The organism is Deltaproteobacteria bacterium IMCC39524 (genome assembly GCA_029667085.1).
Lineage (GTDB): Bacteria > Desulfobacterota > Desulfuromonadia > Desulfuromonadales > BM103 > M0040.
This window is the reverse complement of sequence record JARUHJ010000009.1, coordinates 1-57671: the sequence shown is the minus strand read 5'-3', so window position 1 is coordinate 57671 and position 57671 is coordinate 1. Positions and strand designations below refer to the sequence as shown.

The following is a 57671-nucleotide window of genomic DNA, read 5'->3' as shown; positions in this document are numbered from 1 at the left end:
GCCGCATATGCGACCGGCATCGCCTTGACGTGCATCATTGCACCTTGGGACTCAACCGGTTGCGCCTTTGCTTCAGGACTCTTGTTCCTGGCATGGGCGCCTCTCCGTCGTTCAAGATGGGGTTGGCTCCCCGTTACGATCCTGCTCTGCCTTGGCGGATTCATACAGGCCTCTCTGGCCCTTAAAGCTCCTGTCGTCCACAACCATATCAGCCAATTTGCCGAAAAACCTGCGGCAATCATAGAAGGCAAGGTTCTCACTTCTGAGAAAAGGGCTAACGGAGGATATCGCCTGTTGACAGACGTCCAGCAGGTTATGAAGGGCAGAACGGCAGCCAGGGTGACCGGCAAGCTCCTTCTCTACATTAAAGGCGGCGAATTGCAGGCCCGCCCCGGACAGATTATTCGATGGCGATCGACATTGCGGCAACCATCGCGTTTCGGCAACCCGGGAGAGTTCAACTATCCTCTCTATCTTGCAGCGCGCGGTATCTACGTCACCTCCTTTCTTAATCGTGCTGAGGATCTGACGGTTCTGGTCAATCATCCCGCAGCAGAGGACTCTTTTCTGGAGAACTGGCGCCATAGCCTTGCAATGCATATCGAAGAGGTCGTGCCGAACGACGCTGCAGGGTTGCTGCAGTCGCTCCTGCTTGGCTGGCGGGGAGGAATCAGCGTCGAACAGCGCCAACTCCTCTCCAGTAGCGGTGTCGCGCATCTGTTCGCAATTTCCGGACTCCACTTCGGTCTTCTGGCCCTGCTCTTATACCAACTTGGCAAATGGCTTTACACACGCAGTCAACGTCTGGTGCTCTGGTGCCCACCCCAGAAAATTGTTCCGGTTTTGCTGATCGTTCCTCTTGCCGTCTACCTGCTTCTGACAGGCAACGCCTGGGCGACTCAACGCGCTTTTCTGATGGCAACCATAGTCGCCTTGCTCTTTGCCAGGGGTCGGCGCACAAGTCCCTGTATCCTTCTGGCAACAGTGGCCTTCTGCTTGCTGCTATGCAACCCCCTGGCGCTCTTTCAACCAGGCTTTCAACTCTCATTTTCAGGGGTCGCGGGAATCCTCATCTGGCTGCCCCACTGGCAGAGAAAAACAGAAGATTATGCCAAGCGGCTGCGCTGGCCATTAACGCTGGTCATGACAACGATCGCTGCGACCCTTGCGACCGCCCCCGCAAGCTTGTGGCATTTCCATCAGTTCAGCCCTGCCGGGTTATTGACCAACCTCTTCGCCATTCCGTTAATTGCCTGGGGAGCCGTACCACTGGGCTTGCTCAGTCTGGCGACTTTGCCCTTCTCAAACTTTCTCGCTGACGCCGGCCTGTTGGTAGCATCCAAGCTGGTAACGTTGGCGATAAAGATCGTCACCACCATCAGCCAATGGCCCGGGTTATCGGCAAAGCCCTGCTACCTAACCTTCTCCAGCCTGATTATGCTGGTCGGCCTATTGATGATCTGCCTGCCCTTCGGAAGACAAAGAGGACACTGGCTGGCCCGCAGCACTCTTCTCCTGGCAACCGTGTCAACAGCCTGGATAACACAACCACAGATTGCCGGGTTGCAGGTCACTGCGATCAGTGTCGGCCAGGGTGACGCGACCCTTGTCTCGCTCGCAGGTTCTCACTACCTGGTGGACGGTGGCGGTCTGCCTGGGTCGTCAATCGACCCCGGAGAGCAGCTGGTCGGCCCTGCCCTTGGCCGAATGGGCGTCAGGCAATTGGCTGGGGTCATTCTTACGCATAATCATCCAGACCACACCTCGGGGCTGATCTACATCATCCGACGTTTCCCGGTCGCAAAATTTTATCTGGCCGCAAAGGTCGAAGACCTTGAGCCGGAATTGCAACAGGCGCTTCACGAAAAAGAGGTGCCGATAGAACGTATCCACAAAGGATGGACTCACCTGATTAATGACGGGCATAGGGGGTTCAGCCTCTTTGCCCCGGCACAGAGGTCACGTGACAAAAACGAACGCTCTATTGCCGTTTTCGCAGGCAGCCATGGTCTAGGAGCCTTACTGACTGCAGACCTCTTCGGCGCAGGCCTTTCACAACTTGTTGAAGCTGGACTGCCTGGCCAAGTCACTCTTTTGAAAATGTCGCACCACGGCAGCCGTCACGCAGAACCATTACGCTACCTGGAGTGGTTAAAGCCTACAGCGGTTTTTGTCTCGGCCGGACGCGGCAACCCTTATGGTTTCCCGCATCAACAGACACTGGAGGCCTGCGACAGCCAGCAGGTTGATGTCTTCAGAACTGACACACAGGGGATGCTGCAATTCAGGGTTGTCAATGATCGCTGGCACGGCACAACTGTAAAAGAGGATGATCGGGGCAGGGATAATAATTGACTCATTTCAAGGAGTTTGCTAGTTTGAAAAGCTAATCGAAGAAGGACTAAAGCATGCCAAAGCCAAAGATTCTGATTGTAGATGATGAAGTTTTTTTCCGTCGCCTCTTCACCGAGATCCTCTCGGAGGGCGACCTTTACAGTATCGAGTCTGTTGGCTCCGGCAAAGAAGCTCTCGACTATCTGTCACGGACAAAAGTCGATATCATCCTGACCGACATGGTCATGCCCGAAATTTGCGGTCTGGAATTGATCCGCCGCACACGCTCTTTCGATCCAGCCCCGGATATCATCCTAGCCACTGGAAATGCCACAGTAGAAACCGCGATTCAGGCGTTGAAAGGCGGGGCTCGAGATTATCTCATCAAGCCATGCAATCCTGAACAACTGCGTCACACCGTCAAAATCTGCTTTGAGCAGCGTCGTCTGATTGCAGAGAACAGCCTGCTGCATAGCCAGATCCGTCTCTACCAAAAAGGCCAACATCTCTCCGGCCTCCTGAATATCGACAATCTCTTTCAAGAATCGCTGAGCACCCTGCTGAATGAAACAGGACAGGGCCTGGGCCTGGCCTACCTTGCCACCCAGAGCGGCATCAGCCATCTTAAAGCGAAAGGGTTCGACGAGGACGAAGCAAAGAAGCTGGCGGAACAACTGCTCGAGAAAACCAGGGCGATGGAAGCACCCACCCTCCTGCAGAGAGAAGACATCCCCGAGGTCGCCGGGAGCGACGAGGCCTTGAAGTCTTTCTGGATCTTCCCCATGACGGCAGAGAACCAGGAACATGGCGCTGTGGTCCTTTGCAACCCGAACGACTCCGACCTTCCGAAATCAGACTCGCAGCAGAATCTGAACTTTCTCGCCGAACAGGTCTCCCTTGGCTTTAGCAACGCCTGCCAATATCAAGGCGCCCGGGAGCTGATTTACACCGACGATCTGACCGGACTATACAACCACCGCTACCTGCATATAGCTCTCGAACAGGAAATCCGCCGTTCAGAACGTTACGGCCTGGAATTTTCACTGGCTTTTATCGATCTTGACCTGTTCAAGAGTATCAACGACGAACATGGCCACATGGTCGGCAGCGGCGTGTTGCGCCAGGTCGGTGAATTGTTACGTGAATGTGTCCGTGATGCCGACATGCTCTTTCGATACGGTGGTGATGAATTCACCGCACTCCTTGTAGAGACTGACACACGTGGCGCCAAAATCGTTGCAGAACGAATCCGGTCCACCATTGCCGAGTTCAATTTTTCAACCGGCCATGACAATACCGGTCGCCTGACGGCAACCGTAGGTCATGCAACTTACCCAATTCACGCAACGGTTTTGGAAGAGATGATCGATCTGGCCGACAAAGCGATGTATCTCGGCAAAAACGACCGTAACATAGTCCGGAACGCTTCGGAGCTTGGCAAGACATGATCTCTTGCACCCTGGTTGCCTTGGCCCTGGGCGGCTTACTCTTCATCATCCTGCCGGACTGCTTCCAGACCAACGAAGCCAGTCAATCCTAAACTGTTTCCCTAGAGATCATCGAACGCACCAAAAGACCCTGCCGATGGGCCTAGGGATTAATGCAGGTCCCGTCATCGCCGACAACATCGGTTCGTCAACCAAAATAGACAATACGGTGTTTGCTGACGAGGTCAATATTGCCGCCGCATGCAGGACATTACCCAACCGGGCGAGGTCCTGCTTTCTGAGAACAGCGACCGGATCGTTGCCAGTGCGGTCCATGTGACACAACTCGAACCGTTCACAGATCAATAGGGAAAAACACCGTGTTCGAGGTTAACCGGCTTGACGGACTGCGTGAGAACGAGTAAAAAAACCTACGCGTAAAATTGCCTGACTTAAAAAATGGCATTTAACGCAAAGACGCAAAGTAATAAACAAGACGCGAAGGAAACCTTTTTCTTTGTTATTCAACCTTGCGGCTTTCTATGTATTCTTTGCGCCTTTGCATTACGCTATATACCTGTTCAAATTAGCTATCGGAGCATTTATCCATGAGTATTACAGGCATTAAAGGTATGAACGACATTCTTCCCGGCGACGTTGAAACCTGGCAGCACCTCGAAGAGCAGGCCCGCAAGGTTTTCGGAGCCTTCGGTTACCGTGAAATCCGCGTTCCGGTCGTCGAAAAAACCGAGCTCTTCTGCCGTTCTATCGGCGAGACGACCGACATCGTTGAAAAGGAGATGTACACTTTCAGCGACAAGGGCGGCACCTCGATGACCCTGCGTCCGGAAGGAACAGCTCCTGTGATGCGCTCCTTCATTCAACACAAGATGTATGCCCAGGATCCGGTCTCGAAACTCTACTATATAGGCCCTATGTTCCGCCACGAGCGTCCTCAGAAAGGCCGTTACCGGCAATTTCATCAGATCGGGGCAGAAGTCATCGGTGTCGACGATCCCAAGATCGACGCCCAGGTCCTGGCCATGCTCAGCCACTACTTTCAGACCACGAAAATTCCCGATGTGGTCCTGCAGATCAACTCCCTTGGCTGTCCGGAATGCCGTCCAAGCTACCGCGATGCTCTGATCAGCTTCCTGGAGCAGCACATTGAATCACTCTGCGCCGACTGCCAGCGACGCTACACCACGAACCCGCTGCGCGTTCTTGACTGCAAAGTGCCCGGATGCAAGGAAGCAACTGTTGACGCACCGGCCATGCTTGACAACCTCTGCATCGGTTGCGAGACTCACTTCGGTCAGGTTAAAGAGCACCTCGATGCCCTGTCAGTCAACTACACGGTGAACCCACGCATGGTACGCGGTCTTGACTACTACACCAAAACCACCTTTGAGATGGTGACCGGCAGTCTCGGTTCACAGAATGCTGTTGCCGCCGGCGGCCGCTACGATGGCTTGATCAAAGACCTTGGCGGCCCGGAGTTACCGGGTATCGGCTTCGCCATTGGTCTGGAACGGCTGGCCCTGATGCTTGGTGAGCAAAGCATCGAACCGCCCCGGCCTGAGCTCTTTATTGCGACCCTCGGCGAGATGGCGACCAGGGCCGGCTTTGCCATGCTGACCCGTCTGCAGCGCGAAGGTGTGCTGGTTGAGATGGAATATACCGGAAAGAGCCTGAAAGCCCAGCTACGCCGCGCCGACAAGATGAAAACCCGCCGGGTCCTCATCCTCGGAGAAGACGAGCTCGAACGTGGGGTTGCGCAACTGCGCAACATGGATGAGAGCAGCCAGGAAGAGGTTGATCTGGACGGGCTGGAGAGTCGCCTGATCCATGAAATTCATGACGCTTGACGCTCTACAAGAGCATCGATATAATGCTCGCTTGCCTTCATCTGTTGATGCAGGCGCGGCATACGAAATACCACATTTATTTTAAGGAGTTAGCCCCTTGAGCGACATACTTGGAGATTGGAAAAGAACTCATTACTGCGGCGAATTGCGCAAAGAAGATATTGGCAAAGAAGTCTGCATGATGGGTTGGGTTCACCGTCGGCGTGACCATGGCGGTCTGATCTTTATCGATCTTCGTGACCGTACCGGCATCGGTCAGTTGGCCCTCGACCCCGATCGTGATCCAGAAGCACACGCCAAGGCAGAAGCGGTTCGCAACGAGTTTGTGGTGGCCGCGATCGGCAAAGTCTCTCCGCGTCCTGAAGGCACCGTCAACTCTAAGATGGCGACCGGTGAAGTCGAAGTTGAGATCAGTGAGATCCGCATTCTCAACCCGGCCAAGACACCGCCCTTCATGCTTGACGAGTTCACCGAAGTCGCTGAGAACCTGCGTCTCAAGTATCGTTATCTCGACCTTCGCCGCGAAGGTATCCAGAAGAACCTGATCATGCGCCACAAAGTGGCTCAGACGGTTCGCAATTACCTGACCGAGAAGGACTTCCTGGAAATCGAGACACCGATGCTGACCAAGAGTACTCCTGAAGGTGCCCGTGACTATCTGGTACCGAGTCGCGTCAACCTCGGCAACTTCTATGCTCTTCCCCAGTCTCCGCAGATCTTCAAACAGTTGCTCATGGTCTCCGGGTTTGATCGTTACTTCCAGATCGTCAGGTGCTTCCGTGATGAGGACCTTCGCGCTGACCGCCAACCCGAGTTCACACAGATTGACTGCGAGCTTTCCTTTGTTGACCGTGACGACATCATGTCGATCATGGAAGGCATGATTGCAACAGTTTTCAAGAAAACCATCAATGCTGAGATCACCGTGCCGGTGCCTCGCATGACCTACGCCGAAGCGCTCGAACGTTACGGTATCGACAACCCGGATCTGCGCTTTGACATGGAGTTGATCAACATTACAGAGCTTGTCAAAGGTTGTGGTTTCAAGGTCTTCGCCAGCGTCGCGGAGAGTGGCGGTCTGGTCAAGGCCATCAACGCCAAGGGCTGCGCGACCTTCTCGCGTCGGGAACTCGACGATCTCACTGACTTTGTTGCCATCTACGGCGCGAAAGGAATGGCCTGGGTCAAGATCCAGGAGGACGGCACCTGGCAATCACCGATCGCCAAGTTCTTTACCGAACAGGAGTTGGCCGATATCGGAGCCGCACTCAACGCTCAACCGGGCGATCTGCTCCTCTTCGGTGCAGACACACCCGCAATCACCAATGAGGCGCTAGGCCGACTGCGTGGTCATCTCGGAAACAAGCTGGAGCTGGCAGACCCGAACGACTATAAATTTGTCTGGATCACAGACTTTCCCTTACTCGAGTGGGACGGCGAAGAGCGGCGTCATGTTGCAGTCCATCATCCCTTCACAGCCCCTATGGATGAAGACATCCCCCTCCTTGAAACGGAACCCGGCAAAGTAAGGGCCAAAGCTTACGACCTGGTCCTGAACGGCTCAGAGATCGGCGGAGGCAGCATCCGTATTCATAACCAGGACGTGCAGAGCCAGATGTTCAAGCTTCTCGGCATCGGAGAGGAAGAAGCCCGTGAAAAGTTTGGCTTCCTGCTCGACGCCCTTGAATTTGGTGCACCACCTCATGGCGGCATCGCCTTTGGCCTGGACCGGGTCATGATGATTCTTACCGGTGCCGGATCGATTCGTGACGTCATCGCTTTCCCGAAGACCCAGAAGGCAACCTGTCTGATGTCCGAGGCCCCGGGAGTCGTCGACGAAAAGCAACTACGTGAGCTCGGTATCCGACTGGCTGCAAGTTCTCAACAGAAATCGTCATAAACCAGTGACCCGTTGAAATGGAATAAACGCGTTATGTTGCGTTGCCTGTTTTTTATAATAACCGCGCTCCTTCTAAACTCATGCGCCAAGCCTCCCCTGCAGGAACTGGATGCTGCTGAGTATATGGTAGGAAGGGCTTACGCCAAGCAGGCGGCTGAATTCGCTCCCGCTGAATACCAAGCCGCCAGAACCGCCCTTAATGATGCGCGCGCCGCCATGCAAGACTCCGACTACGGCGATGCGCGTGACTCTCTCGATTTTTCCTTGCAGCACGCTCGTCGTGCCGTTGTCCTCGCTGAAGAGACTCAGGCCAGACGCCTGAAAGAAGAAAAAGAACAGGTCAGAACCGAAGAAGAAGCTCGCCTGAAAGCCCTTGAGGAACGAAAGCAAAAAGCACAGTCAACAGAGACGAAGAAACCTACCCCTTTGCCGAAAAAGGTCGTTAAAACCAAACCAAAAGTCGTGCCGGCAAGTGACTACACCGTTGGTGACGGTGAAAACCTCTGGACGATCTCTGCGCAACCTGAGGTCTACGGCGAGGGTTTATTATGGCCATTGCTTTACCAGGCCAATCGCGACCAGATCAAGGACCCACGCCAGATCTTCCCCGGGCAGTCCCTCAGCATCCGCCGTGACATGACAGAAGCTGACCTTGAAGACGCTCGTCAGAGAGCCCGCGAATCTGACATCTTTCCTGTCCCTCCGAGCACCGAAACTGAACAGTAAAAAACCGTTTCCATCCCCCTGCAACGACAAGCCACTGAGATTGTTCAAATATCCCCTGTCAAGCTAGCACTGGACGGAGGCGATCAGACCGTTCTGAGGTGCAAGGAACGGGCACTTAAACTCCATCTTCCCCCTCGCCACAAAGGGTCATTAGTGCACTTATAAATTCGTTATCTTTTGATTAAAATCAGCCCTTGCTTTCCGCTCTGAATCGGCCTTACTTTTTCCTTGACAGTAATAAAGCCGTTTGTATACTGTATACACCTTTCCGCAAGGCTTCCTTGCGCATTTTTTATTTGTAGTTTAAGCCTCTGGCAATTCTGTATAAAAACTTCAAGGAGAGAGAACAAATGGCAAAGATTATCTGGTCAGAAATTGACGAAGCACCCGCGTTGGCAACCTACGCATTCCTTCCAATTGTCCAAGCATTCTGCAAAGGCACTGGAGTCGATGTTGAAACCAAGGACATTTCACTGTCCGGTCGCGTGATTGCAAACTTCCCTGAGAACTTGACTGAAGAGCAGAAGGTTGCCGACTACCTGTCGGAGCTCGGCGAGCTGGTTCTTAAGCCTGAAGCTAACATTATCAAGCTGCCGAACATCAGCGCTTCGATTCCTCAGCTGCAAGACTGCATCAAGGAGCTTCAGGAAAAAGGCTACGACATCCCGAGCTATCCCGAAGAAGCCAATACTCCGGAAGAAAAAGAGCTTCAAGCTCGTTTCTCCAAGGTTCTCGGTTCTGCAGTTAACCCGGTTCTGCGTGAAGGCAACTCTGATCGCCGCGCCGCTGCTTCGGTCAAGAAGTTTGCCCAGAAGAACCCGCACCGGATGATGAAGCCGTGGCCTGCACCGGGGACCTCCAAGTGCCGCGTTGCTCACATGGACGGCGGTGACTTCTACGAGACCGAAAAATCGGTCACCATGGATGCTGCTGACACCGTCAAGATTCAGTTCGTTGACGAAGCTGGCAATGTAGAAGTCAAAAAAGAAGTTGCACTGCAGGCTGGGGAAGTGTTCGACAGCTCGGTCATGAAGGTTGCTGAGCTGCAGAAGTTCTACGCTAAAACTGCTGAAGAGGCAAAAGAGAAGGGCGTGCTGCTCTCCCTGCACCTCAAAGCAACCATGATGAAGATCTCCGATCCGATCATGTTCGGTCACTGCGTCAAAGTTTACTTCAAGGCTGCTCTTGAGAAGCATGCTGACACCCTGGCTGCGATCGGCGCCAACCCGAACTTCGGTATGGGCGACATCCTCAACAAGCTCGACAAGCTGCCTGCTGAGAAGAAAGCTGAAATCGAAGCTGACATCAACGCTTGTTACGAGGGCCAGGCCGCTCTGGCTATGGTTGACTCCCGCAAAAACATCACCAACCTGCACGTTCCTAACGATGTCATCGTTGATGCTTCGATGCCGAACGTTGTGCGTGACGGTGGTTGCATGTGGAACCTGGCTGACGAACTGCAGACCACCATCGCTATGGTCCCTGATCGCTGCTACGCCACCATGTACGCTGAGATCGTTGACGACGCCAACAAGAACGGCCAGTTCGATCCGTCCACCATGGGTAGTGTTGCCAACGTTGGCCTGATGGCTCAGAAAGCTGAAGAGTACGGTTCCCACGACAAGACCTTCGAAGCTCCTGCCAACGGCAAGTTCCAGGTTGTTGCTTCCAACGGTACTGTTCTGATGGAGCAGCCGGTCAGCAAGGACGACATCTATCGTTCGAGCCAGACCAAAGACATTCCGATTCAGGACTGGGTCAAGCTGGCAGTTAATCGTGCCAAGGCATCTGGCGAGCCATGTGTTTTCTGGCTCGACGAAAAGCGTGGTCATGATCAGCAGATCATCGCCAAAGTCAACAAGTACCTTCCGAATCATGATACCGCAGGTCTTGATATTCAAATCATGCCGCCGCGCGAAGCGATGACCTTCTCTCTCAAGCTGGTTCGCCAAGGCAAGAATGCCATCGCCGTGACCGGTAACGTTCTGCGGGATTACCTGACCGACCTATTCCCAATCCTTGAGCTCGGCACCTCGGCTCGCATGCTCTCCATCGTTCCTTTGATCAACGGTGGCGGCCTGTTCGAGACCGGTGCAGGTGGTTCCGCTCCGAAGCACGTAGAGCAGTTCCTCAAAGAAGGTCACATCCGTTGGGATTCCCTCGGTGAGTTTTGTGCCTTGGTTCCGTCTCTAGAACAAGCTGCAAAGGCTGACAATAACCCGAAGGCTGCGATCCTCGCCGAGACTCTCGACGTTGCTATCGGTCAGTACCTCGAGAACCAGAAACTGCCCTCCCGTAAGGTCAAAGAGATTGACAACCGCGGTGGTAGTTTCTACTTAGGCTTCTACTGGGCACAGGCTCTGGCCGCTCAGGACAAGGATGCTGCATTGAAGGCACGTTTTGCCGAAGTTGCTGCTGAAATCGAGAAGAACGTAGACAAAATCGACGCTGAGTTCACCGATTGCCAGGGTTCCCCGGTTGACGTTGGTGGTTACTTCAAGTTCGATCCGACCAAGGCCGCTGCAGCCATGCGCCCAAGCGCAACGCTGAACGCAATTATCGACAACATGTAATTCAACACGAATGGGACGGAGTTTGCTCCGTCCCTATTCTTTATACAAACTTTTATAAGGAGAGAGAAAAATGGCGAGACCAAAAATTGCTTTAATCGGTGGTGGACAGATCGGTGGCGTGCTTGCTCAACTGGCGTGCCTGCGTGAACTGGGTGACGTAGTCTTGTTTGACATCGTTGAGGACATGCCTCAGGGTAAAACTCTCGACCTTGCCGAAGCCTCACCTATTGACGGTTTTGACGTTTCTTGCACCGGCACCAACAGCTACACAGACATTGCCGGTTCAGACGTTGTCATCGTTACAGCTGGCCTGCCTCGTAAGCCTGGTATGAGCCGCGACGACCTGATCGAAGTTAACTCCAAGATCATGACCGCCGTTGCTGAAGGCATCCGTGACAACGCTCCCGATGCAATCGTCATCGTTATCTCCAACCCTCTCGACGCCATGGTTACCCTGTGCCGCAAAGTCACCGGTTTCCCGGCAGAACGTGTCATCGGTCAAGCTGGCGTTCTCGACTCCGCTCGTTTCGCAGCGTTCATCGCTTGGGAACTTGGCGTATCGGTCAAAGACGTCACTGCAATGACCCTCGGCGGTCACGGCGACACCATGGTTCCTCTGATCCGCTATGCAAGTGTTCAGGGCATTCCAGTTATGGAACTACTCGAGCAAAAGTACGGTTCTGCAGCCAAGGCAGAAGAAGTTATGACCGCTATGGTTGAGCGCACCAAAGCTGCTGGCGGCGAGGTTGTTAAGCTGCTTAAAACGGGTAGCGCCTTCTACAGCCCAGCTTCTGCAGCCATTGCTATGACTGAGTCGATCCTCAAAGACCAGAAGCGTGTCCTGCCAACCTGCGCCCTGCTCAACGGCGAGTTCGGTGTCAACGGTTTCTACGTTGGTGTTCCTTGCGTCCTCGGCGCCGCTGGTGTCGAGAAGATCGTCGAGTTCAAACTCGACGCAACCGAGCAAGCTCTCATGGACAACTCGGCTAACGCAGTGAAAGGTCTGATTGCTGATCTCGAGAAAATGGGACTGCTGTAAACTCCAAAAGTTGATAGCCAAACCCAAAAAGAAGGGCAATGGCAACATTGCCCTTCTTCTTATCGTGACTATAAATTTAAGCTATTTTCAGACCTTTTTTTAAGCCACATTAAATATGCGGAAAAAAGTATAGCGTATACCAAATTAGTAGTGGAACGAGACAAGCAATCATGCTATCTTGCGCCGCAAATTTCGGTAATTTTACGCTAAAAATCTAGTACAAAGGAGACGAACCAGAATGAGTGGTGCCAGACTCGAAATCATCGAGCGTAACTGCAAAGGTTGCAGTATCTGCGTCGAATTCTGCCCGAAGAATGTCCTGGAGATGGATGTCTTTTTGGTCACTGCCCCACGACCTGAAGACTGCATCAAGTGCATGCAGTGCGAACTGCTTTGCCCTGACTTTGCCATCAAAGTCCACGACGAATAATCAATCTATTTCAATAAGAGGAGAGTGAACGTGGCTAAAAAAGTTGCTCTGTTACAGGGGAACGAAGCTTGTGCTCAAGGTGCAGTTTACGCCGGTGCCAAGTTCTTCGGTGGTTACCCTATCACCCCCTCGACCGAGGTCGCTGAAGTTTTGTCAGTCGAACTTCCCAAGGTCGGTGGAAAATTTATCCAGATGGAAGATGAAATCGCTGCGATGGCTTCGGTTATCGGCGCATCACTAACCGGTGCTAAATCAATCACCGCGACTTCCGGTCCTGGCGTCTCCCTCAAGCAGGAGTTGATCGGTTATGCCTGCATCGCCGAAGTTCCCTGCGTTATCATAAACGTTATGCGCGGTGGCCCTTCAACCGGCATGCCGACTGGCCCTGGTCAATCAGATGTCATGCAGGCCATGTGGGGGACACATGGTGACCATGCGGCTATTGCATTGGTTCCTGATTCTTGCCAGGAAATCTTCACCGAGACGGTTCGCGCCTTTAACCTGGCCGAAAAATACCGTATGCCGGTACAGGTCCTCTTTGACGAGATCGTCGGTCACATGCGCGAGCGCATCGAGTTCCCCGAACCTGGCGAGCTTGAAGTTATTGATCGCGAAGCGCCAAGCGTTGGTCCTGAAGACTACAAGCCTTACGATTCCACTAAAGGGCAGGTTCCGCCTCTGGCAGACTTCGGCTCTGAATACAAGTATCACGTCACCGGCCTGAACAAGGCTGATGACGGTTTCCCGACTACAAAAGCAAGCCTTGTTGATGCTGAAGAGCGTCGTCAGATCGACAAGGTCATGGATAACATCGCTGATATCGAGTCATCCGAGGAGTACTTGACTGAAGATGCTGATGTCGTTATCTGGGCTTATGGATCAACCTCTCGCTCGGCCCGTTACGCAGTCAATGAATTACGTAAAGAAGGCGTCAAAGCTGGCATGTTCCGCCCGATCACTCTCTGGCCTTTCCCGGCGAAACGCACGGCTGAATTGGCAGAGCAAGCGAAAGCGATCGTCGTCGCCGAAATGAACCTCGGCCAGATGGTCCTCGAAGTTGAGCGCGTTGCCAAAGGGAACTGCGTTGTGGCCCATGAGGGCAGGGTTGACGGAGATCCGATCAATCCTGGTCAGATCATGGACAAGGTTAAGGAGGTACTCTAAATGGCTTACGATTATGAAAAGTCGATCCGCCCCGGCAAGCTACCACACATCTGGTGCCCCGGTTGTGGCCACGGCATTGTTATGAAGGGCCTGATCCGGGCCATGGACACTTGCGAGCTTGATCGCAAAAACACGGCAATTGTCTCCGGTATCGGTTGCGCAAGCCGCCTGCCTGGGTACCTGGATGCGTGCACCCTGCATACCGCTCACGGTCGTGCAGCTGCTTTCGCAACTGGCGTTAAGATGGCCAAACCGGAAATGAACGTCATCTGCTGTGGCGGTGACGGTGACGGTACTGCAATCGGCGGCAACCACTTCATTCACGCCTGTCGTCGTAACATCGACATGACCTACGTACTGATGAACAACTACATCTACGGCATGACCGGTGGTCAGTTCTCGCCTTGTACACCGACCGGTGATCTGGCTTCGACCACTCCTTATGGCAACCCCGACCCAATCTTCGACATCTCCAAGTTGGCTATTGGTGCTGGCGCTACTTTTGTAGCGAGGACCACTGCAGCTCATCCTCGTGAGATCGACAAGTTGATCGTTAAGGGTATTCAGCATAAAGGCATGGCGATTATCGAAGTCATCGATGACTGCCCGACCACATACGGTCGCCGCAACAAGTTCCGCTCAGTCATCGACATGATGAAACGCCTCAAAGCTGAGGCCGTTCCTGTCAAGGCAGCAGCCAAGATGACCGCCGAGCAACTTGAAGGCAAGTTCCTGACTGGCGTGTTGTTTGAAGACACTGAGAAGCCTGAGTATACTGCTCAGTACGCTGACGTAATCAAAAAGGCGCAATGCGCCTGATCACCACGAAAAGGAGAAAGAACCATGGCTGAACGTTATGAGCTTCGCTTTTCCGGTGCGGGTGGTCAAGGCCTGATCACCGCCGGAATTATCCTCGCGGAAGCAGCGTCCATCATCGAAGGCAAAAGTGCCGTACAATCTCAAAGTTACGGTCCTGAAGCCCGCGGTGGCGCTTCCAAGTCGGAGGTCATCATCTCTGATGCACCTATCGACTACCCAAAAGCAACGATTGTTGATGCATGCCTGGCAATGACCCAGGAAGCAGCAGACAAGTACGCAAACGGCATCAAAAAAGGCGGCCTGCTTCTGATCGACGCAGACTTCGTGCATACTGCTCCAGAAGGCGACTTCAAGGTCCTTCGCCTGCCGATCATGCGCATGGCCAAAGAAGATATCGGTCGTGAGATCGTCGCCAACGTGGTTGCTCTTGGTGCTGTCATCGGCTTGACCGGTGTGGTTGCCAGAGAATCCGGCGAGGAAGCCGTCCTGCGTAAGGTCCCTGCGGCCTTTAAAGACCTGAACAAAAAGGCCTACAGCATGGGCTACGAAAAAGGTAAGGAACTGGCTGAGTAATTGCCAGTACTCGCTGTAACACTAAGGCCCGGCAGATTATTCTGCCGGGCCTTTTTATTGAACGATTATGGGGACATGTAACAAGTAAATGACCCCATAATAAAAGGCTTTAATAAAAAGGGGGGCACGTACTTGATACGTATCCCCCTTTTGCTTTAAGTAGAAACCATCGTCCCTCAGCCCTCTTCCTCACGAATAAACTGCTCAGCCTGCGCCACAGCATCCTTGGTACCGATAAATACCGGTGCACACTGATCAAGGTTCTCAGGATTAATGTCCAGGATTCTCTGTCTACCATTCGAAGCAGCGCCACCGGCCTGTTCAACCAGAAAAGCCATGGGGTTCAACTCATAAAGGAGACGTAACTTACCTTGCGGATTATCGGTCAGATGCGGATACAAGAAGATTCCACCACCCTTTATAAGAACCTGGTTGATATCTGGCACAAAGCCACCGGAATACCGTAGCTTCGTACTATTGGCTTCGAGAGAGCGAACAAACTCCAACGTCCCCTTGGTGTATTTGCTGCGTAAGCCACCTGGCGCATAGATCTTGGCCGGGCCTTCCAACTGGATATTTTCCTGAACCAGATCGAATTCCATCAGTTGGTTCATGGCAAACTCATGCACACCCTTGCCGGTTGAGACCACCATGGTTGTACGTGGGCCATAAAGCACATAAAGGGCGGCAACCTGATTACGGCCAGGCCGTAAAAGATTATCACCCTCGTAAATCGAAACAATCGTTCCGACAGCAAGATTAACATCAACCAGTGAAGAGCCATCGAGAGGATCAAAGGCAATAGAATAACGGCCATTGTTCGGCACTGTTACTTCTACAACTTCATCCACCTCTTCCGATGCCATCTTGGCAATAACACCAGAATACATCAGCCGCTTCTGAATAATGCGATCAGACAGAACATCAAGTTCCAGTTGTTCTTCACCATAAAGGTTGGACGTTCCCGCAACACCGAGATCACCAGTACGGATTGCATTGATGATATATTTTGAAGCATTGGCTATTTCACAAATAATTCGGGTCAGATCGCGATCAACACCAGTTTCTCGCAAATAGCGCCGCAAATTGATCTGGTACCTGGTCTGTCCTCTTTCAGCTGAAGCCATAATTACCCTCCTTGAAATTATAAACTTGCACAGTTTAGACGATAGCATTGCCATGAGCAAGGAATCATATTAAAAAGTGGCAACCTTGACCCCCTGTTAGACGATGATAAACTCTTTGAAAAATAAATGTGGAGGATGACATGGACGATCAGGAAAAAAAACTCGAGGAACAAGCCCCTGACACCGAACAACAATCGGAGCCGCAGGAAGACCAGACTGAAACCCTGAAAGAAACCACCGAAAAGATTTGGGGCAGCACTAAACATGCATGGTCGACGGCAACATTCAAAGCGAATCAGTACAAAAAGCTGGTGCAGAAGAAGATTGACCTGTCAGCCATACACAAGAAGATTAATGCAGCTCATGGTGAACTCGGCAAGATCATCGACGACCTGCGCGAAGAGGGCCAGAAGAATATTATGAATCAGGCGGCCGTCAAGGAGATCCTGGAAAGGATTGATGAGTTGAAAGCTGAAGCCGCATCTCTTGAAGAAGAGGTCGAAAAGATCAGAACCGAAGAAGCGCCCCAGGAAGAACATAACTCAGAAGAAAAAACAGAATAGACTCGTTCTGCAGTTTCAAGGCACAAATATTTAAAAACAAGTGCCTATGGTCTTTAATGCAAGCCTTTTGCTTAAAGTGTTGCCGGTGCCATATTACCCGCACAAGTCCCCTTCATCGATGAAGGGGACTTGTGTTTCACTTTAATTTCTTTTTTGACATTAAGACATTATAGACTATTCATAGGCAACAAACCATTTCTTCTTGACATACCTGACAATAACGGTAATATTTATTCAAACAGAGCATATTTCTTCATTTTTACCTCCTAGAAACAAACCAAAACCCTTAGCCTCACAGTACCCTCCTGACTGTGAGGCTTTTTTTGTCTTGCGTGTTTCGAGACTCTTCCCATCGCCATACGTTCCCTAGGCCTTGTGAAAAGAGGAACATGTTGTACATTTTAGCAACAGCTTAATAATCAACTAAACCACGCAAATTCAACCAAACAATCAGGAGGTCTACATGAATAAAAAATCAATACTCTTCGCTCTACTCATACTTTTCATGGCAACAACTGGCTCGGCTCTCGCTTCGGGGTTGGCAAAGACTATCGCCACAGGTTGCGAAAAAGAGTTACAAGGGTTCTGTAAAGACGTCACACCGGGAGAAGGACGCATACTGGCTTGTCTCTATGCACATCAGGACAAACTCTCCGGACAATGCGAATATGCACTTTACGATGTCGCCGCACAATTGGAGCGCGCGGTTGCAGCCCTGACATATGTTGCCAACGAGTGTTCTGACGACATCATGAAAGTTTGCAAAGGCGTTCGTGTCGGTGAAGGGAAAGTCCTGGAATGTCTTGAAAAGAATGAAAAAGATGTGTCTGATCGATGTAATCAGGCGATTAAAGACGTCGTGAGAAAATAAACATCGGATGTAAAAAAAATTTAAAACGACATACTGGCCTGCCATTCTTTCAGGATGGCGGGCCAATCCAATCCATAGTCCTGATAAACATCAGCAATAGCATCCTGCCAGGGTTTCCGCCTACCGATACTTTCGAGCAATTCAGGGATCTTGTGCCAACCGTAGCGATCAACCATAAAGCTGACCAGAGAATAGGATTGTTCGTAGGCGAGCAGGACTTTGTCAGTAGGAAGACTGGAGAAAGGTTTGGCCAGGGCATCCCAGCCAATGATATTATCGCTTTGCAAGGCCATTTTCAAATGATGTGCGGGCGGCGAATAGAGTCTCCGGCCGGCTATTTCGGCAAGGCCCTCATTGAGCCAGACGGGCGCACGGCGACCTGCCATAAAGTGCACAAGCACGTGCATATACTCATGATAAAGAACGGCTGCGAGTTGATCAGACATCCGGTGCATACCGCCGAGAGGTAAACGAATTTTGCCGTCATAGACGCCACCGGCCCAATCGGGAGAGTTTGTCACGGCAGAAAAATCTCTTTTCAGGTAGAGCAGAACCGGCACCTTGATGTCGGGGAAATAAGCCAATTCAGAACCCAGTTCAGTATAGGCATCTTCAAGGGTCTCCAGAATTCTGGGAGCGAGCTCTGCGACTTGCTTACCGTCAACAAAAGAGAGCTGGAAATGACCACGACTCTCCTGCCCCATCTCCTGCTCAACCTGCCACTCACGTTGCACCTTGTGCAGAAGTTTATCAACCTCATCACCGCCACCGAGCGAAGCCGCCTCCGTCAGGGCATCCACCGCCTCTGCCATACGGCCGTCAGCGTAATAGGCCTGACCAAGTAGATTATAAAGGCTTGCGTCCTGAGAATTAACACCGACAGCCTGATCAAGAAGAGAAACCGCTTCCGCGTAACGGCCTTGCTTTAAACGCACCATCGCCTCGCCCTGCCAGAGACGAATATCCTCGTCATTATAGCGACGTCCTTCCTGGAACGATTCGCCGGACGCCGTCAAGTCGGCAGAGGCCAGCAATTGATACCCGCGTCCCAGGTAGGCAACGGCAAGGAGCTTGTCAAGTTGCCCTGGATTAGCGACGCGTCCCTGTAGATCATGCAGAAGCTCAATCGCCTCCAGGTAATTCTGAGCATCGAGAAGTTTGACAACCTGCTGGACGTGGTCATCGGTTGAAGCAGAACTCAACAAAGGGATAGAGAAGAAGACAAGCAGAAGAAGAACAAGAATTGAGAAAAACTTTCGCAAGCACAACATAGCCGAAAGGCACGGGGAACAAGTTAAAGATAAACCGAGCATCAGGGGCGACATCCCTTCTGGAGAATTGCCTGCATTTCCCCGTGGATCAATCGGTTGCTGGCCATGCATTCCTGTGATTCGAGAGTCATGGGAAGGCCATCGAAATTGCTGACCAAACCACCAGCCTCTTCGATCAGCAGAATCCCGGCAGCAAGGTCCCAGGGTTTAAGCTTCAACTCCCAAAAACCATCGAACCGGCCGGCGGCAACGCTGGCCAGATCAAGGCTGGCCGCGCCCGGACGGCGACACGCCTGGGCCTCTTTCTGGAAGCGGGTAAAGTAATCGTAATTATTTGCCTTGCACTTCTTATGATCGTATGCAAACCCGGTTGCCAGCAGAGAACGTTCAAGAGTGTCGATCGTTGAGACCTTCAGACGACGCTCATTCAGGAACGAACCACTGCCGCGCTCTGCAACATAGAAATCACCGACATAAGGGTTATAAACCACTCCGAGTTCGAGACGGCCTTTAACTTCCAGGGCAATCGATACGGCAAACCATGGAAAACCGTGAGCATAGTTGGTGGTACCATCGAGAGGATCGATAATCCAGCGATAATCAGAACCGGTCTCGGTGTAGTCACCCTCCTCGGCGAGGAAATCGTGATCAGGATATCGCTCACCTATCAGCTTAATAATAAGGGCTTCTGCCTGCCGATCAGCCTCGGTGACCAGATCATACTTGCCCTTGAATTCAACCCGGAGACCGCTCTCGAATTTGTCCATGAGGAGTTTGCCTGCTTCAAATGCGGCTTTTATGATCAGAGTTTTCATCAATTGTTTCCTTGCTCTGAACTCAGCATCTGTGAGGGGTCAGAATCGTAACTGATCAAGCCTTCCTCCTCACACCAGAGCCGGGTCACCCCGATCACGGCAAGAGGAATGCAGAGCAACTGGAAAAAGGGAATGGCCAGAATCGCCATCACCCCGCAGGAGAACCCGAGCATGAGAAATTTACGCGCAAAAATGTAACTTTTCTGTTCCCGGAAGAACTGGCGTTTACGCACCAGCACAAAGCCCAGATATTCGAAACTGAGGAAAAACAGGGTCAGGCTGATTGCCAGCACAGTATAGATTGTATTGCCCACACCGGGGAGCAAGTTCAGAGGCAGGATCAAAACCATGACGACCACGAAGATCCACATCTTTTTTGCTTCCAGCAGGATCGTACTCAGAGCATCTCGAAAGAAGCGTCCGAGAGCAAAAGGCTCGTCGTTGAGATTGCCGCTCAAGACCTCTTCGGTTCGTTCCGAAAGCAGGTCGTTAAAGGGCGAAGCTAGCAGGTTGCCGACCACCGTAAAGCTGAAAAAAACCAGCACGGCCGTCAACAAAACAGCAACCACCCAGAGGAACCAGTAAAGGACAGACCAGTACCAGGCTTCACCCTGGGGGATATACTCCACTACCGTCGAACCGAAAAAATCAAGGCCCATATAGACCGCTGCCGAGAAAACGATGGCGTTGATCAGGAATGGGATCAGAATATATTGAATCAGTCGGGGATTACTGCGCAAGATTTTGACGCTGCGAAAGGGCGCAAAGAACCCCCGGGTAAAGTTAACAACAAAGCTTCTTCTTGTCTGCACAGTCATAATCTCTCCTTGAACAAAACCAAATATATAAGCTCCAAAATATCACATCTGCCCACTCTCGGCCAACGACCGCAAGAGATTTAAAACAACCTCTCTCTCATGAATCAACTCAAGCTGCCTATTTAAAAGGCCGCTCTTGCCTTTCAATTAGGCACAAATGTATAGCACGCTTAGAAACAAAATCATAACTACCTGTTTTTACACAATTCAAGAACGGCACAGGTATTGAATTATGCAGTGCAGCACAGCTTGGACAATGGTGTCTGTAGCTGGTAGCACAAGACGAGGAGGTCTTCTTTCATGGATTCAGCAGTCCAATCTCTTACCAATTCCGGCGATGTTCTATTTTTAATGCTCGGCGCTGTCATGGTTTTCGCCATGCATGCCGGCTTTGCCTTTCTCGAAGTCGGTACTGTCCGGAAGAAAAGCCAGACCAACGCTCTGGTGAAGATCCTTACTGACTGGTCTGTCTCCACCGTCGTCTACTTCCTGATCGGCTACCCGATCGCTTACGGTATTCACTTCTTCATGTCAGCAGAGAGCTTGCTCGGCGCCAACCAGGGCTACGAACTGGTCCGCTTCTTCTTTCTGCTCTGTTTTGCAGCCTGCATTCCGGCAATCATCTCCGGGGGCATAGCCGAGAGAGCACGTTTCTGGCCCCAGGTTCTTGCCGGAGCTGTCTTTGCGGGGCTCACCTACCCTTTCTTTGAATCGTTGATCTGGGGTCAAAACAGCTCCGGCCTGCAAGCCTGGTTTGAAGGGACTTTCGGTGCCCCTTTCCACGACTTTGCCGGCAGTGTTGTGGTGCATTCCATGGGCGGCTGGCTGGCTCTCCCTGCCGTCCTGCTGCTTGGCCCCCGGATGGGTCGCTGGGTTCGCGGCAAGAGTCATGCGATTCCGGTCAGCAACATTCCTTTTCTCGCACTAGGCAGCTGGATCCTGGCCATCGGCTGGTTCGGATTTAATGTTATGAGCGCCCAGAGTCTGAACGGCATTTCCGGCCTGGTCGCGGTCAACTCGCTGATGGCAATGGTCGGTGGTGTCATCTTCGCCGTCGTCGCCACCAAGTGTGACCCCGGCTTCGCTCACAACGGCGCCCTCGCCGGCCTGATCGCCATCTGCGCAGGATCTGACCTGGTCCACCCTTTCGCGGCTTTCCTGATCGGTGGTATCGCTGCCCTGATTTTTGTCTACGGCTTCGTCTGGGAACAGGAAAAACTTAAAATTGATGATGTCCTGGGCGTCTGGCCGTTGCATGGCATCGTCGGCACCTGGGGCGGAGTCGCTGCCGGCATCTTTGGCTACACAAGCCTCGGCGGCCTCGGTGGGGTCTCTTTCATGTCGCAGCTGGCCGGAAGTCTGCTAGCCATCGCATATGCGCTGGTCACAGGCTTTGTCGTCTATGGCGTCATTGTGAAAGTCTTCGGCTTCCGTCTTGATGAAGAGCAGGAGTTCAATGGCTCCGACATCTCTATCCACAAGATCGGTGCCTATCCTGAAGACAGCGTCAGATAATATTTTTAAAGCTTTGAGTTACAAACGGCCACCGGGAAATCCCGGTGGCCGTTTTTTTTAAGGGGCTAGCAACACCTGTGTGGGAGCGTGTATTTCTCCCCTAAATAAACATCGTCGCATCAAGGCTGGGTACATGCCCCAAAAATGAGAAAACCAGCCTTCTCTCGGGATGCCGAGAAAATCATCCGGCCATCATCCTCATCGATCGACATGGTCCAGCCAACCGCATCGTCCTCCCCTTCAAAGCCATGTTCCGCCCCCTGCAGAAGAAGTTTGCCATCAATATGAGTCACCATCTGAATCTTTGTCACGCGTGAGTCATCTTCTGCTTGAGGAACACGGATCGTTTTATCTGCAACATTAACTTTGACAAAATAAGGCAGGTTGACACTGGACGCTTCGCCGTTGATGCACTCACCATCAGAACTACACTCGATGACATCGATAATAGAGCACAAGAGGGGTTCAGAACCATCCAGGCTTGAGGCAAACGCGTAGGAGGCCAGGAGCGAAAATGAACAGATCATCAAAGTAAACAACTTGAGGGTTTTCATCGTATTTCTCTCCTTAGGTTATCTGACAGAATAGCCACGGCCTTCCATACATGCCGCATAAGCCCTATTGTAACTGGTACGCCCCTGTGCGTACTGGTTGACCTGCTGCTGCTCCCAGTTTTTACGTTGTTGTTCCTCTTGCCTCACCTGATCGTTGCGTCGCATGCCGCCAACCAGGGCACCCGTAGCTGCACCAGCCTTAAGTCCCTTTCTTGTGTCACTTTTCGAATTACCGGCTATCGCGCCAACAGCTCCCCCAAGCAGCGTCCCACGCACAGCACCCGATGCAACTCCGCCCTTCGGCGCTTCTTTGGGTGGCGGAGGCTCAGATGTTGTCGGTAAAGCCATCGGATCAAAACCACTTTGATTTTTCGACCAGCTGTAGCACTGAAATTTGTCCTGTTCCATCTGCTCATTACTCTGTCCCTGGCTGGGGTAGATAACCATCTCCTGAGCCAGAGCTGAACCAGACAGGAGCAGAAGTGTCGCAACAGCATAGACAGCGATCTGTTTCATAATCATTGTTATCTCCTTTCAATATGTGTCTGCTTGGCCATTTATGACTTACATTAAGATCAGGACACCGTCCGTGCACCGATCCGGCGCCACAACCTCAGGCTGGTCACCACCGAAAGCGGCCTTGAACGTCCTGTTTCATTTCAGTTCGGCTGAGAACTGAGTTAATTCAAAACCATACCAGGAAATCCGCACCTTGCCTGCCAGGCTAAGCTTTTGTTGCCAAGTAAAGGGGTCAGATAAGACCTTTTTTCTTTAAATCTTTCGCCACCTGCTCCACATAACTCTGCATCATTGCATCAATGCTTCCTTCCATGGCAGTTTCAAGTTGCGCCGACCAGATCAACTCTTCGGTTATCAAGTCGTACATAACAGACTCTACGGTGAGGATAATGAATTCGTTTTCTGATGGAGGCGTATAAAAGACATCATGCCTGCGACCATAATAACTCCCCCAGCTGTTGTAATAGGGAGGGCGGGCGTAACGTCCTCGGCCTCCGTAGTATGGCCCCGGAACATATCCGGAATATCCGCCATGTGTGATCACGGTTTCCTTGCGTTGACCGATCAGCCTTGTCAACAGGACTGAGTCACAACCCTTTTCTGCCATTTTTTGTGCAAGGGTCTCTTTATCGACTTCCGAACTGGTCATAATATCTCTATAGCTTGACTCTGTTGACACACCCATACTGAAAAGATGGTTACTAAAAGAGTCTTCGAAAACCCTCCGGTTCATCTCGTCCTTGGCAATACCGACCAGGTAGATTTTCTTGACCTCACCCTTGAAATCAGGATTTGTCCAGGAACCGGTGATATCGGTTCTGGAGCATGCAAACAGTATAAAAACAGTACAGATCAGGCCCAGAATTTGTAGAACCTCTGTTATCGTTGTTTTTCCAAACTTTATCGTCATCGAAAAGGCCTCATGTTGCATAATAGTCCTGCCAACCTTACTGAAAAGAGAACCTGGATTCTGAGAACCTATTCAGGTATGGCGTTAAGCTGGATCAAGGCATCAAAGGCAGAGGACCGTTGCTTGGCGAATTGACCGAACCAATCATCATAAATTTTCAGGATTTTTTTGGAGCGGTACAGGTCAGAAATCACGCGATCGGCGGCAAGTCTGAAATCCGCATCATTTCTTCTTAAAGCCAGGGCTAAAGGTTCATACGAAAAAAGGTCGGGCAGAATCGAATAACTTTTTGGATGTCCTGAGATCAAGGCCATGCCGATGAGCACAACTTGATCAGCAGCAAAGGCATCAATGTCACCTTTATCGAGGGCCTTGAGAGCGTCTTCCTTGGATTTGACGAAGACAATATCTGCTTTCACCTCTGCATCGGTGAGGAGTTTTTTCAAAGCTTTCGCAGTGGTTGTGCCTTTGGAGACACCTATTTTCTTGCCTTCAAAATTATTCCTGATTTTCGTTTCCTTCAAGGCCATGAAGGACGCTCCCGTCACGAAGGTCAGTTGAGTAAAATCAACAATCTCTCCACGGGAAATGGTTTTCGTCGTCGCTCCGCATAGGAGGTCAATCTTGTTGTCTGCCAGGGCAGTAAAACGATCTTCCGATGTCACCGGCACGTAGTGGCTTTTCACCGCGACACCGAGAATTTTTTCTACCTCGCGGACAACTTCAGCACAGAGGTCGATCGAGTAACCGATGGGTAAGCCGTCCTTGCCAAGAAAAGACATGGGCGGCATCGTCTGTCGATACCCAATTCTTATTTCCCCGGATTTTTCAATCTGTTGGAGGGTTCCTGTTAACTCGTGCGCGGAGAGAGGATGAGAGAAAGAAGCAATGATTAAAGCAATGATAAGAATACATCTCATGATGGTTTCCGCCTCCTTAAGAGCTCTTTGTATTACATAGGGTTATGGAATAATATCGTAACATTCGTTAAGTACTTGGAATTATAACATTTAATGCGCCGAGCATTCTATACTTCGATTTTAAAGTGTCATCAAAAAAGTTCCAGCAAACGTCAGCAATACGTTGGCAAACGTATAGGTTCCGGCGTAGCCGAGACCCGGGAGCTGACTTTTGGCGGCCTCATTGACTACGCTGAGAGATGGAGTACTGGTCATAGCTCCAGTGATGCTGCCAAGCAGGAGGGCCGGATTCATTTTTAGAACCTTGCGGCCAAACAGGTAGCCGGCCATGACCGGTGACAAGGTTAGAACCACACCACAGAGGAACAAGCTCGGTCCAACGGATGTTAAAGCCTCTCCCATTCCTCCTCCAGCTTTAAGTCCAACACTGGCCATGAACATCATCAAGCCCAGCTCCATCAACAGGTAGCGCGCCGCAGCAGGGAGTCGGCCAAATGTTGGATGGACAGATCGTAAATAACCAATCAGTATTCCGGCCAGTAACAAGCCTCCCGCACCACCTAAGCCAATTGACAGGTTTCCAACCTTGACCAGGATCACGCCGAGGACAATACCAAGGACAATCCCAAAAGAGAAAGTCATCAGATCGGTCTCTTCGACCTCAGCATCGATATGGCCAACCTGGCCAGCCAGAATGCGGATGCGGTCCTCTTCGCCGGTGACATGCAGCCGATCGCCCTTATTGATCAGTAGATTGTCGTCATAAGGCAAATCAATTGCCGCCCTGGTTATTCCAGAAATGAAGCAGCCATAGCGATCAGTGATCTCCAACTGTCCGAAAGGCTTACCGACTACGGCTGGATTAATGGCAACCAGCTCGTAAGTTTTAATGTTGTAATCAAGAAGTTCGGCATCAAGAACCTCGCGATGTTTGCGCTCAGTCTGGAGCCTCTGATGATCTTCCAAACTGGCGATAATGGATGCGATATCCCCTTCCTCGACCACAAAGTCAGGTGTCGGTTCAAAGAGCTTTTTGCCACGCCGGATCTGCAAAATTTTCCCGGAGATCAGAGCATCCTGCTTTAACTGGGCAATGGTTTTACCAACGACGCTGCTCTTGGCTTGGTAAGCACGGATAATCGGAAGTGTGTCTATGCGGCTTTTTTTCCTGCCGTTGCCAGAAGCCAACCCTCTCTCCTTAGCAAGATCTTTGGCCGATTGGGGGAGGTCAAGTCTGATCAACTGCGGAAAATAGCGAATGAAAACAATCATGCCTACCGTGCCGAAGATATAGGTAATGGCATAGGCGATACTGATATTGCTGGCTGCTGTTTCTGCAGTCATTCCTTCCGGGAGATTAACCAGGCCACTAACGATAGCATCCTGAGCACCGGCAAGAGTTGGTGTACTGGTGAGACTGCCGGCCAACATACCGGCAGTCATGCCATAATCGAAGTTGAGCCAACTCGAAAAAGACAGTGCGAGGGCAACGCTAAAAACGGCAACAAAAACCGAAAGAGCGATGTATTTCGGGCCGTCCTGAAGGAAAGCGCTGAAAAAACGCGGGCCGGCCTGCAAACCGACCGAAAAGATAAATAGTGAGAAACCAAACGTCGCAGCGCCCGAGACATCAGGAAAACCAAAGTGACCAAACAACATGCCGGCGAGAAGGACTCCAGTAGTATTGCCAGCGGAAATACCACCAATTTTTAGATTGCCAATCAGGTAGCCGATGCCAATAACCAGGAATAACAGCAATGTGACATTCTTATGTGCAAGGTCGAATAGATCTAATTCCATGAAAGTCTGCTCCAGCGCTGGGTAATTTTGTGGTCAAGTACTTACAACCACAGTCCTTTTCCCAAAAAACCGCTCTCTCTATAAATACGCACGAACCTGCACATACCAAGACACAGCTAAGTATACTCGTCAATATGTTGAGGTCAAAAAAAGGGATGTCTTAATGGAATGACTTAAGGGATGCGGACCACGGCATAATCCTGCATCTGGTAACCGACCACCGAAACGAAACCGTTATCCACGCGATCGATCTCCGGCATGATCGTGGCCTTGTCTACACCCAAAACCTTGGCTGCATAAAGGCAGACCTCCAAAGTTACGCCATCTTCCTTCATCTGCCGGAGTGTTGCCTGGAATTTTTCCACCTCGGCCCACTCGGCGCTGTTGAAGGGTGACCGATCAGATGAAAGCAGCTTCACCACGGGCCCATGAAAGACGATGACAACATTGGGTGTTCCGGAAAGCGCCTTGACTTCATCCGCCTCGTAGGCATTTTTCACGGCCCAAAAAACGAGATTGGCAATCTTGGGGTTTCCCTGGCTCACTTCGAAAACCGCGTCGTAGTCCTTGACGCCCTTCAACGCGTTGTCATACCCCCCCGCTAAGGCAGATGTCGACAAGGTTGTGACGAAAACGACCGTAAAAAACAAACATGTAATTAGCTGGATTATGTTGTAGTTTCTAGTGCTCATAACGTATCTCCTTATTAACTGTGACAAGCCTTTGTTTTGCGCAATCGAACTCTGAGTCCTATCGAGATTGCCAACAAAAAAGCCGAACTCACCGAAAGTATTTGTCTTTCGGTAGCTCGGCTATCTTTATTAAGTGATTGAAGAGAAGACCCGTGGCTTTCCGCCCCTGTCTTACGACTGGTTTGGCTTTCTCGATGACTTGGACAACCATTCTAGCGCCAATAGATAACTTGTCAAGTCATCTATTAGTCACGCCTTACGGACCTGGTTACGACCGCCTTTTTTGGCTTTATAGAGAGCCTGGTCAGCGGCCTTAATCAGCTGCTCGGGAGTCGTGTTTTTATCATCACGTGTCGCCACTCCAATACTCACGGTCACCTGCAACTTGCCTTTTCCTGAATCTTTAGTCTTTTGGCCTTCAGGTCTTTTCTTTGGCCTTTTACGACCTCTCAACACAAAGCCAGCCCTGGAGATTGTCTCACGCAGTTCTTCGAGGTGCGGCAAGGCACGCTCCAGATCCTTGTTCGGGAAGATCACAGCAAACTCCTCGCCACCATAACGATACGCCCTTCCACCTCCAGAGACCCGCCGCAGGCAAGTTGCTACCATCCGCAGGACCTGATCACCCACGTCATGACCATGGTTATCATTCACCTTCTTGAAGTGGTCCACATCGACCATGGCCAGGGTATAACGACGCCCCACCTTGAGCAGGAACTCCTTCATCGCCCGACGTGCAGGGAGGCCGGTCAATTCATCGTTGAAGGCCATCTTGAAGCTGCTCTCGATCAAGGCAATCGTCAGCAGGAAGATCGCAACGCCACCCCAGAAAGAAAAATCCTGCGGCCAACAGAATCCGGCAATCGTCGCAGCCAGAGCCCAGCAGAAACTGGATTCGAGGGCCTCGATTTTCTTGCAGAAGCGAACCAGTAACGCGAGGAGACTCAACAGGGCAATAAACAGAGATATCTGAGAGAGAGGAAGCTGGTTCAGAAAAGAACTCTCAATGAGATGAAGGCCCAACCAGGCCATTATCTCTCCGGCCCGAGTGAAATAGAGCCACAAAACGCAACCGAGTTGCAGCAAAATGGCAACCAACCGCAACAGACCATGTATTGTAAACAGGCCACGCTCCGACCACCAGCTAAAGAGCGCCAGGTTCAACGGCACCAGAACCGGAGCAACCAGCAGAACGTATTCGCGCGCAAAAGGCGCTGTCAGAGCTAAAGCGCGTTCAACGAGAATCAGGAGTGCAATTGCCCAGAGCACACGGGTGCGGTTGAAACGCCAACCAAGGAAGAGCCCGGCAACCACTGCCAGATAAGGAAACATCTCAAGCAGAGGGAGCCATGTAGAGGGAACCGAGGCCTTGATCTGCAGATAAACTGCTGCAGAGAATAGTGCCCCGGGGACAATCAGGAGTAGAAGAGCTCTCAATAATTGCATGGTAAGTGAACGACATCTCCATAGAATAAAAAGGCATGATAACTTAACACGACAAGGTTTTCACTACCAGCACAAGAGAAAACCGGCACGTTGAACCAGTCACCAACCTCCCTTTCAGGCATAATGTTTACATCCCCTTAATAATAGACAGCATAGTTGAGCATAATGGTAACATGTCAAGACATGACCATGGCAGTTGGGTGCATCTATTAGCTGAGGATTCCTAGAGAAACAGGAGGCATCTCATGAAGTCAAAGAATATTCATTTTTCAAACCATCGTGGCGAGAGACTTTCGGCCACACTGGATCTCCCCGAAGACGAATCACCAATAAGTTACGCCCTGTTTGCCCATTGCTTTACCTGTACTAAAAGCATCAAAGCAGCCGTCAATATTGCAGCAGCGCTCAATCGCGAAAAGATTGCCGTACTGCGATTTGATTTCACGGGCCTTGGCCAAAGCGAAGGAACCTTTGCTGACACCAATTTCTCAACCAACGTTGCAGACCTGATTTTAGCTGCAGAATACCTGTCCAGTGAATTTCAGCCGCCACAAATTATCATCGGTCATTCTCTCGGAGGAGCAGCAGTCATTCAAGCGGCAGAGAAAATCCCTTCGTTGCGTGCTGTTGTCACGATAGCCGCCCCGCATGACCCCGGACATATCGCCCATCATTTTGAAAATATGCGACAGCAGATTGAAGAGCACGGTTCTGCAGAAGTTGATCTTGCCGGTCGTAAATTCACCATCAAAAGACAATTTCTGGAAGACCTTGAGATGCAAAAGCTCGACACGCACATCAAATCTCTTAAAACCGCATTGATGGTGATGCACTCAGCAAGGGACAAAACGGTCGGCATAGAAAATGCCGCGAACATCTACAAAGCGGCAAAGCACCCCAAAAGTTTTATCAGCCTTGATGATGCCGATCATCTCCTTCTGAAAGAGGAGGATTCTTTATATGTCGGCATGATGATAGCGGCATGGAGCCATCGATATATTGACATCCCTGGGCTAGGAGAAAATGAAAAAATCGATATTGATAACCGGGTGACTACGAGCACGGGTAACGAAGATTTTTTTACAGAAGTCTTTGCAAACGGTCATGCCATGATTGCGGATGAGCCTGTCAAATATGGCGGCACAGATCGCGGGCCAACGCCTTACGACTATTTGTTGGCAGGACTTGGCGCTTGCACCAGCATGACTTTGCAAATGTATGCTCGAAGAAAAAACCTGCCATTAGAAAAAGCTGTGGTCCGCATGACACATGAGAAAGTTCACGCGAAGGACTGCGACCACTGTGAAAGTTCGGAGGGGAAAATCGATCGCGTGGAACGTGAGATAGAACTATTGGGTGAGCTGAATGACGAACAGCGACAACGCCTGCTTGAAATCGCCGAACGTTGTCCTGTACACAAGACTTTGCATAGCGAAGTCGACATTATTTCAAAGTTGAAGAACTGACGGGAGAATCAAGCCATTCTAAAGAAATGGATGCGAATTGAATCCATTTTATCTCTAGAAAAACAAACCAGGGAAAATATTTACGCCTCTGTCCTATGGACATTTCCCTGACAGGTGTTATGAGTTAAATATCATCACTCTGCTGCCTTTTGTAGGTCCCTCCTTTTTTAGGCGCAGAGACTTTGCCCTGCCGCCCCCCCCTGCTGGCAGGGCTTTTTTTGAAAAACTCATCAGCGTATTGCAACTCTAAGGTAAAGATACGAAGTAAAGCATACGCAACAGGTAAAATTGAGACATGCAGAAGCTTACAGCCACGCAAGTTTTCCTAGCCTTTCTGAAGCTTGGCCTGACGTCTTTCGGCGGACCGGTTGCACATCTTGGTTATTTCCGTAATGAGTTCGTCGAAAGAAGGCGCATCATGCAGGACGCAGCCTACGCCGATCTCGTTTCCCTCTGTCAATTTCTTCCCGGACCAGCCAGCAGTCAGATCGGCATCGGCATCGGCATCACCCAGGCGGGCCTGCGTGGTGGCATCGCCGCCTGGTTTGGTTTCACCCTGCCCTCAGCCATCGTCTTGATTCTTTTTGCTTATGGAATCGCCGCACTCGATGAATCGGTGGTTCAAACAGGTTGGCTGCACGGCTTGAAAGTCGCAGCCGTTGCCGTAGTCGCACAGGCCATACTGGGTATGAGCAGAATGTTGTGCCCCGATTGGCCGAGGAGAAGCGTTGCGATATTCGCAGCCCTCCTCACCCTTATCCTTCCTGGCATCCTTGGCCAGATGACGGCGATCGGCTGCGGTATGATCCTGGGTTTATTCTTTCTCAGTTATGAAGCATCAAACGATCATCCCCCCCATCTCTTCACCTTAAGCAAAAAAATCTCAGTGATCAGCCTCGTCCTCTTCTTTGCCCTGCTGCTGTCTCTGCCTATCCTTGCTCAACAAGGTTCGCAAGCTCTTGCTCTGGTTGACAGCTTCTACCGTTCCGGGGCCTTGGTCTTCGGCGGCGGGCATGTTGTTCTGCCCTTACTGAAAGCAGAGGTTGTTAATCCAGACTGGATCAATCAGGATATGTTTTTGGCAGGATACGGAGCCGCCCAGGCCGTGCCAGGCCCCCTTTTCACCTTTGCCGCCTACCTCGGAGCAGCAATGAACACGGCGCCAAGCGGTTGGTTCGGCGGGCTCTTATGCTTGCTGGCAATTTTTCTACCATCATTCCTTCTGGTCACTGGGATTCTCCCTTTCTGGGAGGACCTGCGTAAGAATCCCCGCGTCAGGAAGGCGCTGGTCGGCGTCAATGCAGCAGTCGTCGGGCTCTTGCTATCAGCCTTCTACGACCCTGTCTGGACCAGCGGGATTCTCTCTGTCTCGGACTTTGTTCTCGCCTTGCTGGCTTTCGGGCTGCTGGTTTATTGGAAAACACCACCATGGATCGTGGTGGCTGCAACCGGTGTGGGTGGCGCCATCATTTCTTATTTGTGAGTTATCGGAGAACTGATTTATTACACCCGAAGCAGGAGCGTCTCCAGGATTGACATTGGCCCGTGAGTCGCGGTAAAAGCCTTGCCTGTAGGCAACAATTTTATGCAGCAAATATAATCCACGGAGAAAAAGAATGAGCCATTCATCCAACAACATGATTCTGGATTTCACTGCACCATCGACATGCTCATGGGACGCTGTTGACGACCGCATCATGGGCGGAAGGTCCCTGAGTCAGCCACAGTATATCGACGGCGTTGGCTTACGTTTTTCCGGTGATGTCTCCTTCGAAAACAATGGCGGCTTTGCCTCGATCCGATCAAACACAGAGCAATATGATCTGTCTACTTACTCCGGCCTCACTCTCCGCCTGCGCGGCGACGGCAAAAGCTACAAGCTCAGTTTGCGTACAGATCACTTTTTCGACGGCGTCAGCTACCAGGCCACCTTCACCACAGGAAAAGACACCTGGCAAGAGATCACCCTGCCCTTTGCAGATCTTACCCCGACCCATCACGGCATCAAGCTTTCGACAGTTCCCCCTATGGACGCCGCCAAGGTAACAAGTTTCGGCCTGTTTATCTCCGATCGACAGGAAGGCCCCTTCCAGTGTGACATTGCCTGGATTAAAGGCGTAGTCTAAAAGTTTGCCGCAAAAACGCCACCGGGGCAAAACCCCGGTGGCGCCATCATTCTCGCCACTTTTCCCAGCGCCCCCTTCTGCAACAAATAACGAGGTATGTTAGGATAAAATCATGGTTCGAAGCGCACATTTGTTTCGTTGATTTTACAAGAAAGCCTGCTTGCGATGGAGGAGCCTATGCTTCGCCGAACATTTATAAAAACCTTATCAACGGGTGCCTTTATCTCCATGTGCGGTGGCCTTGGAACGGTTGGCAACCTGTTTGCACAAGATGCAGGTCAGATCAAGGTCTGGTCCGCCGCTAAAGGAACATTCATTATGGTCAGAAAAATAAATAAAACAGAGCAGGAATGGAAAGAAATTTTAACTCCCGTGCAATTTGACGTGACCAGGAAGCATGGTACAGAGCGTGCTTTTACCGGAGAATACGACAAGTTTTATGAAGCGGGTATTTACCAGTGTGTCTGCTGTGGCCAGGACCTCTTTCACTCGGAGCATAAATTCGACTCCAAAACAGGTTGGCCCAGCTACTACAAACCAATCGCAATAGAGAACATCGGCATATCAAAAGACCGCAAGTGGCTGATGGTGCGCAATGAAGTTCACTGCAGTCGCTGTGAGAGCCACCTGGGCCATGTCTTTGAAGACGGCCCGAAACCGACCGGGCTACGCTACTGCATCAATTCTGTGTCGCTTAAGTTTTCCAAGGCTTAGCCATACGAAATCTTAAATCTCTTTTTGTTAGTGAATCCGAAACATTACAAAGGCCGCCACGCGCAAATTGCGTGGCGGCCTTTGTGCCAGGAGGCAACCTGACTTTTGAACTTATTTGTCTTGTTTTTTAGAAGGTAAACGTCGCGGTTAGGCCGCCAACCATTTCACTGTCAATTGCCATTTTGGCGTCATCACTGATCCCCGATGAATAAAGGAAAGAAGGAGAGACAGAGAGTTGGTCTGTGATCGCGTATTCAGCACTGGCGCTCAGCTCGTAATTGTGCCAATCAGAATAATCACCGACGGCATAATCGCTCTCTTCATTGTAGCCGACCAGGGCGCCCAGACTCATGCTCAGATTCTCCATCAGGTCGAAAGAATGACCGATCGAAGCCGTATAGTACAAGCCATTTTCCTGGGCCTCATCCCAGTCATAGTAAACGGTCAGTGAAGGTTCGAGGATAGTCGACAGGCCCACAGTCAGGTAAAGCTCGTTGGTATCGTCAAGACCGTCGAGCATGTAGTAAATATTACCAACGCTGATCGAAACGAGGTCCGTGATATCACGCGAGTAGTCGATGATGAGATCATTCTCTGTCGCTTCACCGCTCTTGTAGCCCTCACCGCTGTCACTGCTCAGTTGAATGTTGGTCCAGTAGCTCAAGGTGAAAGCACCAGAGGTCAGGTCAACACCACCCTGGGCAACCGGTTCGCTACCACTGAGGTCAAAACCACGCCACAGGTATTTGTCATAGACACCGGCATAAACATCGCCTTCGACTTCGACAGCAGCCATAACAGGGGAGCTGACCACAAGGGCAGCAAGGACGATAACAATTAGAACAGATACCATTTTCTTCATTTTTTTCTCCTTAGGGTAATATTGAAAATTGCCAAAAAAATCCCGCGAGGTCGATTCCCCCGCGGGAAGAACGGACTATTTTAGTTCTGACGAACCGGCTTGGTCGCTGCACGCATTGCAGGCGAATCACCTAAGCCAGGAGCAGGGGTGCCCATGCCACCGAGGTGCACCGTTTGGAAATCAGGATAGGCTTCCATGCCGATTTCAGAGACATCAAGGCCGCGATACTCATCTTCTTCACTACAGCGGATACCGATGGTGTACTTGATGAGCAACCAGACGACCGAGGACGCAACCAGGACGAAGGCACCGGTTGCTGCAACACCGATGAACTGGGTCAGGAAGCTGGCTTCTCCGTCGGTGAAAGGAACCGCCATGGTGCCCCAGATACCGCAGACCAGGTGAACCGAGAGAGCACCGACGACATCGTCAATTTTAAGTTTGTCGAAGAAAGGAACAGCGAGCACAACCAGAACGCCACCGACAGCACCAATCAGGACGGCCGCCCCAAGAGATGGGGTCGCAGGACCGGCAGTAATGGAAACCAGGCCGGCAAGAGCGCCGTTAAGCCCCATTGTAACATCAACTTTCTTGTAAAGGATTTGCACCATGGCCATGGCAGCAATCATGCCGCCACAAGCAGCCAGGTTGGTGTTAACCATAACGTTACCCATCTCGATAGCGGAAGCAGCATCACCGAGAGCAAGCACCGAACCGCCGTTGAAACCGTACCAACCCATCCAGAGGATGAAGGTACCGAGAGTCGCCATAGGAATGTTGGAACCAGGCATCGGATTAACGCGACCGTCTTTACCGTACTTGCCTTTACGGGCACCGAGGATAATGGCACCGGTTAGAGCAGCCCAGCCACCGACAGAGTGAACGATTGTGGAACCAGCGTAATCAGCAAAACCCATCTCTGAGAGCCAACCGCCACCCCAACCCCAGGAGCCCTGGATCGGATAGATGATTCCGCAGAGGATGGCGCAGAAAAGCAGGAAAGACCAGAGTTTGATGCGTTCTGCCACACAACCGGAAACGATCGAGCAGGCTGCGCCACAGAAAACCATCTGGAAGAACCAGTCAGAGGAGGCAGAGTAACCGGCAGAGTAGTCACCGGCCAAAGCAGCAGCATCGTCAGCGGCCCAGAGACCAAAAGAACCGATAAAGCCACCATCAACACCAGCGTACATCAGGTTGTAACCGCAGAGGTAGAAGAGGATTCCAGCGATACCGAAGAGTGAGATGTTCTTCAAGCAAATAGTTGCAACGTTCTTGGAACGAACCAGGCCCGCCTCGAGCATGCCGAAACCTGCAGCCATCCACATAACCAGAATACCCATAACCAGGAAAGAAAAGGTGTTCAGGATAAATGTCATCTCCGAGACTGGAGCATCTTCGGCCAGGGCGAGTGCCGGTAGCATGAGCATCATACCGGTAATGAGAGCAATAAGTGACTTCTTCATGATAATTTCTCCTTATATCTTTTTTTATTAAAGCGATTCAGGACCATTTTCACCGGTACGAATCCGGATTGACTGTTCAACGTCGGTAACAAAAATCTTGCCGTCGCCAATACGACCAGTACAAGCTTCCTTCTGTACCGCCTCCACGATGGACGCAACCTGATCGTCAGCAACAACCAGATCAATCTTGATTTTGGGCAGGAAATCCACCTGGTATTCTGCACCGCGATACAGTTCGGTGTGACCCTTCTGACGACCAAAGCCACGAACCTCACTTACTGTCATGCCACTGATACCCAAATCGGTAATCGCATTTTTGACATCATCCAATTTGAATGGCTTGACGATACACTCCACTTTTTTCATCATGTTTCTATCTCCTTTCCAGAGTTAAAAATAAAAAAGCGCCTTAAGCTTCCGAAGATGGAAGTTTAAGGCGCCATTGCCTAGCAACTCGTATCGAGACGTCTTTGTCTCGTCGTTTGTGCTGATTATTTTACCGGATCACTTGTTGCGCTTTACCGTGTTCCGTGTCTGCTATCTTCTATAGCATCTGCCGTGCCAAAATTATTTTATCTTTTATTTCAGCAACTTAGAAACAAGGATCGAGGAAAATACCCTTATTATGCTCAATAATTAAACAGACTTGCACAGATTAAAAGCTCACTCCACGGGAAAACTGATACGAAACAGGGTACCCTCTCCCAGCTGGCTCTCCAGGGCAATCGTGCCACCATGTTCACGAATGATATTCTGACAGATGTAAAGCCCCAGACCGGTCCCTTCACCCTCAGGTTTCGTGGTAAAGAAAGGAGCAAAGACCTCCTCCTGAAGTTCAGGTGAGATACCGGGGCCAGTGTCCCTAACCTGCAGCTCAAGCATTCCTGTGGCATTAATGCCTGTCGTCACAGTAATTTTACCCTGACCCTGCATCGCATGGGCCGCATTCATCACCAGGTTGATCACCACCTGTTTGATTTTGTTCGGGTCAACTGTCAACACGGGGACTTCGCCGAATTCCGTGATGAACTCAATCGACTTACGCTGCAACTCAAAACGAAGCAGCTTCAATACTTCGACGATCAGGTCGTTCAAATTGACGATACGATTCTGCGTATCACGGCTACTGGAGAAAGACAGCAGCCCTCCGGTCAGATTCTTCAGCCGTTCAACTTCCATTTCGATCTTTTCAAGCATTTCCTCCTGAAAACTCGAGAGGGGTTTTTCTCGCTTCAAAAGTTCGGTGGCATAGGCCACCATGGCGAGAGGATTGTTGATTTCGTGGGCGATCCCGGTCGTAAGACGTCCCACCTCGGCAAGCTTCTCACTCTGAATCGTCTGATCCAACAATCGCTTGAACTCGGTAATATCCTCTACAATGACAACTACACCGATGACTTCTTCACTATTGTAAAGAGGGGTCAAGCGGCGCTTCTGGAAACGGTTGGTACCATCCAGTTGACGATGCAGAAGACGCAGCTTTGCCTTGGTTCCGCTTTGCAGAACCTGGTTAAGCCTGTCAACAACACCTTCTTTTATCAAATTAGGGAAAAGCTCCACGAGCTTTGAGCCTACCGCTGTTTCCGCATCGACACCGCTCATCTCAACCATGCGCTGATTCCACGAGGTAATCACCAACTCTGCATCAACAGTGTAGACGCCAAGGTTGACGCTCTTCAGAATCCGGTCGTTGAATTCGTGTAACTGGCGATAACCATCTGTCATTTTCCTGAGACGATCATAGAGCTTGGCATTCTCTATGGCGATTGCTGCCTGCCGACCCAGAATCATCAGCGGTTCGATATCGCTGTGGGAAAACGCACCCGGATGCGGGCTCTCAACGTTGAGCACTCCAACCAGCTTGTTTTTGCTGATCAGAGGAACAGCCAGTTCACACTGGGCGCCGGGAATACCGGGAACGTAATCGGGGAGTTTTCGGACATCCTCAACCAGGATGGGCTTTTGGACTTCAGCGGTACGACCCATAACACCTTGGCCAATCATGATCGGGCCCATCGCTTCTTCGGTATAACCAAAAGCCGCAGCAGCAACAAGGTGCAGGCCATCATCATCAAGCAGACGTATAATAGCATTCTCGAAGCGAAACACATCGCGTGCGACCCTTAACAGAGAATCTAGCAATTCTTCTATATCGGTCGTCGAGGCGAGCTCCTGGCCAATTTCAATCAGCGCATTCAGTAACCGCCCTGATTTTTGCTCAGAGACATTTGGCAAGTTTGCAGTCATCATCGTACAGATCATTAACGCATAAGCCATGCCATTTATGCCACCGCAAAAAACACAATGAAATCAAGTCCTTTAAAGAGGGTGTTTCGGGATGGCCGGAAAGCCTGACTTTTTAGAAGCATTTCATGCCAGCTTTTTAAGCATAATCTTTTTGTTCTCGTCGGGTTTATCCTTGAGTTGCGCAAGCATTTTTCCTATACTGAAAACGTATTGAGTTATTCATCCTGCTCTCTGCCCTGTATGTGTGGTTGCTATACCCACGCGGAATATTTTTCAATCGGGAAGGTTCTTGTGAAAGTGGTGTGCCAGCCTGCCTCGAAGCAGGACGCCTGAAGCGTTCACCGTTCCCCCCACCTAGTTGACCGTCGTCGTGAGGTCACGAACCCACGGCAGGCGTGGAGGGCAAAAGAAAAGACGTCGGGAATCCGGCGTCTTTTTCTTTCATAAAAGGGGGCACTGATTCCCCTTCGCCACACATCTGCCCCATGCTATCCTTGCCTGGATCTTTCGGAAGGTTTTTATGACGACTCTTGAGAATGCCGACATCCATCGCGTGACCATTGATAACCGGGAATTTGTCCTGGTTGGCACGGCGCACATCTCCCAAGAGTCCGTTGACACGGTCAACGTGGTTATTCGGGAAGAGAACCCGGACACAGTTTGCGTTGAGCTGGATGAGCAGCGCCACAGGGCCTTGAGCAACCCGCGCCATTGGGAATCACTCAACCTGGTCCAGGTGCTCAAGCAGGGGCAAGCGCCCTTCTTGTTGGCAAACCTCGCCCTGGCCTCATTTCAGAAACGTATGGGGCTGCAGACGGGCGTCAAACCGGGCGCAGAACTGGCGGCAGCGGCAGCAACAGCGCAAGAGTTGGGGAAAGACCTGCAGCTGGTCGACCGAGAGATTCGCACAACCTTGTTGCGAGCCTGGCGCAAAGCAGGGCTCTGGAAAAAGATGACTCTCCTCTCGACTCTTCTCGCCAGTATGTTCGACTCCCAGGAACTCAACGAAGAAGAACTCACCAAACTGCGTCAGACGGATACCCTTACAGCCATGCTCGATGAAATGGCGGACGTGTTGCCGACCGTTAAAACGATCTTGGTTGATGAACGCGACACCTTCATGGCTCACAAAATCTTCAAGTCACCGGGAGAAAAGGTCGTTGCGATCGTCGGTGCGGCTCATATGCCGGGAATTCTCAAGAAGCTGGGGCAGGATTTTTCCACTGAAGAGATCGATGAACTTTCTGTTGTTCCGGCAAAGACGTCATTCTCGAAAGTACTACCCTGGTTGATCCCGGCGATCGTCATCGCACTGTTTGTCGCAGGCTTCATGACCGGCAACACCGAACAACTGGCTGACGCAGCCATTGCATGGGTTCTCGCCAACGGGGTGCTCTCTGCACTGGGAGCCTTGATTGCCTTGGGGCACCCGCTGACGATACTGGCAGCCTTTATTGCCGCCCCGATCACCTCGCTCAACCCAACCATCGGCGCCGGTTTTGTCACCGGCCTGGTGCAGGCCTTTATCGCCCCTCCGCAGGTCAAAGATATGGAACATGTCGCCGAAGACATCTCGGCTATCAGTGGTTGGTGGAAGAACCGTCTGACCAGAGTTCTGTTGGTCTTTTTATTCTCTTCGCTCGGCTCCGCAATCGGCACCATGGTCGCCTTCGGTTGGCTCAAAGACCTTTTTTAAAATCGCACACACAAACCAGATAGAAATTACCGCCAAATTTTTTTTAACGCAGAGCTAAAGCAACAAAGCAGGACGACCCAACCATCTTTCACCACAGAGTCACAGAGGACACAGAGACAAACAAAGTCTCTCTATGCTTTCTCTGTGTCCTCTGTGACTCTAGTGAGAGAATCGAACGGGTGGCAAATAGACACTATTAACGAAGCAAGTTCCGTGGAATTAGGCCCAATCATTTGATTTAAAATCTATTTTTTCACCAGGCGCATACCGATATTCACTTCCAAATGGTCGATCACACGGTAGGCAGGCTCGGTGAGGGCCACATCCAGATCAAGATCCCGAAAGTAGACATCACGCCTGAAATGGGTCAACCCTTCCGGGGAAACCCAGGCTGTCCAGTACTGGATATGTACTGGCAAAGGTTTGATCGGAACCTGTTCCGGGGTCGTCGCTTCGAAAAGTTCTTGCAGACGCTCTGCTCCAAGTTCATTCTCCAGCAGGTAATAAGCAAGTTCTCGTGGTCTTTCGACCCGGATACAGCCAGAGCTGAAGGAACGGACATTGTTGCTGAACAAATAGGTCTCGTTGGTATCGTGCAGATAAACGTTGAACCTGTTGGGAAACATGAATTTCACACGCCCCAAAGGATTCCACGGTCCTGGCTCCATGCGCAACAGGCCCGGGAAAGTCTCCGCCTCAACAGTGTCCCAATCGATCCCCTCTGTATCGACAAACGCCCCCTTCTCCTGCCGTGAAAGAATCCGAAAATGCTTTTCTTCGAGATAAGCAGGATTGCGCTTTATCTTTGGCAGTTTGTCTTCCCTGAGGATCGTCGGAGGGACAGTCCAGTAAGGAGCAAACTCGAGATATGTCATACGTGAAGAGAAGACTGGGGTCTTGCGGTACCGGGTTCCGACGATCACCGGCATCTGCAGCACTATTTCGTCATCCTCAACGACCTTAAGCGAAAAGTCGGCAACATTCACCCTGATATGGCGCTTACCAAAGCTTTTCGGCATCCAGCGCCATCGCTCAAGATTCAATTCAATCTGACGAATCCGTTCTTCAACGGGAATATTCAGAGTTTCCAAGGTTTTAGGACCGACCACTCCGTCATCGACCAGCCCATGCCTGAATTGAAAGAGGCGTACCGCCTCTTCCGTTTCGGCATCGTAATCAGTCGTCGTGGTCACGGATTCGGCAAGATCTCCGGTTTTCAACAAGAGCGTGCGTAATAAAGGCAACCTTTCATCGTGACCGCCAGGACGAATTGATGCACCGGAAGGAATCTCGGGCCAGCCGCCGAGAGCAGAGAGCTCCTGATACTGTTGAAGAGTGTCAACCAGAAGGCGATAACCTTCATGAGGAGGGCTCAAGCCTTCAAGAACCTGCTCCATGCGATGGCTCCTGGTCGCATAATCAAGCAGCTTTAACAGGTCAGCCTTACGTCGTCTGGCACGCCAGTCAACATGGGCCAAGGCTGGATCGACCTGCCCTTCAACCATATGCGTAGCGTAAGTCAGAAAAGCTTGAGAGAGGAAAAGATCCAGAACGGCGCGATTGGCAGGGGCTAGAGGCAGGCTGTGCCGCGCAAAATCAGTTTGAATACGAAGCAAGCCCTCCAGTTCAGTCAGCAGGTATTCATTGCCACATAAGCCGAGTACGCCAGCATTGCGTAGATATTCAAGTAAAATCCCTGCTTCAGGCCTGAGTCGCCAGCCATCAAACCAGACCGGCTGATATTCTCTTTTTTCATAAAGCTTGGCAATCTGATCGTGGGAAAGTAACCGTGAGACATTGACCAGCGAGGTCGGTGAAGAGTTCCTGTTTTCCAGAAGGATTTGTATCTGTTCCCTGTTCTCATTGTCAAAAAGCGCATCAATGCCAGACACCTGACCGGCAACAGCCGGCAGCGCCCAGAGAAAAACAAAAGTCATCGACAACAGGATTTTTAACATTGGTGGCCCCCCAGACACCTTAACGTCCCTTCAATATGCTCCCGAGGCATAGACAAGAGAAATCTTTTGACAAAAGCATCGCGAAAACAATCTTGCCTTCCAGTTCATTATACCTTCTTCTCAATATGTTGCTCGTAGATCTTTGACAAGAAGTCGAGTCTCCAAGATGATGCCAACTTGCACCCAGCCTATGGCGAGGATATGATGGCAACCTGATAGATATTTACGCTAAGAAAAAATTCATCCAAGACATTTTTCAGACGAAAGCATATGAATTTCTGGCAAGGCTTTACCATCGTTACATTTGTCCACCTTTTGGCCGCAGCGTCTCCCGGGCCCGATTTTGCCCTGGTGACAAGACAATCCCTGCTCCATGGACGGACAGCTGGAGTCCTTACAAGTCTGGGTGTTTCACTCGGACTTGCCATACATATCTTTTATTCTGCCGCTGGCCTGGCAGTCGTCGTTTCACACTCAGTCGAATGGATGGTGGTCGTCAAACTGGCGGGTGGAAGTTACCTGATATATCTGGGGATTAAAGGGTTACGAGCCAAGCATCACTCAGCTGACAATAACCAGGAAATTCCGCTAGCGACGAACAACTCGGCTTTTCGCATGATTTCAACAGGTTTTTTCTGTAATGCCCTTAACCCCAAAGCACCGGTATATTTCCTCTCACTCTTTACTGTGATACTCTCACCGGAAATTCCTTTACTGAATCTGGCGATCTATGGTGTCTGGATCATGGTGTTGCAAATGCTCTGGTTTGCCTCCCTGGCCTGTTTTTTCACCAACACTGCTATTCGTCAGAGGGTTGTGAAGCTCGGCCACTGGATAGACCGCACCTTTGGCGTGGTGATGCTGGCTTTGGGCCTACAGGTCATAAACTCTATTAGATAACTGAAACAGGTCGTTATGCTCTCCAATGAAACCTTTTCGGCTTTTTTTCTTGCCTCTACCCTGCTCGCCATTGCACCGGGACCGGATAACGTTTTCGTGCTTACACAATCTGCCCTGCATGGCAAACGTTCCGGGCTGGTCGTTGTCTTCGGCTTGTGCACAGGTCTTCTCGTTCACACCGCAGCCGTGGCTTTCGGCGTCTCTGTTATTTTTCAAGCATCAACGCTCGCGTTTGCACTCTTAAAGATCATTGGCGCCGGCTACCTGGTTTACCTGGCCTGGCTGATTTTTCGCGCTACACCGGAACAGATCCGCATGCAATGCGGCCAGCAGAAGAGCCTGGGAACACTCTATCGCCGCGGCATCATCATGAACGTGACCAATCCGAAAGTGTCGATCTTCTTCCTCGCTTTTCTACCGCAATTTGCAGACCCTGGTCGAGGCCCAATCAGTCTGCAGATGGTTGCCCTCGGTGGGATATTCATTACCGCAACCATTTTGGTGTTCGGCGCAATGGCCCTGATTGGTGGCGCTCTGGGTGAGTGGCTCAACCGCTCCGAACGTGCGCAAAGGGTCATGAACTGGACTGCGGGAACGATCTTTGTCGGCCTCGCCTTAAAGCTGGTTACTGCGGAGAGATAAGATGACTCTGCAAGCAACTTTCAAGCCGATCGGCGAGATCGTTACACCATACAAGACGCTCGCTGATTGTCCCAGGAACATCGACCCGAACGGGCCACCCTGCGAGTTGGTTTTGAGGGATGAGCTACGCGATGGCCTGCTCGGCCTGGCAGCCGGGCAACGCATTCTGATCCTCTACTGGCTTGAACACGCGGAACGATCTTCCATCCGCCAGAATTCACGTCGAACCGGAGAACTCGCTGGGGTCTTTGCGCTGCGGACACCGAATCGCCCTAACCCAATCGGTGTTGCAGTCTTGCCGATCGAACAAATAATTGACGGCGTTATTACCGTCCGCGGACTCGACTGCCTCAACGGTACGCCATTGCTGGATATCAAACCCGCTATGTCAGGTGAATAAATTTACCTGACTCAGGACTGAGACTCATATGGACTGGAAAAGTTTTTTTGACCGCCTCGGCATGAACGGTACCCGCTGGCAGTGGCGCATGATGAAATGGGAGCGTAATTTACGCAGCATCATGCAGGGCAACACGTCAGGCGGCACCTGGTCGGTTTCCAAAATCCTGATCGGCATCAACCTCCTCCTCTACGGGCTTATGGTCGCACAGGGAGTCGGCGGGGGGCTGGGCCTTGGTACCATCATGAACCCAGGCGGTTATCTTCTGATCCATTCAGGCGCCCAGTACTGGCCCCTGGTTCTTTCTGAGGGCGAGTGGTGGCGCTGCATCACTTACGCCTTTGCCCACGGCGGCCTGATCCACCTTGGCTTCAACATGATGGTCCTCTACCAGATTGGGCCGATGGTCGAAGAGGAGATCGGCACTGTCCGCTTTATCATCCTTTACGTTCTCACCGCCTTAACAGCGACCTTCGCCGGCTTCGGTTGGCAAATCATTTACATCAAGCAATGGGTTCCGGTGGTCGGCGCCTCCGGGTCGCTCTTCGGCCTGATCGGTTTTGCCATCTCCTACTTTCACCGCGTCGGCGGACCCATGGCGCATAATTACCGTAATCACATGCTCCGTTGGGCAGCCATTGCCTTTGTCTTCGGACTGCTGATGGGCGCCGACAACGCCGGCCACCTTGGTGGTGCGGTCGGTGGAGCCCTGTTCGGATTGGTCCTGCCAATCGGTGTTCGTGGAAGACAAGCTCTCCGACAATTTTTCAATGTTCTGGGCATAATTTGCATCGTTGCAACGGTGGCAAGTATTCTGATAATGATCAGCGGCTGGATATTTTAGACTGGGGACTGGGGACTGGGGACTGGGGGCTGAGAAGCTGACATACGTTTAAGAGGAAGACAATGGCAAAAGAAAAAACTCCCGTTACCGCAGCGATTCGCCTGCTCAAGCAGTCCAAGGCGGAATTCACTCCACACCTCTACAACTATGAGGAACGAGGGGGCACCACCGTCTCAGCCAGGGAACTCGGTGTCGACGAGCACCAGATCATCAAAACCCTGGTCATGGAAGATGATCAACGAAAACCTCTCATTGTCTTGATGCATGGAGACCAGGAAGTCTCCACAAAGGAACTCGCCAGACGTGTCGATGTTAAATCAATCACTCCCTGCAATCCTGATATTGCACTGAAGCACACCGGCTACCAGGTTGGCGGCACGTCCCCTTTTGCCACCAGAAAGACAATACCTGTTTACATGGAAGAAACGATTGCCACTCTGCCCCGCATTTACATCAATGGTGGCAAGCGTGGTTTTTTGGTGAGTATGACACCACAGTGCGCAATTGATTTATTGCAACCAACCCTAGTTGAGGTCGGGATAAAGAAGTCGCTTAAGGGTTAAAGTGTTTCCTTGCACCTTTAACCTTGCACCCTGAGCCAAAAGGAGAGAATCATGCCTCTTTCAGAACGTTTTGAGAAAGCCGCCGAGGCCATTAAATCTGCCAAAGCCATGATCGTGACCTCTGGCGCAGGGATGGGGGTTGATTCCGGCCTGCCCGACTTCCGTGGCGACCAGGGCTTCTGGAACGCCTATCCGATGTACGCGCATCTCGGCATCAGCTTCATCGACGCTGCAAACCCAAGCAACTTTGAAGGGGACCCGGCTTTCGGTTGGGGTTTCTACGGTCATCGCACCAACCTCTATCGTGAAACAGAGCCTCACCATGGTTTTCAAATGCTGCAGGATTGGGCTGCGGAGTACGGTCAGGACAGTTTCGTTGTCACATCCAATGTCGATGGCCAGTTTCAGAAAGCCGGCTATCGTGAAGATCAGATTCTCGAAGTGCATGGCTCGATCAACCACCTGCAGTGCCTCACACCCTGCTGCAATGATATCTGGGACAACAACGAAGTCATCCCTGTAGATTTTGACAGTATGCGCGCCCAGCAGGTTCCACAGTGCCGTCATTGCTCACGCCCTGCCCGGCCGAACATCCTCATGTTCGGTGATTATTCGTGGCTCTCGGACCGCACCCGTGGTCAGGAGATGCGCTTCGACAGTTTCTTGAACGAACATCATCATGCACCGATCGTGGTCATCGAGATGGGTGCCGGGACCTCTATCCCGACCATCCGTTACATGAGCGAACGCATCGGGCAGCGCAATGCTGCCACGGTCATTCGCATCAACCCAAGGGAGTCGCATATCGCAGGTGGCCATACTTCCCTGCCATGCGGCGCGTTAGAGGGACTGGAGGGGATAGATGAGTTTCTTTAACGCGTAAAGAAAAAGTTGCTGGATTGATTTTAAAAAGGCACTGAAAACCGTGCATATTTTGCATGAACTGGCCCGAAATGATTTAAATTTCCATCAGCACCGGAATAAACAAAGGGTCACAAACACACAGAGTGCAAACATAAACATTTGATTACTCTAGTCTTTTTTCAACTCCCCTCCAACCTGATACGTTCTTCCACACAAAGCGAATAAAAAAGGAACAGCTTTTGCTCTTTAACAGATCATTGGCAAACTTTTTTAGAGACTCCGAACGGGAATGGTCGCTTTCAATCAGGAGGATGTCATGGAAAAGAGACCTGTCGACATTTCGAACCTGCAAGACCTGATCTTTGAACGCCGGCAGATTGTCGCCTTACTCGAAAACCAGGAACTCTGGCTTCAGATACCCCTTGTCCATCGCTTTGCCATTGTCGAATCAAGTGAGTTCATGATCTTGATGGGGGAAGCCTTTACTGCTGAGACACGCTACATCCTGGAAAGTGAGGTTGAAGCGATGATGGCAATTATCCATTAAGCCAAAGTCAGCCAGCGAGCATTCCGATTCAGACGCTCTTCTGGGTAAATCATAAACACAAAAGGGCCGGAGTTTTCACTCCGGCCCTTTTGTGTAACAACCAACTTAGATTACTTATGGAAGCCCTTGGCACCTTTCGCTGCCCAATCCTTATCACGGCTGGCATGACAACTCAGGCAGGCATAATCAAGAGTGACAAAGTTCTTGGCAAATGTCGACTTCTTGCCATTCTCTTCAATCGTCTTAAACATATCGGCTTTAGGGTCGGAGTTGATTTTGAAGATGTGTGTACGAACATCACCAATATAACTCGCTACGCTGATCGCAGACTTACTCGCTTTTGGCATGTGGCACTCAACACAACGCGTACCCTGCTTTCCATGGATGTTTTTGGCGTAACCAGTAGCAATTTCACTATGGCATTCAGCACAATTGTTTTTGGCATTAATGGCCCGGTCATGAGGATTGTGGCACTCGGTACAAGACAGGTCTTTATGAACACCGGCCTTCAGCTCGTTGATCTGCTCATGGTGTTTGATGAAACCGCCACTCGCAGGAGGTAGTGGGTCCATACCGCCACGCTGGTGACATTTGCCACAGGCTTCAGCGGTGCGATCGATAACAATCGTCTTCTTGCTCGGCTTCTTGATGTGATCTCCACCTGCGCCGTGACACTCTTCACAACCAATGCCATCTTCTGCCCAGGTTCCGATCATCCCTTCCAGGCCATCCTGATGCCCTTCTGCGCTGTAAGCGGTCATGTGACAGGGACCGCATTTGTAAGGCTTCTTCTCGCCCTTGTGGTAAAAGGACCAGCTGCCATCCTCTAAGTTGTACTGGGTCTTGGCCTCTGAGCCATCCTTGGCAGTCGTAACGATGTAGCCTTCATTATCGATAAAGCGTGCTTTTTTGTTAGCGCCACCGATCACATAGCTGACATCATCCCAACTGTATCCGGGAGGAAGCGGCAGCTTCGCGTAACGAGCTTTCTCAACCTTACGGAGCTTCCATGGATGGCCGCTGGCCTGCCATAAGTTGAATTGATCAGCATGACAGCTGAAACACTTTTCGGAACCGACGTAATCGGTTGCACTGGCCGGAACGGCCAAACCGATACAGACGACAAGAGCGAGAGTAAACTGCAGCAAGGTCTTCATGGTGTCCTCCTGTTAGGATGGGAAGGGATATCTAGTGAGCTACTATGAAAGCAAAACCCGTTCCGATACTTTACCAAACAGGTGTGTAAATACAACAACGCCCCGCAACATAAGTTGCAGGGCGGATTAAAAAATTTACATCGAGACGAATGGTCAGGGAATTTGGCGGCAAGACTAACGGCAAAGAGCTGTGTACGTCTCGTGCCATACGTTAAATGGCCAAAGTCCCTATCTTTCCCGTAACTTAGACAACAACCGCAGGAGTTCAAGATAGAGCCAGGCCAGGGTAACAACCAGCCCAAACGCCGCATACCACTCCATGTATCGAGGCGCGACACCATGCCCTCGTTCAATAAAATCAAAATCGAGAACAAGGTTCAATGCGGCAATAACAACCACGAAAAGGCTGAAAAGAATCCCCATGGGGCCAGATTCATGGATCACAGGCATATTCCAGCCAAACATACCACCAACCATACTAATCAGGTAAACCACGGCAATGCCGCCGGTAGCGGCAAACACGCCAAGCTTGAAATTTTCCGTCGCCCTGATCAGGCGGGTTTTGTAGGCTAATAAAAGAGCGAAGAGTGTACCGAAAGTCAGGCCAACAGCCTGGATAACAATACCCGGGAAACGGGCTTCAAAGAATGCAGAGATCCCCCCCAGGGCCAGGCCTTCCAAGACAGCATAAATCGGTGCAGTTTTCGGTGCCCAGGTGGCTTTAAAGATGGTGATCATGGCAAACACAAGGCTGCCGATGAGCCCACCGATCATCCAGGGTTGTACTGCTGCAGGGCCCTGATTGTAGAACAGGTTCCAGGAATAACTGGCACCGATCACAACAAGTGCGAGCAGAGCAATGGTTTTATTCACCGCGCCCTGCAAAGTCATGGTTTCAGCTCCGGAAATCGCCTGGCTGAAAACGCTTTCTTTCATCATTGGATTGGACGTGCGCATTTTACTTCCTCGTTATAAGTTATTTGGGAGGTGATTTGACTAACGTCATTGGCGCTGCCGCGTTAGCTGTTTCACCCGAAGAGGTTGTCTGTTCGAATAAAAAAGCCGGGAAAGAACCCGGCTTTTTTATCAGCATGGATGAACGTTGCTGCTGCCGGCGACTCTCGGTTTCTGATAACGCTTCATTCGTTCCTCCTTGTCAAAATTCTGAATCAGGACACAGGTCATTCTACCCTGCTCTCATAAAGCTTACAAGCCCAACTCGCTGTCTATCCCCTGCATCGCCAGCAAAGAGAGATCACAGAATTCTGCAAGCGGGACGCCGCCCACCTCGCATTCGCGGATAATGTCCCGATTTGCACCGGCAGCAAAGGCCTTTTCCTTGATCCGTTTGCGCACCGACTTCGGCTTAACGCTGGCCAGCTTTTTATCAGGATAGACGAGCGCTGTAGCGACGATCAACCCGGTGATTGTCTCTCCTGCTGCCAGCAGATGTTGAAATTGTGTACTGCGCCGCTCCCCTGGATGAGCCTGTTCATTGTGCAGACGGATCGCCTCGATGATCTCTAAGTCGACACCTTTCTCTTCGAGGATACGTGCTGTTTCGCGGGTGTGGACACCAAGATCCGTATGTGATTCGGCATCCAGGTCGTGAAGCAAACCAGCCAGCCCCCACTTTTCTTCGTCTTCGCCGACATGCTCCGCCAGTGCCTTCATAACGGCTTCTGCTGCCAGACAGTGGTTGATCATATTTGGGCTTTTGAGATGCTGCTTGACCAGTTCAAAAGCTTCCTCGCGGGTGATTCCGTAGCTCATAGATACTCCATGTAACAGGTTAAAGGATAAAGGTTAAGGGTAAAAGGATAGCCCTCAGCCCTGCACCCTTAACCCTTAAACCTTTACCTATAATCACTTCTTAGCGTTCTGAATCGCTTCATAGGCTTCGTTGATTTCACGGAACTTTTCCTCCGCAAACTTAGTGAAATCTTCAGGAAGCCCTTTGGAAACGATTTTGTCTGGATGGTATTCGCTGACGAGTTTGCGATAGGCCTTTTTAACAGAACTCAGATCGGCATCATCTTCCAGACCAAGGACAGCATAGTGATGTGAGAGACTGCTGACAAATTGACGCTTCACCGTTTCGAAAGCACCACTTTGCAAACCGATCAGAGGGGGAGCGGCACGCAGAAACTTCTCCTCAGCGGGATGAAGGACGCCATCAGCCAGAGCTATGGTAAAGAGCATTTCGTAGAACATTGTCCGGAGTTGTGGTTCGGCTTGAAAAACCTGGCCGAATTGGCGGGCATAGTCCTCAAAGGGGGTCGCATTGTCCTTCGCCTCGTTAAAAACGCCCATGGCAAATTGCTGATGAACCTGATCGAGACGAAGCTTATCGGACATAAAACTGCGCACAGCACTTATTTCATCTTCGCAGACCCGACCATCAGCTTTGGCCATCTTGCCTAGCATGGCAAATGTCGCCGTAAAGAAAACAGCCTGACGCTGCTCCTTTCCGGTCATACGACCAGACTCAACGATACCGGCACGGGCCTTGTCATCAATCAGTGCATGCCCGAGCGATACTCCTATCAACGCACCGATAGGGCCACCCATCATAAAGCCAACACTTCCTCCCATTATCTTGCCAAACCAGGACATGACTCAATCTCCTTATCGTTATCGGATCAACCGCGGACATCATTCATTGTTAGCATTTTCGTTGAAACGACGGGCATGTTAACACGTCAAAAACTTCATCGCCATAGCAACCGGACATCCAAAAGACTGCCCCAGTTATTATTACATGATTTTGAATAGCTTAGCTCTTGTGACAGCTGTGGGCATTATACATCATCAGATATGGTTTAATGACTACAGGAGTCAATGGCAAATCATCCCGGAGCCCCGGAAGCCTATGAAAACAAAGAGATTTTACATTTCTAATCTCACTGACAAGAGGTTGAAATCATTACCGTTCGGCTTCATTATCTGACAAAAAAAGATCATTCTAGTCAACATTGACAAAATATAACCATTATTGGCATATCACTTGCTTTTTGTTTAGTTAGTTCATTTTTATGATTCTCGGGGGAGAACGTAAGGGATATAGATGCTCCAGAAACTTATCATTATCGTTTTGCTCGCTCTCTTCACCAGTGCCTGTGCGCAACAGGCTGCATTTGTCTCTACTCCTCCTGGAGCACAGGTGTTTATCGATGGTGAAGAAATTGGAGTAACTCCCTGCGCCTTCAATTACAAGTTGAGCACAACAGAGAGTCATAACGTCAAGATCAACAAGCAAGGTTACAATCCTGTTGAGTTTGTCGTGGTTGCTGACGAGGTTGATACAAACGCACGGAACAGTTGGGTGGCTGCAGGCGCCGTATGGAGCCCGCTCTGGCTGGGGACCATCTTTACCAAGAAGCTCAAAGACATCTACGATTTTGCATTGCTGGCTGAACCGGCACAGATGACAGCGTCAGCAGAGCAGATCACAATAGAGCCAGAACTGTAACCAGGAGCAACCCCAATCCAATTAAAAAAAGACCTGCTTCGAAATGAAGCAGGTCTTTTTTTGTCTCAAAACGTCCAGATTCTATTTCATGGCAGAATTGTCAATCTTTAGAATCTATCTCTTCACCCGCCGGCAACAATCAGTGCAACTCGGCAAACTGCTGCTGCACCTTGGTGACTTCCGAGGACACTGCGATCATTGCGTCGACACAGCCCTTATCCAATTTGTCAATAGACAGGAGCTGCAGCATTGCAAAAGCGTGTTCATTGGACCAGGGCTGCTTATAGGGTCGTTGTGTCGTCAGGGCGTCAAAGATGTCACTGACAGAGGTGATTCTTGCCGCCAGTGAAATTTCTTCACCACGTAAGCCATGGGGATAACCACTACCATCCATCGCTTCGTGATGCAACTCGGTCATCTCTCTCAGATAATCGATATATGGCAGCTCTTCAAAACCAAAATTTCTGATCAGGTCATCGACGATCTGCCGGCCAACCATGGTGTGCCTGTTCATGACTGCCCGTTCCTCCGAATCCAGACGGGTCTTTTTTTGCAGGATACTATCGGGAATACTTATTTTGCCAACATCATGCAGAGGTGAAAAGAGCGCGATCTGCTCAATTTGCTCGTCATCCAGGTTCGCGGTCCCCTGATTAACCAAAGAACGTGCTATGAGGCGGGAGTAACGAGACATACGCTCAAGATGGGTCCCCGTTTCAAGATCATGCTTTTGCACCATACTGACAGATGTCCTCATGGCAGCAGTCAAAGCTCGGGCTGAGGCAAGATCATTAAGGATCATCTCTGAAATCAGGTGAATGACAATTTCAACCTGCTCCAGGACACGTTCCCGGAAATAGCCGTTGTGCAAGGAATTCAGGAAAACAAAACCGGCCAATTCCTTGTTATGGTACATCGGATGAGTATAGCTGGAAGCAAACCCATGGCCCACGATAGCGCGGGAATGGGCTGCATCATGATCTTCATAGACTCTCAAGTCACTGACAATGCGCGGCGTCGCGTCCAAAGCAATCTTGTGTAGGGTAGAGCCTTCCTTCAAAATGACTTCGTAATTACTGAGGGGGCTTCCTGTGGAAGGTGAAGCCAGAAAAGTGGCTAAGGATTGTGTCTTGATGTCATAGAGAGCAATACTGATACGGTCGATGCCAGGGCAGCGTTTTTTCAGGACCTCGTGAACAACGGCCAACTTCTCCTGATAAGTAGAAGCTGTTTTCAATTCGGCCAAAGGGTCTTCTCGGAAAACGATATTGGACATTAACATCCCCTGCCTTTAATTAGCAATTACTTATATTCTACCTTTCATAAAGCCGATTGCAATGGAATTTCTTGCGCAACTCTGATTCGATCGTCAACCTGAGAAAAAATGCTTCCATAACACAAAACATTGTTCAACGCAGAGCCGCAACCAGGAATAGGCGCCTTTGGACGAAAGCGCAGTGGAAAAGCCCTTAAAACTTTTAAATGGCTCAACTCTTACCTTTGCTCTCTGCGTCTCCACGTCTATGCGTTAATAATATAGTCTGAATTTGCCTTGCTTTGGTTTTGGTTATATCCAAACAAAAAAGGCTGCCTCCGACTGGAAGCAGCCTCTATGTCATCTGCTCTTTGATTGATTAGTTAAGAAGTTCTTCAATGTCCGTATATTGAATACGGAAAGCTTCCGCAACACCAGCATAGGTCACCTTCCCTGCAACAACATTCAGGCCGGCCCTGATGCCCGAATTGTTGCGAGCCACCTCCTGCCAACCTTGGTTCGCGATCTTTACGGCGTAAGGAAGGGTCGCATTGGTCAGAGCCACAGTCGATGTCAGGGGAACGGCCCCGGGCATATTAGCGACACAGTAATGAACGATACCATCAACTTCAAAGGTCGGCTCGCTGTGAGTGGTCGGCTTGGAAGTTTCAAAGCATCCGCCCTGATCAATCGCCACATCCACCAGCACCGCTCCGGGCTTCATGGTTTTAAGCATTTCCCGGGTCACCAGCTTCGGAGCTTTGGCACCATGCAAGAGGACTGCGCCAATAACCACATCAGCTTCCTGAACAAGCTCTCGAACCGTCGCCGGAGAAGACATAATCGGGAAACAGTTTTTCGGCATCACTTCAGAGAGATGGCGCAGACGATCAAGGCTGGTATCAAGCAGGTAGACCTTGGCACCCAAGCCACAAGCCATCTGGGCGGCATGGGTACCAACCGTACCGCCACCGAGAACAAGAACGGTTGCCGGTTGGACACCAGGGACACCACCCAACAGGATGCCACGGCCTCCCTGGGTACGTTCGGCATACTTTGCCGCTTCCTGGGCGGCCATACGTCCAGCAACCTCACTCATAGGTGTCAAGAGAGGTAAGCTGCCATCTGAGCCGACGATTGTCTCGTAGGCAATACAGACCGCGCCGCTGTCAATCATCGCCCGGGTCAACTCCTCGGATGCTGCAAAATGGAAATAAGTAAAAACGATCTGACCTTTACGAATAAATGCGTATTCTGAAGGCTGTGGCTCTTTTACATGCATCACCATCTCTGCGCTAAGATAAACCTCCTCAGCAGTCGCCGCGATCGCCGCTCCGGCATTAACATAATCTGCATCGCTGAAACCACTGAAGACTCCGGCTTGAGTCTCTACCAGGACCTCATGGCCGTGTTCACGCAAAACTTCAACACCTGCAGGGGTCATGCACACCCTGTTTTCTGCCACCTTGATCTCTTTAAGAACACCAACAATCATAAGGACACTCCTTCATAGCGCTTCGTTGATTTGTCTGTATATGCTGAAGTTTATCATCAACGCCGGTAAATTTTCTTGCAAACTATCAACAATACACCTACTTATTGAAATATAATTTCAAATATTTAGATTAAGGGAGCACATTGTGCCAAACATAAATTTAGACGCCATAGATTGTTCTATTCTTAATAAGTTACAGAAGAATGGCAGACTGTCAAACGTACAACTTGCCGAAGAGGTGGGGTTGTCTGAATCTGCATGCCTGCGTCGCGTCAAGATTCTCGAAGAGAGCGGGATCATCGACCGTTACGTCATGCTGATCAACCAGAGCGCTATCGGCAAGCCGGACAATGTCTTTGTCATGGTCAGCCTGGACGGTCAACAAAACGAAAAGCTGGCAGCCTTTGAAGCGGAGGTCTCCAAAGTCGCAGAGGTGATGGAATGCTACCTGATGTCAGGGGCCTTTGACTATCTACTGCGTGTTATTACCAGGGATAATGCCGATTACGTACGTGTCCACAACAAGCTGACCAGCCTGCCTGGAGTCCTGCGGGTGCAATCGTCGTTTGCCTTACGAACGGTTCTGGGTAAAACAGAGATGCCTTTGGACGTGAGGAGATAATTGATGAATTTATTCAGTTCATCATCACGTTCATGATCCTCTAAAGAGTCATGAAACGCGGGAAAGTACGGACGAATGATAGAAGGCAATTTCATCATTGATTGTTTTGCCGGCAAGGAAGCCTGCAGCAAGTATCCCCAGGGTAAGCAACAGCATAAAGACTGCAAGCATAGTCAAAGCAATGGTATGAGGATAAAGGGACTTGCGGTAGCAGAGAAAGGCCAGGTAAAAGCTGAGCAAGCATACAGGTGCGGAGAAAATTACGAGTAACACGATTGAGGGTCCATTCTATATTCTGTGGCTTTTCCTCACCTTTTCAGGAGAAGAGTCAGCATATTGTTCAAGTCAGAGGGGGTGCTTTTGATAAAGTCTCAAGCAATGTAGCTCAATCAATAAACGACGTCAAAAAGTTATATTCGCGTTACCTTTCAAGAGACAAACAAAGACCGCCGTCAGTGAAGGACATTGACGGCAGTTTTTTTAACTTTTCATGCCAGTGTTATCTGCAGCCGACGTGCGTTTGGCTTCAAACCGGTGTCATAGTTGTACAGGCAGACTTTTTCTATTTGCGGGAACATTTCGTGGGACATTTCCGGTAGCACTCCAGACCTCATGACATTATCACACCTATTAAACTGAAAAGGGTCACCTTCTCATAACAGAAGATGACCCTTTAACCTCTTAGCGCCCCAAGGGGTATTTGAACTCACGTCGATGCTGGTCAACATAGCAACAACGCCCCCCACGTTCTTAGCTCAACGCTTGGTCGGATATTGTGCGTCAAGTTCCGATTGAATCAATTGTGCTAACTGTTTATAGCCAAACTGCTGCAGAGGCCTGCCATTGACAAAATACCCCGGAGTTTTTTGCACATTCAAGGTTTTCACATCAGCCATATCCTGTTCAATGATTTTTGCAATAGTTGGGGAATGCATATCTTTTTTGATCCGTTCGATATCCAAGCCTGCTCGAGGAAGAACTTCCCATAATCTTTCCGGCTGATAGTTATGGTGGCTGGCCCAGATATGCTGTGTTTTAAACATAAGCTCTAAGGTTTCCCAGTATTTCCCCTGCAATCTGGCGGCTTCAAGAATCTTGACAAAATTATCGGCACCATCATGGAATGGGGCGTAGCGCAGCACCAATTTGATTTTGCCGGGATTGGCAGCCATTGCCTGCTTAATAAAGGGTTCAAAGGCAGCACAGGTTTCACAGGCAGGGTCCATAAACTCAACGATAAAGACTTTTGCATCATCGCTGCCAAGTGTTGGGGAATGGTCTCTGACGAAAAGTTCGGCGTTTTTCTGGGCTAGAAAACCAAACTTTTCAGCCTGCTGGCCCTTATAATAGGAACTGCCTCCAATAAAGGCTAAAACCAAAAGGACACAGGTAAGCCCAACGAGCACGTATTTCATTTGGAAGTTCTCCTTTTAAGAAAAATCAAAAGTGCGACTAATGTAGAAAATGCGAGGAAAGAGAGCATCGGAATTGAAACAAAGCCAAACAGCTCAATATACTTTTCTGTACATGAAACGCCCTTTGAGCAGGGCTGGATATTCTCCGGAATGATTCCGGCATAGAGTAATGTGTGGTAAAAGGCCGTCAGCCCACCCGCTATCGAAAGAGGGAGCGCATATTTAATGACGCTTTTATCAAAAGTGGGAAAAAGACCTGCCGCTAAAATGAAGATCATCGGAAACAAGCATATCCGCTGATACCAGCACAGGACACAGGGTTCATACTCCAGAACAGAGCTGAAAAAGAGACTTATAGTGGTCGATACACTGACTAAAAGCCAGCCCAGGAATAGCAGCGTCCAGTTCGTCTTGTCCGCTTGATCAATTTGAGACATATTTAAAATCCTCCAAAATCAGGGAGAGAGTAAACATAAAGATCGGGGGAATGGTCTACGCAGCATAAGGACATTATCCTCTGACAGGAACCCACTGGTACAAAAACATAGTGACCGGCCCGAGCAGACTAAACATGAGCATGACACCAACCACCATCAGCATAACTCCGGTACCGATTTCAATGAGGCGAATGTGCTTACGGAAGCGCTTGAAAGCTGACAGAAATTGGTGAAACAGAAGGCCCGACAGCAAGAAAGGAAGACCCAGCCCCAGAGAATAGACCGCCAGCAAGCCGACCCCTTCGCCGACCTGACCGGAAGATGCGGCCACCACCAGAATTGACGCGAGAATCGGGCCGATGCAGGGCGTCCAGCCAGCCGCAAAAGCAACACCAACCAAGCAAGTCCCGGCAAAACCACTCGGTCTCTTATGCAAGTGAACCCTTTTTTCGCCGAGGAGGGCACTAAAATGGAACAGCCCGGTCATATGCACACCAAACAGGAAGATCAATATCCCACCGATCTTTTCTACCCAGCCCAGTCCCTCGCGCAGGTAGATCTGGATGCTACTGGAAGCGATACCGGCAATGGCGCCAAGCAGAACAAATACGGCGGAAAAACCGAGGATGAAGCATAAGGTGTGCAGCAGAACCGTCAGGCGAACCTTGGCATCCGGATGTTCATCATCAAGTTGGCTGAAAGACAGCCCAGTGATGTAGGTCAGGTACGAGGGGATCAAAGGCAACACGCAGGGTGAGGCAAACGATAAAATCCCGGCGGTAAACGCAATCCAATAGGTGATATCAGCTGTTTGCTGTAGCAATGTTGTTATCCTTTGATAAGGCTTTTGAAGTAGGTGATCGTTTTAAGACTCGACCAGTCAAGTGGACCAATGATTTTCTCTGCAACGGTCCCATCTTTGTTAACAATAAAAGACTCAGGAAACTTGAACACTCCATAACGTTTCTGCACGACACCTTTGTTGTCATATAGGATGGGAAAGCTGTAGGGGGTCTTTTCCAGGAAAGCGGGAACAATACCAGGACCATTTTCTTCTGTATTGATCGCCAGCATGACAAAATCATCGCCGGCAATGGCTTCGTTGAGTCTCTCCATTGAAGGCATCTCTTCTATGCATGGCGGACACCAGGTCGCCCAGAAATTGACCAGGACAACCTTGCCTCGCAAATCCGATAAAGAGACCTTGTTACCTTTTGTATCTTCAAGCTGGAAATCAGGGGCAAGATCACCGACAGCGACCGATTTGACCCATTCACTGGGGGGCCGTGAACTGCTTGAAGACACAAGATAGACAGAAGCACCAACCAACACGATAACAACGACCAGGACCAAATTACGCATAAGGAATCCTTCCAGTTCTGACAGCAACAATATGGGGCTCTGTATTCAAAAGCACAGCCCGTACTCCGAACGGTAAAATGACTTCTTTTTTCATCAAACCTCATTCTGAGAACGTTCCTTGTGCTGGCCAGGGGCAGGCCTCGCTCGGGGACAATCCCTTAACAATGCCACTACCCCCCGTAGGAATGCAAACCAGAAAGCACCAGGTTCACGCCAAGATAGCAGAAGATGGTTGCGGCAAAGCCGAAGATCGACAGCCAGGCCACGCGACGCCCTACCCAGCCACGGGTAAAGCGGGCGTGCAGGAAGGCAGCATAGATAAACCAGACGATCAGGCTCCAGGTCTCTTTCGGGTCCCAACTCCAGTAAGTGCCCCAGGCATAGTTGGCCCAGGCAGCGCCGGTGATGATACCTAGGGTCAGCATCGGGAAACCGATCATGATCGCCTTGTAGTTCAAATCGTCCAGGATCTTGGTGCTGGGGAACA

56 protein-coding genes, 1 other RNA gene and 1 riboswitch (1 of these 58 running past the window's edge) are annotated in these 57671 nt (G+C 50.6%); of the genes, 29 read left to right on the top strand and 28 right to left on the bottom strand.

Annotated elements, in window-relative coordinates; translation table 11 throughout:
• The 11 genes from P9J64_16405 to P9J64_16355 all read left to right on the top strand — a co-directional run.
• Window positions 1-2355 carry the 3' portion of a DNA internalization-related competence protein ComEC/Rec2 gene (locus tag P9J64_16405; protein ID MDG5469904.1) on the top strand. The gene continues 21 nt to the left of window position 1, outside the view, so 2355 of the gene's 2376 nt are visible here — the last part of the coding sequence; the start codon falls outside the window, past its left edge; it ends in the stop codon at window positions 2353-2355.
• A gap of 53 nt (window positions 2356-2408) precedes the next feature.
• Window positions 2409-3782: a diguanylate cyclase gene (locus tag P9J64_16400; GenBank protein MDG5469903.1), complete on the top strand. Its 1374-nt coding sequence runs from the start codon at window positions 2409-2411 to the stop codon at window positions 3780-3782.
• Between the two features lie 587 nt (window positions 3783-4369).
• Complete coding sequence (gene hisS, locus P9J64_16395; GenBank protein ID MDG5469902.1) at window positions 4370-5629, top strand: histidine--tRNA ligase; 1260 nt, start codon at window positions 4370-4372, stop codon at window positions 5627-5629.
• Between the two features lie 97 nt (window positions 5630-5726).
• Entirely contained in the window at window positions 5727-7529 is a 1803-nt protein-coding gene (gene aspS / locus P9J64_16390; GenBank protein ID MDG5469901.1) for an aspartate--tRNA ligase, read from the top strand.
• 33 nt (window positions 7530-7562) lie between these two features.
• Window positions 7563-8255: a LysM peptidoglycan-binding domain-containing protein gene (locus P9J64_16385; GenBank protein ID MDG5469900.1), complete on the top strand. Its 693-nt coding sequence runs from the start codon at window positions 7563-7565 to the stop codon at window positions 8253-8255.
• Between the two features lie 350 nt (window positions 8256-8605).
• A complete protein-coding gene (locus P9J64_16380; protein MDG5469899.1) occupies window positions 8606-10828 on the top strand; it encodes an NADP-dependent isocitrate dehydrogenase in 2223 nt (740 codons plus the stop codon).
• 70 nt (window positions 10829-10898) lie between these two features.
• Entirely contained in the window at window positions 10899-11867 is a 969-nt protein-coding gene (gene mdh / locus P9J64_16375) for a malate dehydrogenase (protein ID MDG5469898.1), read from the top strand.
• A 238-nt stretch (window positions 11868-12105) separates the two neighbouring features.
• Complete coding sequence (locus tag P9J64_16370; GenBank protein MDG5469897.1) at window positions 12106-12297, top strand: 4Fe-4S binding protein; 192 nt, start codon at window positions 12106-12108, stop codon at window positions 12295-12297.
• A 30-nt stretch (window positions 12298-12327) separates the two neighbouring features.
• Window positions 12328-13461 (top strand): 2-oxoacid:acceptor oxidoreductase subunit alpha, encoded by a 1134-nt coding sequence (locus tag P9J64_16365; protein MDG5469896.1) that lies wholly within the window; start codon window positions 12328-12330, stop codon window positions 13459-13461.
• Window positions 13462-14280, top strand: coding sequence for a 2-oxoacid:ferredoxin oxidoreductase subunit beta (locus P9J64_16360; GenBank protein ID MDG5469895.1), 819 nt, complete (start codon window positions 13462-13464; stop codon window positions 14278-14280).
• Between the two features lie 24 nt (window positions 14281-14304).
• The gene (locus tag P9J64_16355) at window positions 14305-14853 is read left to right on the top strand and encodes a 2-oxoacid:acceptor oxidoreductase family protein (protein ID MDG5469894.1); all 549 of its coding nucleotides are present in this window, start codon (window positions 14305-14307) and stop codon (window positions 14851-14853) included.
• 176 nt (window positions 14854-15029) lie between these two features.
• Here the strand turns inward: P9J64_16355 and P9J64_16350 are convergent, their stop codons facing one another.
• Window positions 15030-15980, bottom strand: coding sequence for a class 1 fructose-bisphosphatase (locus P9J64_16350; protein ID MDG5469893.1), 951 nt, complete (start codon window positions 15978-15980; stop codon window positions 15030-15032).
• A gap of 140 nt (window positions 15981-16120) precedes the next feature.
• Between P9J64_16350 and P9J64_16345 the strand changes: the two genes are divergently transcribed.
• Entirely contained in the window at window positions 16121-16543 is a 423-nt protein-coding gene (locus P9J64_16345; protein ID MDG5469892.1) for a hypothetical protein, read from the top strand.
• 463 nt (window positions 16544-17006) lie between these two features.
• A complete protein-coding gene (locus tag P9J64_16340; GenBank protein ID MDG5469891.1) occupies window positions 17007-17414 on the top strand; it encodes a cysteine rich repeat-containing protein in 408 nt (135 codons plus the stop codon).
• A 20-nt stretch (window positions 17415-17434) separates the two neighbouring features.
• Here P9J64_16340 and P9J64_16335 read toward each other — a convergent pair whose 3' ends face one another.
• The 3 genes from P9J64_16335 to P9J64_16325 all read right to left on the bottom strand — a co-directional run bounded on the left by P9J64_16335 (window position 17435) and on the right by P9J64_16325 (window position 20318).
• A complete protein-coding gene (locus P9J64_16335; GenBank protein MDG5469890.1) occupies window positions 17435-18616 on the bottom strand; it encodes a peptidase MA family metallohydrolase in 1182 nt (393 codons plus the stop codon).
• A 110-nt stretch (window positions 18617-18726) separates the two neighbouring features.
• Window positions 18727-19500, bottom strand: coding sequence for an inositol monophosphatase family protein (locus tag P9J64_16330; GenBank protein ID MDG5469889.1), 774 nt, complete (start codon window positions 19498-19500; stop codon window positions 18727-18729).
• Complete coding sequence (locus P9J64_16325; GenBank protein MDG5469888.1) at window positions 19500-20318, bottom strand: EI24 domain-containing protein; 819 nt, start codon at window positions 20316-20318, stop codon at window positions 19500-19502. Before P9J64_16325 ends, P9J64_16330 begins: the two co-directional genes overlap by 1 nt.
• Window positions 20319-20618: 300 nt before the next feature.
• Here P9J64_16325 and P9J64_16320 point away from each other — a divergent pair, with 300 nt between their 5' ends.
• The gene (locus tag P9J64_16320) at window positions 20619-21833 is read left to right on the top strand and encodes an ammonium transporter (protein ID MDG5469887.1); all 1215 of its coding nucleotides are present in this window, start codon (window positions 20619-20621) and stop codon (window positions 21831-21833) included.
• Between the two features lie 119 nt (window positions 21834-21952).
• On the opposite strand, the gene P9J64_16315 is transcribed toward P9J64_16320, so the two are convergent.
• The 7 genes from P9J64_16315 to P9J64_16285 form a co-directional block, all read right to left on the bottom strand.
• Window positions 21953-22387: a hypothetical protein gene (locus P9J64_16315; protein ID MDG5469886.1), complete on the bottom strand. Its 435-nt coding sequence runs from the start codon at window positions 22385-22387 to the stop codon at window positions 21953-21955.
• Between the two features lie 18 nt (window positions 22388-22405).
• Window positions 22406-22909 carry a glycine zipper family protein gene (locus P9J64_16310; protein MDG5469885.1) on the bottom strand — a complete coding sequence of 168 codons (504 nt, stop codon included), beginning with the start codon at window positions 22907-22909 and terminating at the stop codon, window positions 22406-22408.
• A gap of 229 nt (window positions 22910-23138) precedes the next feature.
• A complete protein-coding gene (locus P9J64_16305) occupies window positions 23139-23816 on the bottom strand; it encodes a hypothetical protein (protein ID MDG5469884.1) in 678 nt (225 codons plus the stop codon).
• 68 nt (window positions 23817-23884) lie between these two features.
• Complete coding sequence (locus tag P9J64_16300) at window positions 23885-24736, bottom strand: amino acid ABC transporter substrate-binding protein (GenBank protein MDG5469883.1); 852 nt, start codon at window positions 24734-24736, stop codon at window positions 23885-23887.
• A gap of 120 nt (window positions 24737-24856) precedes the next feature.
• Window positions 24857-26536: a TrkA C-terminal domain-containing protein gene (locus P9J64_16295; protein ID MDG5469882.1), complete on the bottom strand. Its 1680-nt coding sequence runs from the start codon at window positions 26534-26536 to the stop codon at window positions 24857-24859.
• Window positions 26537-26709: 173 nt separating this feature from the next.
• Window positions 26710-27228, bottom strand: a complete 519-nt coding sequence (locus P9J64_16290) for a DsrE family protein (protein ID MDG5469881.1) — start codon at window positions 27226-27228, stop codon at window positions 26710-26712.
• 107 nt (window positions 27229-27335) lie between these two features.
• A riboswitch (cyclic di-GMP riboswitch) is annotated at window positions 27336-27425 on the bottom strand.
• 52 nt (window positions 27426-27477) lie between these two features.
• Window positions 27478-28674, bottom strand: a complete 1197-nt coding sequence (locus P9J64_16285; GenBank protein ID MDG5469880.1) for a GGDEF domain-containing protein — start codon at window positions 28672-28674, stop codon at window positions 27478-27480.
• A 245-nt stretch (window positions 28675-28919) separates the two neighbouring features.
• Between P9J64_16285 and P9J64_16280 the strand changes: the two genes are divergently transcribed.
• The 4 genes from P9J64_16280 (at window position 28920) to msrB (ending at window position 32980) form a co-directional block, all read left to right on the top strand.
• Window positions 28920-30140 (top strand): alpha/beta fold hydrolase, encoded by a 1221-nt coding sequence (locus tag P9J64_16280; protein ID MDG5469879.1) that lies wholly within the window; start codon window positions 28920-28922, stop codon window positions 30138-30140.
• 295 nt (window positions 30141-30435) lie between these two features.
• Window positions 30436-31623: a chromate efflux transporter gene (chrA, locus tag P9J64_16275; protein ID MDG5469878.1), complete on the top strand. Its 1188-nt coding sequence runs from the start codon at window positions 30436-30438 to the stop codon at window positions 31621-31623.
• A gap of 133 nt (window positions 31624-31756) precedes the next feature.
• Window positions 31757-32266, top strand: coding sequence for a CIA30 family protein (locus P9J64_16270; GenBank protein ID MDG5469877.1), 510 nt, complete (start codon window positions 31757-31759; stop codon window positions 32264-32266).
• 318 nt (window positions 32267-32584) lie between these two features.
• Complete coding sequence (gene msrB, locus P9J64_16265) at window positions 32585-32980, top strand: peptide-methionine (R)-S-oxide reductase MsrB (GenBank protein MDG5469876.1); 396 nt, start codon at window positions 32585-32587, stop codon at window positions 32978-32980.
• A 127-nt stretch (window positions 32981-33107) separates the two neighbouring features.
• On the opposite strand, the gene P9J64_16260 is transcribed toward msrB, so the two are convergent.
• The 4 genes from P9J64_16260 to P9J64_16245 form a co-directional block, all read right to left on the bottom strand.
• Window positions 33108-33842 carry a hypothetical protein gene (locus P9J64_16260; protein MDG5469875.1) on the bottom strand — a complete coding sequence of 245 codons (735 nt, stop codon included), beginning with the start codon at window positions 33840-33842 and terminating at the stop codon, window positions 33108-33110.
• Between the two features lie 80 nt (window positions 33843-33922).
• Complete coding sequence (locus tag P9J64_16255; GenBank protein MDG5469874.1) at window positions 33923-35275, bottom strand: ammonium transporter; 1353 nt, start codon at window positions 35273-35275, stop codon at window positions 33923-33925.
• A 60-nt stretch (window positions 35276-35335) separates the two neighbouring features.
• Window positions 35336-35674 (bottom strand): P-II family nitrogen regulator, encoded by a 339-nt coding sequence (locus tag P9J64_16250; protein MDG5469873.1) that lies wholly within the window; start codon window positions 35672-35674, stop codon window positions 35336-35338.
• A 297-nt stretch (window positions 35675-35971) separates the two neighbouring features.
• A complete protein-coding gene (locus P9J64_16245; protein MDG5469872.1) occupies window positions 35972-37585 on the bottom strand; it encodes an ATP-binding protein in 1614 nt (537 codons plus the stop codon).
• A 195-nt stretch (window positions 37586-37780) separates the two neighbouring features.
• Between P9J64_16245 and ssrS the strand changes: the two genes are divergently transcribed.
• Both ssrS and P9J64_16235 read left to right on the top strand, forming a co-directional pair.
• A non-coding RNA gene (gene ssrS / locus P9J64_16240) (6S RNA) lies at window positions 37781-37961 on the top strand.
• 114 nt (window positions 37962-38075) lie between these two features.
• Window positions 38076-39251 carry a TraB/GumN family protein gene (locus P9J64_16235; GenBank protein ID MDG5469871.1) on the top strand — a complete coding sequence of 392 codons (1176 nt, stop codon included), beginning with the start codon at window positions 38076-38078 and terminating at the stop codon, window positions 39249-39251.
• A gap of 245 nt (window positions 39252-39496) precedes the next feature.
• On the opposite strand, the gene P9J64_16230 is transcribed toward P9J64_16235, so the two are convergent.
• Window positions 39497-41209, bottom strand: a complete 1713-nt coding sequence (locus P9J64_16230; protein MDG5469870.1) for a L,D-transpeptidase family protein — start codon at window positions 41207-41209, stop codon at window positions 39497-39499.
• Window positions 41210-41479: 270 nt separating this feature from the next.
• Between P9J64_16230 and P9J64_16225 the strand changes: the two genes are divergently transcribed.
• The 7 genes from P9J64_16225 (at window position 41480) to P9J64_16195 (ending at window position 45969) form a co-directional block, all read left to right on the top strand.
• Entirely contained in the window at window positions 41480-42109 is a 630-nt protein-coding gene (locus P9J64_16225) for a LysE family transporter (protein MDG5469869.1), read from the top strand.
• A gap of 15 nt (window positions 42110-42124) precedes the next feature.
• Window positions 42125-42751, top strand: coding sequence for a LysE family translocator (locus P9J64_16220; protein MDG5469868.1), 627 nt, complete (start codon window positions 42125-42127; stop codon window positions 42749-42751).
• Window positions 42752-42758: 7 nt separating this feature from the next.
• Window positions 42759-43151, top strand: coding sequence for an SAM-dependent methyltransferase (locus P9J64_16215; protein MDG5469867.1), 393 nt, complete (start codon window positions 42759-42761; stop codon window positions 43149-43151).
• 28 nt (window positions 43152-43179) lie between these two features.
• Window positions 43180-43995 (top strand): rhomboid family intramembrane serine protease, encoded by an 816-nt coding sequence (locus P9J64_16210; protein MDG5469866.1) that lies wholly within the window; start codon window positions 43180-43182, stop codon window positions 43993-43995.
• Window positions 43996-44057: 62 nt separating this feature from the next.
• The gene (ybaK, locus tag P9J64_16205) at window positions 44058-44558 is read left to right on the top strand and encodes a Cys-tRNA(Pro) deacylase (protein MDG5469865.1); all 501 of its coding nucleotides are present in this window, start codon (window positions 44058-44060) and stop codon (window positions 44556-44558) included.
• Between the two features lie 51 nt (window positions 44559-44609).
• Window positions 44610-45434 carry a Sir2 family NAD-dependent protein deacetylase gene (locus tag P9J64_16200; GenBank protein MDG5469864.1) on the top strand — a complete coding sequence of 275 codons (825 nt, stop codon included), beginning with the start codon at window positions 44610-44612 and terminating at the stop codon, window positions 45432-45434.
• Between the two features lie 304 nt (window positions 45435-45738).
• Window positions 45739-45969: a hypothetical protein gene (locus tag P9J64_16195; protein ID MDG5469863.1), complete on the top strand. Its 231-nt coding sequence runs from the start codon at window positions 45739-45741 to the stop codon at window positions 45967-45969.
• Window positions 45970-46079: 110 nt separating this feature from the next.
• Here P9J64_16195 and P9J64_16190 read toward each other — a convergent pair whose 3' ends face one another.
• From P9J64_16190 to djlA, 4 genes are all read right to left on the bottom strand, one after another.
• The gene (locus P9J64_16190) at window positions 46080-47126 is read right to left on the bottom strand and encodes a multiheme c-type cytochrome (protein MDG5469862.1); all 1047 of its coding nucleotides are present in this window, start codon (window positions 47124-47126) and stop codon (window positions 46080-46082) included.
• A gap of 228 nt (window positions 47127-47354) precedes the next feature.
• Window positions 47355-48083, bottom strand: a complete 729-nt coding sequence (locus tag P9J64_16185) for a Bax inhibitor-1/YccA family protein (GenBank protein ID MDG5469861.1) — start codon at window positions 48081-48083, stop codon at window positions 47355-47357.
• 249 nt (window positions 48084-48332) lie between these two features.
• On the bottom strand, window positions 48333-48899 hold the full coding sequence (locus P9J64_16180; protein MDG5469860.1) for an HDIG domain-containing protein: 567 nt from the start codon (window positions 48897-48899) through the stop codon (window positions 48333-48335).
• 93 nt (window positions 48900-48992) lie between these two features.
• Complete coding sequence (gene djlA / locus P9J64_16175; protein ID MDG5469859.1) at window positions 48993-49742, bottom strand: co-chaperone DjlA; 750 nt, start codon at window positions 49740-49742, stop codon at window positions 48993-48995.
• Window positions 49743-50193: 451 nt separating this feature from the next.
• Here djlA and P9J64_16170 point away from each other — a divergent pair, with 451 nt between their 5' ends.
• On the top strand, window positions 50194-50598 hold the full coding sequence (locus tag P9J64_16170; GenBank protein ID MDG5469858.1) for a PEGA domain-containing protein: 405 nt from the start codon (window positions 50194-50196) through the stop codon (window positions 50596-50598).
• Window positions 50599-50737: 139 nt separating this feature from the next.
• Here the strand turns inward: P9J64_16170 and P9J64_16165 are convergent, their stop codons facing one another.
• Window positions 50738-51874, bottom strand: a complete 1137-nt coding sequence (locus tag P9J64_16165; protein MDG5469857.1) for an HD domain-containing protein — start codon at window positions 51872-51874, stop codon at window positions 50738-50740.
• A gap of 358 nt (window positions 51875-52232) precedes the next feature.
• Window positions 52233-53348, bottom strand: coding sequence for an alanine dehydrogenase (gene ald / locus P9J64_16160; GenBank protein MDG5469856.1), 1116 nt, complete (start codon window positions 53346-53348; stop codon window positions 52233-52235).
• 154 nt (window positions 53349-53502) lie between these two features.
• Here ald and P9J64_16155 point away from each other — a divergent pair, with 154 nt between their 5' ends.
• Window positions 53503-53970 carry an Lrp/AsnC family transcriptional regulator gene (locus P9J64_16155; GenBank protein MDG5469855.1) on the top strand — a complete coding sequence of 156 codons (468 nt, stop codon included), beginning with the start codon at window positions 53503-53505 and terminating at the stop codon, window positions 53968-53970.
• Between the two features lie 48 nt (window positions 53971-54018).
• Here the strand turns inward: P9J64_16155 and P9J64_16150 are convergent, their stop codons facing one another.
• The 6 genes from P9J64_16150 to ccsA all read right to left on the bottom strand — a co-directional run.
• The gene (locus P9J64_16150) at window positions 54019-54243 is read right to left on the bottom strand and encodes a hypothetical protein (GenBank protein ID MDG5469854.1); all 225 of its coding nucleotides are present in this window, start codon (window positions 54241-54243) and stop codon (window positions 54019-54021) included.
• Between the two features lie 482 nt (window positions 54244-54725).
• Window positions 54726-55385, bottom strand: coding sequence for a thioredoxin domain-containing protein (locus tag P9J64_16145; protein ID MDG5469853.1), 660 nt, complete (start codon window positions 55383-55385; stop codon window positions 54726-54728).
• Window positions 55382-55822, bottom strand: coding sequence for a disulfide bond formation protein B (locus P9J64_16140; protein ID MDG5469852.1), 441 nt, complete (start codon window positions 55820-55822; stop codon window positions 55382-55384). The genes P9J64_16145 and P9J64_16140 overlap by 4 nt, the downstream gene beginning before the upstream one ends.
• A 73-nt stretch (window positions 55823-55895) precedes the next feature.
• Window positions 55896-56645, bottom strand: a complete 750-nt coding sequence (locus P9J64_16135; GenBank protein ID MDG5469851.1) for a cytochrome c biogenesis protein CcdA — start codon at window positions 56643-56645, stop codon at window positions 55896-55898.
• Window positions 56646-56650: 5 nt separating this feature from the next.
• Window positions 56651-57184 (bottom strand): TlpA disulfide reductase family protein, encoded by a 534-nt coding sequence (locus P9J64_16130; protein ID MDG5469850.1) that lies wholly within the window; start codon window positions 57182-57184, stop codon window positions 56651-56653.
• Window positions 57185-57354: 170 nt separating this feature from the next.
• The coding region (gene ccsA, locus P9J64_16125; GenBank protein MDG5469849.1) for a cytochrome c biogenesis protein CcsA at window positions 57355-57671 on the bottom strand (317 nt) is incomplete at its 5' end.

Bases quoted from the DNA above. Each gene is read 5' to 3' on its own strand.
- P9J64_16400 (MDG5469903.1), top strand. From the start codon at position 2,409: ATGCCAAAGCCAAAGATTCTGATTGTAGATGATGAAGTTTTTTTCCGT.
- hisS (MDG5469902.1), top strand. From the start codon at position 4,370: ATGAGTATTACAGGCATTAAAGGTATGAACGACATTCTTCCCGGCGAC.
- P9J64_16385 (MDG5469900.1), top strand. From the start codon at position 7,563: ATGTTGCGTTGCCTGTTTTTTATAATAACCGCGCTCCTTCTAAACTCA.
- P9J64_16380 (MDG5469899.1), top strand. From the start codon at position 8,606: ATGGCAAAGATTATCTGGTCAGAAATTGACGAAGCACCCGCGTTGGCA.
- mdh (MDG5469898.1), top strand. From the start codon at position 10,899: ATGGCGAGACCAAAAATTGCTTTAATCGGTGGTGGACAGATCGGTGGC.
- P9J64_16370 (MDG5469897.1), top strand. From the start codon at position 12,106: ATGAGTGGTGCCAGACTCGAAATCATCGAGCGTAACTGCAAAGGTTGC.
- P9J64_16360 (MDG5469895.1), top strand. From the start codon at position 13,462: ATGGCTTACGATTATGAAAAGTCGATCCGCCCCGGCAAGCTACCACAC.
- P9J64_16355 (MDG5469894.1), top strand. From the start codon at position 14,305: ATGGCTGAACGTTATGAGCTTCGCTTTTCCGGTGCGGGTGGTCAAGGC.
- P9J64_16350 (MDG5469893.1), bottom strand. From the start codon at position 15,980: ATGGCTTCAGCTGAAAGAGGACAGACCAGGTACCAGATCAATTTGCGG.
- P9J64_16345 (MDG5469892.1), top strand. From the start codon at position 16,121: ATGGACGATCAGGAAAAAAAACTCGAGGAACAAGCCCCTGACACCGAA.
- P9J64_16340 (MDG5469891.1), top strand. From the start codon at position 17,007: ATGAATAAAAAATCAATACTCTTCGCTCTACTCATACTTTTCATGGCA.
- P9J64_16330 (MDG5469889.1), bottom strand. From the start codon at position 19,500: ATGAAAACTCTGATCATAAAAGCCGCATTTGAAGCAGGCAAACTCCTC.
- P9J64_16325 (MDG5469888.1), bottom strand. From the start codon at position 20,318: ATGACTGTGCAGACAAGAAGAAGCTTTGTTGTTAACTTTACCCGGGGG.
- P9J64_16320 (MDG5469887.1), top strand. From the start codon at position 20,619: ATGGATTCAGCAGTCCAATCTCTTACCAATTCCGGCGATGTTCTATTT.
- P9J64_16315 (MDG5469886.1), bottom strand. From the start codon at position 22,387: ATGAAAACCCTCAAGTTGTTTACTTTGATGATCTGTTCATTTTCGCTC.
- P9J64_16310 (MDG5469885.1), bottom strand. From the start codon at position 22,909: ATGATTATGAAACAGATCGCTGTCTATGCTGTTGCGACACTTCTGCTC.
- P9J64_16305 (MDG5469884.1), bottom strand. From the start codon at position 23,816: ATGACGATAAAGTTTGGAAAAACAACGATAACAGAGGTTCTACAAATT.
- P9J64_16300 (MDG5469883.1), bottom strand. From the start codon at position 24,736: ATGAGATGTATTCTTATCATTGCTTTAATCATTGCTTCTTTCTCTCAT.
- P9J64_16295 (MDG5469882.1), bottom strand. From the start codon at position 26,536: ATGGAATTAGATCTATTCGACCTTGCACATAAGAATGTCACATTGCTG.
- P9J64_16290 (MDG5469881.1), bottom strand. From the start codon at position 27,228: ATGAGCACTAGAAACTACAACATAATCCAGCTAATTACATGTTTGTTT.
- P9J64_16285 (MDG5469880.1), bottom strand. From the start codon at position 28,674: ATGCAATTATTGAGAGCTCTTCTACTCCTGATTGTCCCCGGGGCACTA.
- P9J64_16280 (MDG5469879.1), top strand. From the start codon at position 28,920: ATGAAGTCAAAGAATATTCATTTTTCAAACCATCGTGGCGAGAGACTT.
- chrA (MDG5469878.1), top strand. From the start codon at position 30,436: ATGCAGAAGCTTACAGCCACGCAAGTTTTCCTAGCCTTTCTGAAGCTT.
- P9J64_16270 (MDG5469877.1), top strand. From the start codon at position 31,757: ATGAGCCATTCATCCAACAACATGATTCTGGATTTCACTGCACCATCG.
- msrB (MDG5469876.1), top strand. From the start codon at position 32,585: ATGGTCAGAAAAATAAATAAAACAGAGCAGGAATGGAAAGAAATTTTA.
- P9J64_16260 (MDG5469875.1), bottom strand. From the start codon at position 33,842: ATGAAGAAAATGGTATCTGTTCTAATTGTTATCGTCCTTGCTGCCCTT.
- P9J64_16255 (MDG5469874.1), bottom strand. From the start codon at position 35,275: ATGATGCTCATGCTACCGGCACTCGCCCTGGCCGAAGATGCTCCAGTC.
- P9J64_16250 (MDG5469873.1), bottom strand. From the start codon at position 35,674: ATGAAAAAAGTGGAGTGTATCGTCAAGCCATTCAAATTGGATGATGTC.
- P9J64_16245 (MDG5469872.1), bottom strand. From the start codon at position 37,585: ATGGCTTATGCGTTAATGATCTGTACGATGATGACTGCAAACTTGCCA.
- P9J64_16235 (MDG5469871.1), top strand. From the start codon at position 38,076: ATGACGACTCTTGAGAATGCCGACATCCATCGCGTGACCATTGATAAC.
- P9J64_16230 (MDG5469870.1), bottom strand. From the start codon at position 41,209: ATGTTAAAAATCCTGTTGTCGATGACTTTTGTTTTTCTCTGGGCGCTG.
- P9J64_16225 (MDG5469869.1), top strand. From the start codon at position 41,480: ATGAATTTCTGGCAAGGCTTTACCATCGTTACATTTGTCCACCTTTTG.
- P9J64_16220 (MDG5469868.1), top strand. From the start codon at position 42,125: ATGCTCTCCAATGAAACCTTTTCGGCTTTTTTTCTTGCCTCTACCCTG.
- P9J64_16210 (MDG5469866.1), top strand. From the start codon at position 43,180: ATGGACTGGAAAAGTTTTTTTGACCGCCTCGGCATGAACGGTACCCGC.
- ybaK (MDG5469865.1), top strand. From the start codon at position 44,058: ATGGCAAAAGAAAAAACTCCCGTTACCGCAGCGATTCGCCTGCTCAAG.
- P9J64_16200 (MDG5469864.1), top strand. From the start codon at position 44,610: ATGCCTCTTTCAGAACGTTTTGAGAAAGCCGCCGAGGCCATTAAATCT.
- P9J64_16195 (MDG5469863.1), top strand. From the start codon at position 45,739: ATGGAAAAGAGACCTGTCGACATTTCGAACCTGCAAGACCTGATCTTT.
- P9J64_16190 (MDG5469862.1), bottom strand. From the start codon at position 47,126: ATGAAGACCTTGCTGCAGTTTACTCTCGCTCTTGTCGTCTGTATCGGT.
- P9J64_16185 (MDG5469861.1), bottom strand. From the start codon at position 48,083: ATGCGCACGTCCAATCCAATGATGAAAGAAAGCGTTTTCAGCCAGGCG.
- P9J64_16180 (MDG5469860.1), bottom strand. From the start codon at position 48,899: ATGAGCTACGGAATCACCCGCGAGGAAGCTTTTGAACTGGTCAAGCAG.
- djlA (MDG5469859.1), bottom strand. From the start codon at position 49,742: ATGTCCTGGTTTGGCAAGATAATGGGAGGAAGTGTTGGCTTTATGATG.
- P9J64_16170 (MDG5469858.1), top strand. From the start codon at position 50,194: ATGCTCCAGAAACTTATCATTATCGTTTTGCTCGCTCTCTTCACCAGT.
- P9J64_16165 (MDG5469857.1), bottom strand. From the start codon at position 51,874: ATGTCCAATATCGTTTTCCGAGAAGACCCTTTGGCCGAATTGAAAACA.
- ald (MDG5469856.1), bottom strand. From the start codon at position 53,348: ATGATTGTTGGTGTTCTTAAAGAGATCAAGGTGGCAGAAAACAGGGTG.
- P9J64_16145 (MDG5469853.1), bottom strand. From the start codon at position 55,385: ATGAAATACGTGCTCGTTGGGCTTACCTGTGTCCTTTTGGTTTTAGCC.
- P9J64_16140 (MDG5469852.1), bottom strand. From the start codon at position 55,822: ATGTCTCAAATTGATCAAGCGGACAAGACGAACTGGACGCTGCTATTC.
- P9J64_16130 (MDG5469850.1), bottom strand. From the start codon at position 57,184: ATGCGTAATTTGGTCCTGGTCGTTGTTATCGTGTTGGTTGGTGCTTCT.